The 55,067-nt window shown below is 67.8% G+C and carries 59 protein-coding genes and 2 tRNA genes (1 of these 61 running past the window's edge); 33 read left to right on the top strand and 28 right to left on the bottom strand.

Annotation, left to right across the window (positions count from 1 at the left end; all coding sequences use genetic code 11):
* Nucleotides 1-329, top strand: the 3' portion of a protein-coding gene (locus tag AB0E94_RS40330; protein WP_360337464.1) for an HNH endonuclease. It extends 217 nt beyond the left edge of the window; the window shows 329 of its 546 coding nt (coding positions 218-546); its start codon lies off the left edge, out of view; it ends in the stop codon at nt 327-329.
* A gap of 11 nt (nt 330-340) precedes the next feature.
* Here the strand turns inward: AB0E94_RS40330 and AB0E94_RS40325 are convergent, their stop codons facing one another.
* Both AB0E94_RS40325 and AB0E94_RS40320 read right to left on the bottom strand, forming a co-directional pair.
* A complete protein-coding gene (locus AB0E94_RS40325; RefSeq protein ID WP_360337461.1) occupies nt 341-1,156 on the bottom strand; it encodes a class F sortase in 816 nt (271 codons plus the stop codon).
* A gap of 9 nt (nt 1,157-1,165) precedes the next feature.
* A complete protein-coding gene (locus tag AB0E94_RS40320; RefSeq protein WP_360337458.1) occupies nt 1,166-1,642 on the bottom strand; it encodes a hypothetical protein in 477 nt (158 codons plus the stop codon).
* 201 nt (nt 1,643-1,843) lie between these two features.
* Here AB0E94_RS40320 and AB0E94_RS40315 point away from each other — a divergent pair, with 201 nt between their 5' ends.
* Nucleotides 1,844-2,119: a hypothetical protein gene (locus tag AB0E94_RS40315; RefSeq protein WP_360337455.1), complete on the top strand. Its 276-nt coding sequence runs from the start codon at nt 1,844-1,846 to the stop codon at nt 2,117-2,119.
* Nucleotides 2,106-2,501, top strand: a complete 396-nt coding sequence (locus AB0E94_RS40310) for a DUF5130 family protein (protein WP_360337452.1) — start codon at nt 2,106-2,108, stop codon at nt 2,499-2,501. The genes AB0E94_RS40315 and AB0E94_RS40310 overlap by 14 nt, the downstream gene beginning before the upstream one ends.
* Before the next feature lie 25 nt (nt 2,502-2,526).
* On the opposite strand, the gene AB0E94_RS40305 is transcribed toward AB0E94_RS40310, so the two are convergent.
* Both AB0E94_RS40305 and pepN read right to left on the bottom strand, forming a co-directional pair.
* The gene (locus AB0E94_RS40305; protein WP_360337501.1) at nt 2,527-3,078 is read right to left on the bottom strand and encodes a Uma2 family endonuclease; all 552 of its coding nucleotides are present in this window, start codon (nt 3,076-3,078) and stop codon (nt 2,527-2,529) included.
* 138 nt (nt 3,079-3,216) lie between these two features.
* Nucleotides 3,217-5,775, bottom strand: a complete 2,559-nt coding sequence (pepN, locus tag AB0E94_RS40300) for an aminopeptidase N (protein WP_360337449.1) — start codon at nt 5,773-5,775, stop codon at nt 3,217-3,219.
* A 107-nt stretch (nt 5,776-5,882) separates the two neighbouring features.
* Here pepN and AB0E94_RS40295 point away from each other — a divergent pair, with 107 nt between their 5' ends.
* From AB0E94_RS40295 to AB0E94_RS40280, 4 genes are all read left to right on the top strand, one after another.
* The gene (locus AB0E94_RS40295; protein ID WP_360337446.1) at nt 5,883-6,515 is read left to right on the top strand and encodes a disulfide bond formation protein DsbA; all 633 of its coding nucleotides are present in this window, start codon (nt 5,883-5,885) and stop codon (nt 6,513-6,515) included.
* Nucleotides 6,516-6,835: 320 nt separating this feature from the next.
* The gene (locus AB0E94_RS40290) at nt 6,836-8,032 is read left to right on the top strand and encodes a DUF1015 family protein (RefSeq protein ID WP_360337444.1); all 1,197 of its coding nucleotides are present in this window, start codon (nt 6,836-6,838) and stop codon (nt 8,030-8,032) included.
* Entirely contained in the window at nt 8,032-8,949 is a 918-nt protein-coding gene (locus tag AB0E94_RS40285; RefSeq protein WP_360337441.1) for an alpha/beta hydrolase, read from the top strand. The genes AB0E94_RS40290 and AB0E94_RS40285 overlap by 1 nt, the downstream gene beginning before the upstream one ends.
* Nucleotides 8,950-8,961: 12 nt before the next feature.
* A complete protein-coding gene (locus tag AB0E94_RS40280) occupies nt 8,962-9,447 on the top strand; it encodes a ribose-5-phosphate isomerase (RefSeq protein ID WP_360337438.1) in 486 nt (161 codons plus the stop codon).
* 210 nt (nt 9,448-9,657) lie between these two features.
* Here AB0E94_RS40280 and AB0E94_RS40275 read toward each other — a convergent pair whose 3' ends face one another.
* Together AB0E94_RS40275 and AB0E94_RS40270 are read right to left on the bottom strand one after the other, a co-directional pair.
* Nucleotides 9,658-9,939, bottom strand: coding sequence for a hypothetical protein (locus tag AB0E94_RS40275; protein ID WP_360337436.1), 282 nt, complete (start codon nt 9,937-9,939; stop codon nt 9,658-9,660).
* Nucleotides 9,940-10,365: 426 nt separating this feature from the next.
* Nucleotides 10,366-11,589 (bottom strand): GNAT family N-acetyltransferase, encoded by a 1,224-nt coding sequence (locus tag AB0E94_RS40270; RefSeq protein ID WP_360337434.1) that lies wholly within the window; start codon nt 11,587-11,589, stop codon nt 10,366-10,368.
* A 102-nt stretch (nt 11,590-11,691) separates the two neighbouring features.
* Here AB0E94_RS40270 and AB0E94_RS40265 point away from each other — a divergent pair, with 102 nt between their 5' ends.
* Nucleotides 11,692-12,360, top strand: a complete 669-nt coding sequence (locus tag AB0E94_RS40265) for a DNA-directed RNA polymerase II (protein ID WP_360337432.1) — start codon at nt 11,692-11,694, stop codon at nt 12,358-12,360.
* A gap of 61 nt (nt 12,361-12,421) precedes the next feature.
* Here the strand turns inward: AB0E94_RS40265 and AB0E94_RS40260 are convergent, their stop codons facing one another.
* The 8 genes from AB0E94_RS40260 to AB0E94_RS40225 all read right to left on the bottom strand — a co-directional run bounded on the left by AB0E94_RS40260 (nt 12,422) and on the right by AB0E94_RS40225 (nt 18,613).
* A complete protein-coding gene (locus tag AB0E94_RS40260) occupies nt 12,422-12,790 on the bottom strand; it encodes an AtzH-like domain-containing protein (protein WP_360337430.1) in 369 nt (122 codons plus the stop codon).
* Nucleotide 12,791: 1 nt separating this feature from the next.
* Nucleotides 12,792-14,369, bottom strand: coding sequence for a regulator (locus AB0E94_RS40255; RefSeq protein WP_360337428.1), 1,578 nt, complete (start codon nt 14,367-14,369; stop codon nt 12,792-12,794).
* 4 nt (nt 14,370-14,373) lie between these two features.
* Complete coding sequence (locus AB0E94_RS40250; RefSeq protein WP_360337426.1) at nt 14,374-15,030, bottom strand: cysteine hydrolase; 657 nt, start codon at nt 15,028-15,030, stop codon at nt 14,374-14,376.
* Between the two features lies 1 nt (nt 15,031).
* On the bottom strand, nt 15,032-15,724 hold the full coding sequence (locus AB0E94_RS40245; RefSeq protein WP_360337424.1) for an isochorismatase family cysteine hydrolase: 693 nt from the start codon (nt 15,722-15,724) through the stop codon (nt 15,032-15,034).
* A gap of 13 nt (nt 15,725-15,737) precedes the next feature.
* Nucleotides 15,738-16,982, bottom strand: coding sequence for an allophanate hydrolase (locus AB0E94_RS40240; protein ID WP_360337422.1), 1,245 nt, complete (start codon nt 16,980-16,982; stop codon nt 15,738-15,740).
* Nucleotides 16,983-17,085: 103 nt separating this feature from the next.
* Nucleotides 17,086-17,721 carry a GntR family transcriptional regulator gene (locus AB0E94_RS40235; protein WP_360337420.1) on the bottom strand — a complete coding sequence of 212 codons (636 nt, stop codon included), beginning with the start codon at nt 17,719-17,721 and terminating at the stop codon, nt 17,086-17,088.
* Nucleotides 17,722-17,771: 50 nt separating this feature from the next.
* A complete protein-coding gene (locus tag AB0E94_RS40230) occupies nt 17,772-18,278 on the bottom strand; it encodes an SRPBCC domain-containing protein (RefSeq protein WP_360337418.1) in 507 nt (168 codons plus the stop codon).
* Complete coding sequence (locus AB0E94_RS40225) at nt 18,275-18,613, bottom strand: metalloregulator ArsR/SmtB family transcription factor (protein ID WP_360337416.1); 339 nt, start codon at nt 18,611-18,613, stop codon at nt 18,275-18,277. The genes AB0E94_RS40230 and AB0E94_RS40225 overlap by 4 nt, the downstream gene beginning before the upstream one ends.
* Before the next feature lie 78 nt (nt 18,614-18,691).
* Between AB0E94_RS40225 and AB0E94_RS40220 the strand changes: the two genes are divergently transcribed.
* Nucleotides 18,692-19,672 (top strand): hypothetical protein, encoded by a 981-nt coding sequence (locus tag AB0E94_RS40220; RefSeq protein WP_360337414.1) that lies wholly within the window; start codon nt 18,692-18,694, stop codon nt 19,670-19,672.
* A 1-nt stretch (nt 19,673) separates the two neighbouring features.
* Here AB0E94_RS40220 and AB0E94_RS40215 read toward each other — a convergent pair whose 3' ends face one another.
* Together AB0E94_RS40215 and AB0E94_RS40210 are read right to left on the bottom strand one after the other, a co-directional pair.
* On the bottom strand, nt 19,674-20,756 hold the full coding sequence (locus AB0E94_RS40215; RefSeq protein ID WP_360337412.1) for a tartrate dehydrogenase: 1,083 nt from the start codon (nt 20,754-20,756) through the stop codon (nt 19,674-19,676).
* A complete protein-coding gene (locus tag AB0E94_RS40210; RefSeq protein ID WP_360337410.1) occupies nt 20,753-21,478 on the bottom strand; it encodes a GntR family transcriptional regulator in 726 nt (241 codons plus the stop codon). Before AB0E94_RS40210 ends, AB0E94_RS40215 begins: the two co-directional genes overlap by 4 nt.
* Nucleotides 21,479-21,574: 96 nt before the next feature.
* On the opposite strand from AB0E94_RS40210, the gene AB0E94_RS40205 reads away from it, so the two are divergent.
* From AB0E94_RS40205 to AB0E94_RS40185, 5 genes are read left to right on the top strand one after another with little or no spacing between them, the layout of a single operon-like run.
* Nucleotides 21,575-22,795 (top strand): MFS transporter, encoded by a 1,221-nt coding sequence (locus AB0E94_RS40205; RefSeq protein ID WP_360337408.1) that lies wholly within the window; start codon nt 21,575-21,577, stop codon nt 22,793-22,795.
* Nucleotides 22,792-23,724, top strand: coding sequence for a phosphoglycerate dehydrogenase (locus AB0E94_RS40200; RefSeq protein ID WP_360337406.1), 933 nt, complete (start codon nt 22,792-22,794; stop codon nt 23,722-23,724). Before AB0E94_RS40205 ends, AB0E94_RS40200 begins: the two co-directional genes overlap by 4 nt.
* The gene (locus AB0E94_RS40195; protein WP_360337404.1) at nt 23,721-25,331 is read left to right on the top strand and encodes an FAD-binding dehydrogenase; all 1,611 of its coding nucleotides are present in this window, start codon (nt 23,721-23,723) and stop codon (nt 25,329-25,331) included. Before AB0E94_RS40200 ends, AB0E94_RS40195 begins: the two co-directional genes overlap by 4 nt.
* 9 nt (nt 25,332-25,340) lie before the next feature.
* Nucleotides 25,341-26,705 (top strand): acyclic terpene utilization AtuA family protein, encoded by a 1,365-nt coding sequence (locus AB0E94_RS40190; protein ID WP_360337402.1) that lies wholly within the window; start codon nt 25,341-25,343, stop codon nt 26,703-26,705.
* Nucleotides 26,702-27,037: a DUF4387 domain-containing protein gene (locus AB0E94_RS40185; protein WP_360337400.1), complete on the top strand. Its 336-nt coding sequence runs from the start codon at nt 26,702-26,704 to the stop codon at nt 27,035-27,037. Before AB0E94_RS40190 ends, AB0E94_RS40185 begins: the two co-directional genes overlap by 4 nt.
* Here the strand turns inward: AB0E94_RS40185 and AB0E94_RS40180 are convergent.
* The 4 genes from AB0E94_RS40180 to AB0E94_RS40165 form a co-directional block, all read right to left on the bottom strand.
* Nucleotides 27,012-28,508, bottom strand: coding sequence for a carboxylesterase family protein (locus tag AB0E94_RS40180; RefSeq protein WP_360337398.1), 1,497 nt, complete (start codon nt 28,506-28,508; stop codon nt 27,012-27,014). The two genes, AB0E94_RS40185 and AB0E94_RS40180, sit on opposite strands and share 26 nt — an antisense overlap.
* Nucleotides 28,509-28,551: 43 nt before the next feature.
* A complete protein-coding gene (locus AB0E94_RS40175; RefSeq protein WP_360337396.1) occupies nt 28,552-28,980 on the bottom strand; it encodes a hypothetical protein in 429 nt (142 codons plus the stop codon).
* A gap of 152 nt (nt 28,981-29,132) precedes the next feature.
* A complete protein-coding gene (locus AB0E94_RS40170; protein WP_360337394.1) occupies nt 29,133-29,795 on the bottom strand; it encodes a hypothetical protein in 663 nt (220 codons plus the stop codon).
* A gap of 704 nt (nt 29,796-30,499) precedes the next feature.
* Nucleotides 30,500-31,006: a DUF2199 domain-containing protein gene (locus AB0E94_RS40165; RefSeq protein ID WP_360337498.1), complete on the bottom strand. Its 507-nt coding sequence runs from the start codon at nt 31,004-31,006 to the stop codon at nt 30,500-30,502.
* 415 nt (nt 31,007-31,421) lie between these two features.
* Here AB0E94_RS40165 and AB0E94_RS40160 point away from each other — a divergent pair, with 415 nt between their 5' ends.
* Entirely contained in the window at nt 31,422-33,131 is a 1,710-nt protein-coding gene (locus AB0E94_RS40160; RefSeq protein WP_360337392.1) for a tetratricopeptide repeat protein, read from the top strand.
* A 17-nt stretch (nt 33,132-33,148) separates the two neighbouring features.
* On the opposite strand, the gene AB0E94_RS40155 is transcribed toward AB0E94_RS40160, so the two are convergent.
* The 5 genes from AB0E94_RS40155 to AB0E94_RS40135 form a co-directional block, all read right to left on the bottom strand.
* Nucleotides 33,149-33,760, bottom strand: a complete 612-nt coding sequence (locus AB0E94_RS40155) for a metallophosphoesterase (protein ID WP_360337390.1) — start codon at nt 33,758-33,760, stop codon at nt 33,149-33,151.
* On the bottom strand, nt 33,757-34,560 hold the full coding sequence (locus AB0E94_RS40150) for a nucleotidyltransferase domain-containing protein (RefSeq protein WP_360337388.1): 804 nt from the start codon (nt 34,558-34,560) through the stop codon (nt 33,757-33,759). The genes AB0E94_RS40155 and AB0E94_RS40150 overlap by 4 nt, the downstream gene beginning before the upstream one ends.
* Before the next feature lie 36 nt (nt 34,561-34,596).
* Nucleotides 34,597-35,574 carry a hypothetical protein gene (locus AB0E94_RS40145; protein ID WP_360337386.1) on the bottom strand — a complete coding sequence of 326 codons (978 nt, stop codon included), beginning with the start codon at nt 35,572-35,574 and terminating at the stop codon, nt 34,597-34,599.
* A gap of 129 nt (nt 35,575-35,703) precedes the next feature.
* The gene (locus AB0E94_RS40140; RefSeq protein WP_360337384.1) at nt 35,704-36,174 is read right to left on the bottom strand and encodes an NUDIX hydrolase; all 471 of its coding nucleotides are present in this window, start codon (nt 36,172-36,174) and stop codon (nt 35,704-35,706) included.
* Between the two features lie 24 nt (nt 36,175-36,198).
* Entirely contained in the window at nt 36,199-37,425 is a 1,227-nt protein-coding gene (locus tag AB0E94_RS40135; RefSeq protein WP_360337382.1) for a helix-turn-helix transcriptional regulator, read from the bottom strand.
* 350 nt (nt 37,426-37,775) lie between these two features.
* Between AB0E94_RS40135 and AB0E94_RS40130 the strand changes: the two genes are divergently transcribed.
* The 3 genes from AB0E94_RS40130 to AB0E94_RS40120 all read left to right on the top strand — a co-directional run bounded on the left by AB0E94_RS40130 (nt 37,776) and on the right by AB0E94_RS40120 (nt 39,105).
* On the top strand, nt 37,776-38,024 hold the full coding sequence (locus tag AB0E94_RS40130) for a hypothetical protein (RefSeq protein ID WP_360337380.1): 249 nt from the start codon (nt 37,776-37,778) through the stop codon (nt 38,022-38,024).
* Nucleotides 38,021-38,296 carry a hypothetical protein gene (locus AB0E94_RS40125; RefSeq protein ID WP_360337378.1) on the top strand — a complete coding sequence of 92 codons (276 nt, stop codon included), beginning with the start codon at nt 38,021-38,023 and terminating at the stop codon, nt 38,294-38,296. The genes AB0E94_RS40130 and AB0E94_RS40125 overlap by 4 nt, the downstream gene beginning before the upstream one ends.
* A gap of 83 nt (nt 38,297-38,379) precedes the next feature.
* The gene (locus AB0E94_RS40120; protein ID WP_360337376.1) at nt 38,380-39,105 is read left to right on the top strand and encodes a GntR family transcriptional regulator; all 726 of its coding nucleotides are present in this window, start codon (nt 38,380-38,382) and stop codon (nt 39,103-39,105) included.
* Nucleotides 39,106-39,169: 64 nt separating this feature from the next.
* Here AB0E94_RS40120 and AB0E94_RS40115 read toward each other — a convergent pair whose 3' ends face one another.
* A complete protein-coding gene (locus AB0E94_RS40115; protein WP_360337374.1) occupies nt 39,170-40,270 on the bottom strand; it encodes a hypothetical protein in 1,101 nt (366 codons plus the stop codon).
* A gap of 285 nt (nt 40,271-40,555) precedes the next feature.
* Here AB0E94_RS40115 and AB0E94_RS40110 point away from each other — a divergent pair, with 285 nt between their 5' ends.
* The 9 genes from AB0E94_RS40110 to AB0E94_RS40070 all read left to right on the top strand — a co-directional run bounded on the left by AB0E94_RS40110 (nt 40,556) and on the right by AB0E94_RS40070 (nt 48,242).
* Nucleotides 40,556-41,548 (top strand): YaaC family protein, encoded by a 993-nt coding sequence (locus AB0E94_RS40110; protein WP_360337372.1) that lies wholly within the window; start codon nt 40,556-40,558, stop codon nt 41,546-41,548.
* Between the two features lie 411 nt (nt 41,549-41,959).
* Nucleotides 41,960-42,358 carry a hypothetical protein gene (locus AB0E94_RS40105; RefSeq protein ID WP_360337370.1) on the top strand — a complete coding sequence of 133 codons (399 nt, stop codon included), beginning with the start codon at nt 41,960-41,962 and terminating at the stop codon, nt 42,356-42,358.
* A 138-nt stretch (nt 42,359-42,496) separates the two neighbouring features.
* Nucleotides 42,497-42,706 carry a hypothetical protein gene (locus tag AB0E94_RS40100; protein ID WP_360337368.1) on the top strand — a complete coding sequence of 70 codons (210 nt, stop codon included), beginning with the start codon at nt 42,497-42,499 and terminating at the stop codon, nt 42,704-42,706.
* A 223-nt stretch (nt 42,707-42,929) separates the two neighbouring features.
* On the top strand, nt 42,930-44,336 hold the full coding sequence (locus AB0E94_RS40095; RefSeq protein ID WP_360337366.1) for an FtsK/SpoIIIE domain-containing protein: 1,407 nt from the start codon (nt 42,930-42,932) through the stop codon (nt 44,334-44,336).
* Nucleotides 44,333-45,046, top strand: coding sequence for a DUF2637 domain-containing protein (locus AB0E94_RS40090; RefSeq protein WP_360337364.1), 714 nt, complete (start codon nt 44,333-44,335; stop codon nt 45,044-45,046). Before AB0E94_RS40095 ends, AB0E94_RS40090 begins: the two co-directional genes overlap by 4 nt.
* Before the next feature lie 65 nt (nt 45,047-45,111).
* Entirely contained in the window at nt 45,112-46,776 is a 1,665-nt protein-coding gene (locus tag AB0E94_RS40085) for a replication initiator (RefSeq protein WP_360337362.1), read from the top strand.
* Between the two features lie 22 nt (nt 46,777-46,798).
* On the top strand, nt 46,799-47,017 hold the full coding sequence (locus AB0E94_RS40080) for a helix-turn-helix domain-containing protein (protein WP_092547429.1): 219 nt from the start codon (nt 46,799-46,801) through the stop codon (nt 47,015-47,017).
* On the top strand, nt 47,017-47,715 hold the full coding sequence (locus tag AB0E94_RS40075; RefSeq protein WP_360337359.1) for an N-terminal phage integrase SAM-like domain-containing protein: 699 nt from the start codon (nt 47,017-47,019) through the stop codon (nt 47,713-47,715). The genes AB0E94_RS40080 and AB0E94_RS40075 overlap by 1 nt, the downstream gene beginning before the upstream one ends.
* Entirely contained in the window at nt 47,640-48,242 is a 603-nt protein-coding gene (locus AB0E94_RS40070) for a tyrosine-type recombinase/integrase (protein ID WP_360337357.1), read from the top strand. The genes AB0E94_RS40075 and AB0E94_RS40070 overlap by 76 nt, the downstream gene beginning before the upstream one ends.
* A gap of 89 nt (nt 48,243-48,331) precedes the next feature.
* Here AB0E94_RS40070 and AB0E94_RS40065 read toward each other — a convergent pair.
* Nucleotides 48,332-48,405: transfer RNA gene (locus AB0E94_RS40065), tRNA-Gly, on the bottom strand.
* A 130-nt stretch (nt 48,406-48,535) separates the two neighbouring features.
* Here AB0E94_RS40065 and AB0E94_RS40060 point away from each other — a divergent pair.
* The 6 genes from AB0E94_RS40060 to AB0E94_RS40035 all read left to right on the top strand — a co-directional run bounded on the left by AB0E94_RS40060 (nt 48,536) and on the right by AB0E94_RS40035 (nt 54,090).
* Nucleotides 48,536-48,609, top strand: a tRNA-Pro gene (locus AB0E94_RS40060).
* Nucleotides 48,610-48,645: 36 nt separating this feature from the next.
* A complete protein-coding gene (gene tig, locus AB0E94_RS40055; protein WP_360337355.1) occupies nt 48,646-49,989 on the top strand; it encodes a trigger factor in 1,344 nt (447 codons plus the stop codon).
* A 207-nt stretch (nt 49,990-50,196) separates the two neighbouring features.
* A complete protein-coding gene (locus AB0E94_RS40050) occupies nt 50,197-50,835 on the top strand; it encodes an ATP-dependent Clp protease proteolytic subunit (protein ID WP_360337353.1) in 639 nt (212 codons plus the stop codon).
* Between the two features lie 11 nt (nt 50,836-50,846).
* Nucleotides 50,847-51,503: an ATP-dependent Clp protease proteolytic subunit gene (locus AB0E94_RS40045; protein WP_360337351.1), complete on the top strand. Its 657-nt coding sequence runs from the start codon at nt 50,847-50,849 to the stop codon at nt 51,501-51,503.
* Between the two features lie 216 nt (nt 51,504-51,719).
* Complete coding sequence (gene clpX / locus AB0E94_RS40040; protein ID WP_109595800.1) at nt 51,720-53,012, top strand: ATP-dependent Clp protease ATP-binding subunit ClpX; 1,293 nt, start codon at nt 51,720-51,722, stop codon at nt 53,010-53,012.
* 277 nt (nt 53,013-53,289) lie between these two features.
* Complete coding sequence (locus AB0E94_RS40035) at nt 53,290-54,090, top strand: carbon-nitrogen hydrolase family protein (protein ID WP_360337349.1); 801 nt, start codon at nt 53,290-53,292, stop codon at nt 54,088-54,090.
* Between the two features lie 215 nt (nt 54,091-54,305).
* Here AB0E94_RS40035 and AB0E94_RS40030 read toward each other — a convergent pair whose 3' ends face one another.
* On the bottom strand, nt 54,306-54,521 hold the full coding sequence (locus AB0E94_RS40030; protein ID WP_317788126.1) for a hypothetical protein: 216 nt from the start codon (nt 54,519-54,521) through the stop codon (nt 54,306-54,308).
* Between the last annotated feature and the right edge of the window lie 546 nt (nt 54,522-55,067).

Below are 55,067 nucleotides of genomic sequence, written 5' to 3'. Positions count from 1 at the left end.
GGACGCACGTCGGTCTCTCCCGCCGGGCCATCTTCGCCCGTGACGGCGGCCGCTGCGCCTACTGCCGCGGCTCGGCCGAGACCATCGATCACGTCTTCCCGCGCAGCCGCGGCGGGCTGCACGCCTGGGACAACGTGGTCGCCGCCTGTGCCAAGTGCAATCACTCCAAGGGTGACAAGACCCCGGCTGAGCTGGGCTGGCGCCTGCACGCCGCCCCGGCCGCCCCGCGCGGCGTTGCGTGGCGGGTCCTCGGTCACCGCACCCCCGACCCCCGCTGGATGGACTGGCTCGACCTGCCCACCGCCCACCTCGAGGCCGAGGCGGCCTGACCTCCGGCGCCTCAGACGTCGCGTGAGTCGACCAGAGAGGCGAAGACGACGATGTTGTCCTCGTAGCCCTCCTCGCCGCCCAGCCACTTGCCACCACAGGTCATCAGGCGCAGCGACGGCCGGGTGTAGTCACCGTAGACACGGTCGGCCGGCAGTTCGCCCTTGTCGAAGGTCTCCACTGAGTTGACCTTGAAGATGGCGACCGTGCCGTCCTGACGGGTCACCCGGATCTCCTGCCCCGCCCGCATCTGATCAAGGCGATGAAAGACCGACGGCCCGGTACGGGTGTCCGCGTGCCCCACGATCAGCGCCGGCCCGAACTGGCCCGGTGTCGGCCCGCCCTCGAACCAGCCGGCCTCGTTGTGCCGTCGCAGCGGTGGCACGTCCACCGAACCGTCACCGGCCAGCCCCACCTCCAGGATCGGCGCGGACACCCCGATCGACGGGATCTCCAGGCGCTGCGGCCGGCTCGGCTCCAGCACCGGGAAGGCCCGGGGTGGCGGCTGATCCGCCCCACGGAACAGGCCGCCGAGGTCGAACCCGGTGGCGAAGCCCAGCCCCAGGCCGACCACGAACAGGCCGAGGAAGAGCAGCACCAGCGCGACGATCCCGATCATCCCGCCCTTGCGGCCCCGGACCGGCTGCGGTTTCGGGATCCGGCCCGGGAGCGCCAGCCGGAACGGCGACCGGCCCTTGATCTCCGGGGTCGGCGGCAGCGGCCCGGTGACGACCCCGGGCGGCGGCGCCGTGATGATCTGGGCCGGGCGCTTGTGCGCGACTGCGTCCGGCACGCGTGCGCCGGCCGGCCGGTTGTCCCCGCTCGCCACGGCGGGCCCTCAGCCGACCCGCCGGCGGCGCAACGACACCGCGCCGAGGACCAGCCCGGCCAGTGTCAGAGCGAGCCCGCCGCCGATCAGAAGCGGACCCGTGGGGCCGGGGGCGGTGCCGCCGCCACCCGTCGCCGGGCCACGGGACGGCTCCACCTTCGCCACCACGTGCAGGACGGCGGTGGCTCCGCCGCCCTCGGGACAGGTGAGGGTGACCGGATAGTCGCCCGGCTCGGTGTCGGCGGGCACCCGTACCGTCGCGGTCAGGAACCCGAACTCCGGCTCGACGGTGACCGAGCCGACCGGCCCGCCCCGCACCGTCGCCGATTTGAGGTTGTCGTCACACGACGCGCGTAGCGCGAACTCGTCGCCGGCCCGCACCGTGCTGGGGTTGAGCTCGACGAACACGGCCGCGGCAGCGGCCGGGGAGGCGCCCATCAGGGCACAGGCGAGGCCCGCGAGGACGGCGGGGACGAACAGGCGCATGGGATCCCCCTCCTGCCGTTCGCTCCGGAAAGCACGCGGACGGCGCGTGAGGGTGATTTTCGCACCTCCTTGCACATTCCGCGTAGATCCCGACGGCGTGAGACCCCGGTTCGAGACCCGACGGTCCGGGACGACATGCGCTCCGCTACGGTGATTGATGTTCGGAATCAATAGGGAATGTTGACGCCTGGGGGCGTTGAGTTGTCAGTTATCAGCACCGTTCTGGTCTTCGTGATCATTCCGGCCGCCGTCATCGGGACGATCGCGACTCTTGTGCTCGCCGGTTCCGACCGGTCGAAGCCGGATCGCCGTTACCGCCCGGGCCGTCCCTACGACTTCCCGGCCATGTGGTTCACCGCCACTCCGCAGCAGGTCGTGCCGGCCGGCGACGGCCACTCCTCCGGGCTGATCATCGAGGACAGCTCCGGCGCACCCGTCCGGCCCGGTCCAACAGGAGGCGCAAGTGACAGTTGGTGATGTCACCCCGCTCGAGCAGCCGGTCGACGGCCCGTTCTCGACCCGGCAACTGCTCCGCCTCGACGAGGCTCTCCGTGTCGCCGATCAGGTGACCGGCCTCAACTTCAGCATCTACCTCGGCCCGCTCGAGGACCCGTCACGCGAGTCGGCGGGGAAACTGCACGCCCAGACCCGCAACCCGAAGTCTGCGGTTCTGATCGCGGTGTCGCCCAACCAGCGCAAGCTGGAGATCATCACCGGCACCGACGCGCGCAAGCGCATCTCCGACCGTGACGCGAAACTGGCCGGCCTGTCGATGGCCGCGTCGTTCGGCGGCGGAGACCTGGCCGGCGGCCTGATGATCGGCATCGACCAGCTGGCGTCGCACGCGGGCCGGGGCTGAGCCCAGCCCGGCCGCGGCCCCGGTCTCAGCGCCAGGCGGCCGGGTTCACCCGGACCGGGTAGGGGGCGTCGAGTTTGGCCTGCTCGTCGGAGGCCACGTCCTGAGCGGGCCGATAGCCCGTCCCGTCCAGGGCGAACGCTCGCAGGACCGGTCCCTCCTCCACCCGCCAGTAGGCCGGGATGCCGGCCGCGGCGTAGACGTCCGGCTTGAGCAGCCGGTCGTAACGCCTGGTCTCACCCGCTTCGACCTCCACCACGAGCGCGACGTCGGCCGGGTCCACCCAGATGGCGCCGGACGAGTGCGGCCGCAGCACGGTGACGTCCGGCACCAGGTTGCTGGTCTCCATCGCGATGCCGAGGCGGGCGCAGACCCACCAGCCGGGCGGCGCGGCGGACCGCAGTGTTGTGACGATCGACTCGACGATCGAGCCGTGGCGGGCGTCCGCCGGCGGGGTGACATGCAGGCTGCCGTCGAGGATCTCGTACCGATGGCCGTCCTGCGGGAACAGCTGGAGGTCGGGTTGGGTCCACCGGCCCCCGGGCGCGCTCCACCGCACCGGAGCACCATGGCTCAGCATCGTCACAGGCCACCTCCATCACCGCGGAGTGCCAGCCTACTCACACAGAGTTGTTTCCGGCGGGTTATCTGCTGGTAAGTATTGGCATGTGAAAGGCCCGCCCCCGGGATCCGGAGACGGGCCGATAATCACAATCGGTCAGGAAGCGGCCCTGTCCTTGGCTCGCGCCTTCAGCGCGCGGAGCACACCGTCCCGGCCCTCGGCCACCAGCCGCCGCAGCGACGCCGGATGCCCGTCCTGCGCCAGCCAGGCGTCGGTGAGCGCCACCGTCTCCTCGCTGATCTGGAACACCGGGTACGCCATGGTCGCGAACTCCTGAGCCGGCTCACTGTCCGACCGCGCCCACACACCGGCCACCGCGGCGAAGAACTTCTCCGCGTACGGCGCCGTCAGCGCCACCTGCCGGGTGCTCTGGAAGCCCTGGAGCAGCGACCGGTTCAGCCAGTTCGGCGGCGCCTGCGGCCCGGTCAGCTCGGCCCAGACCCGCGCCTTGTTCTCCGGCGTCGGCAGCAGCGCACGGGCGATCGCCGCCTCCCGCTCGCCACTGGCCGTCTTGTCCCCGGCCAGCTCGTCGTCGATCTCCGACTCGGCGGCGGCGCCCAGCGCGGCCAGAGCCTGGAGCAGCGACCAGCGCAACTCGGTGTCGACGACCAGGCCGGCCGGTTTCGCCTCGCCGGACAGCCAGCCCCGCAGCACGGCCGCCTGCTCCGGCGTGCGGGCCGCGGTGATGAAGGCCCGCGCCCAGGTCAGCTGCCAGCCACTGCCCGGCTCGGCCGCGGCCAGCTGACGCTGCGCCAGCCCGGCCACCAGCGCCCAGCCCTCCGGCGCCCACTCCGGGTCGGCGAAGCTGGTCAGCGCCATCCCGGCCTGCCGCAGGGTGGCGGTGGTCAGGTTGATGTCGCTCTCGGCGGGCAGGCCGGCCACCACCAGGGCGACGTAGTCACGGGCGGCCAGTTCGGCGTCGCGCAGCATGTCCCACGCGGCGGCCCAGGACAGGGCCCGCGGCAGCGCCGAGTCGAAGCCCGCGATGTGCCGGACCAGGGTGGCCATCGAGCGCTCGTCCAGGCGCAGCTTCGCGTAGGTCAGGTCCTCGTCGTTGACCAGCAGCAGATCCGGCGCCTTGACCCCGGTCAGCGCCTCGATCGGGGTCCGCTCGCCGGCCACGTCCGCCTCGATCAGCTCACGCCGGACCAGGCGGTCGCCGTCCAGGTCGTACAGGCCGATGCCGACCCGGTGGGTACGCAGCGTCGGGTAGTCGACCGGCGCTTCCTGCTGCACCACGACCCTGGTGTAGTGGCCGTCGGCGTCCAGCTCGACGATCGGGCGCAGGGTGTTGACCTGAGCCGTCTCCAGCCACTGCGCGGCGAACTTGCGCAGTTCCCGGCCGGACGCCGTCTCCAGCTCGGTGAGCAGGTCGTCGAAGGTGGCGTTGCCCCACGCGTACTTGCCGAAGTAGGCCCGCAGACCGGTCAGGAACGGGTCCAGCCCGACGTACGCGACCAGCTGCTTGATCACGCTGGCGCCCTTGGCGTACGTGATGCCGTCGAAGTTGACCTCGACCGCCTCCAGGTCCGGCATCTCGCAGTACACCGGGTGGGTGGAGGAGAGCTGGTCCTGCCGGTAGCCCCAGGACTTCCGGATGGACAGGAACGTCGACCAGGCGTCGGCGAAGCGGGTGGCCTCGGTGTTGCACCAGTGGCTGGCCCACTCGGCGAACGACTCGTTCAGCCACAGGTCGTTCCACCAGCGCATGGTGACCAGGTCGCCGAACCACATGTGGGCCAGCTCGTGCAGGATCGTGTTGGCGCGCTGCTCGTACTCGTAGTCGGTGACCTGCGAGCGGAAGATGTAGTGCGACTCGGCGTGGGTGACGCAGCCGAAGTTCTCCATCGCGCCGGCGTTGAAGTCGGGCACCCACAGCTGGTCGTACTTGGGCAGCGGGTACCGCACGCCGAACTTCTCGTGGAAGAAGTCGAAGCCCTGCTTGGTGATCAGGAACAGGTCGTCGGCGTCCAGGTAGCGGGCCATCGAGGCGCGGCAGAAGACGCCCAGCTCGATGCCGTCGTGCGAGTCGCGGACCTCGTGGTACGGCCCGGCGCAGATCGCCGTGATGTAGGTGCTCATCCGGGGCGAGGTGGTGAAGTGCACCGACTTGGCGCCGAACGCGGCCGCCTCCTCGGACTCCACGGGCATGTTCGAGACGACCTTCCAGTGCCCCGGCGCCGTCACGTGCCACGTGTAGACGCTCTTGAGGTCGGGCTGGTCGAAGCAGGCGTACGCCCGCTGCGCGTCCGCCGTCTCGAACTGGCTGTAGAGGTAGACCTCCTTGTCGACCGGGTCGAGGCTGCGCTGGAGCCCCTGCCCGCTCGCCGAGTATCCGAAGTCCCCGTCGACGACGAGGGTGTTCTCGGCGGCGAGACCGGGCAGCGCCAGGCCCTTCTCCGCGGTCCAGGCGCTGAGGTCCAGGTCCGTCCCGTTCAGCGTGGCGGAGTTGATCCGCACCGCGGCCGCCTCGATGAACGTGGCTGCGCCCGGCTCGGCACACCTGAAGTTGATCACTGTGGTGGACCGGAACGTGTCGGAGCCGGGGTTGCCGTGCCCGTCGGTCAGGTCAAGGGTGATGTCGTACCCCGTCACCTCGAGCAATCGACCACGCTCCGCAGCCTCGACCTGGGTCAGGTTGTGAACACCGGCCACGTGCACTCTCCTTCGAGCTGACAGCTGATTGCTTTACCCGCAGCCTATGCGGACACGGCGACGTAACTCACCCCGACCGTGCCCCGATGAGGGTGGAAGATCGAGCCATGACTGAACGTGCCACCGTCGACATGTGGTTCGACCCGCTCTGCCCGTGGGCCTGGATCACCTCCCGCTGGCTGCTGGAGGTGGAGAAGGTCCGTCCACTCGACGTCCGGTTCAACGTGATGAGCCTGTCCGTGCTCAACGAGGGCCGTGACGAGCTCCCGGAGAATTACAAGCAGCTACTGGCCAAGGGCTGGGGCCCGGTCCGGGTCTGCATCGCCGCCGCCGAGGCCGCCGGCCCGGCTGTGCTGCGTGACCTCTACACCGCCCTCGGCACCCGCATCCACCTGCAGAAGTACGACACGCAGGACCCGAAGCTGTTCGAAGAGGCGCTGGCCGAGGTCGGCCTCGACCCGAGCCTGGCCGGCGCCGCGCTCACCGACGCCCGCGACGAGGCGCTGCGGGCCAGCCACAACGCCGGCATGAAGCCGGTCGGCACCGACGTGGGCACCCCGGTGATCCACGCGCCCGGGCCCAACCCGGGTGAGACGGTCGCCTTCTTCGGCCCGGTCATCACCCCGGCGCCGAAGGGCGAGGCGGCCGGCAAGCTGTGGGACGGTGTGGTCCTGGTGGCCGGCACGCCCGGCTTCTACGAGCTGAAGCGCAGCCGCGACCTGGGGCCGATCTTCGACTGACAGTTGCTGTTCGGTGGTAGTCGCACGGAAAAGCGACGCTTCGCCCATGATCCGTCGTTGGATGAGGTGACCTACACCTCACCCAACGCGGAGGCGGCTAATGCCGGAAAACGACTCGGTCGGATCGAGCATCAGTGTCCAGCGTGGCGTCTGGGCCGATTTACCCCCTGAAGTGGCGATTATGCTCGCTCCGCCGGTGACCGTGACGGCACGGCCCGCCGAACGGCCGGTGAATCTGCACCGCACATCACAGTTGAGCAGGTCACGAGGGACTATGCCGGTGGTTAGGTACCCAAGCTTCGCCGGGTAAGTTGCCAGCCATGACGGTCGTGCACCCGATCAAACTGGCCTGGATCACCAACGGAGGTACCGGGGCCCAGAATTACGACGAGTTCGCCGACGACGCCGAAATCACCGACATCATCAAGGGCAACCCGCACAGCGCGCTTGCCGTGGAGATGCCGCACCTCGCGCCCGAGTCCCTCGGGAAGTCCTTCCTCGAGTCCCTGCCGGACGCCGTCGTCCGCCTGCAGCGTGATCAGGCCGAGGAGAAGTACCGGCAGGCGGAGCACGTCGTGGTGCTCTACCGCATATCCGCGCCGGGCGAGGCGCCCGCGTACGGCCTGTGGAGCATGGTCGAGACCGGCCAGATCTCCACCAGCGCCGACGAGCCCGGCCTGGTCATCCGCAACGAGGACGTCTTCATCAGCAAGGTCCGCGAGCGCGTCGCCCTCGCCGAGTCGGTGGGCGCCCTGCTCTCCCCGGTGCTGCTGCTCCAGACCGGCCGCGGCGAGGAGCTGCACGCCGCGCTCGCCGAGGCCACCGACGCCGCGGGCGAGCCGGCCGCGACCGACGTGGACGGCTCCGGGCGTACCCATGCGATCTGGCCGGTCAGCCCCGGTGAGCTCCAGGATCGCCTGCTCGCCCTGGCCGGCGGCGGCGAGCTGGTGGTCGCCGACGGCAACCACCGCAGCCTCGCCGCGCAGACCGGCGGCCTGGAGCGCTTCCTGGCCGTCGTCACCACCCCCGCGTCGGTCTTCATCCAGCCATACAACCGCCTGGTCAGCGAGCTGCCGGCCTCGCTCGGCGAGCTTCTCGAGCGGTTGCGCGCGGCCGGCGCGACGGTCACCGAGCTGCCGCGCGTCGCGCAGCTTCCGATCAAGGGCACCATCGAGCTGTACGGCGGAGGCCGCACGTTCGCAGTCGGGCTACCGGCCGACCCGGCCGGCACCTCGGTGGAGAACCTGGATCACGCCCTCGTCGAGCGCATCCTGCTGCGGGACGCGCTCGGGCTGGACGCCGGCGACAAGCGGATCGCCTACATCGGCGGGGACTACCCGGTCGAGTGGCTGCGCGGCGAGGTCGAGTCCGGCCGGGCCGAGCTGGCGATCCTGATCGCCCCGGTGACCGTCGACGACTTCGTCGAGGTCAACCTGGAACGGCTCAAGCTGCCCCGCAAGAGCACCTGGTTCACCCCGAAGGCTCGGGGCGGCCTGGTCGTGGCCGACATCCGCTGATGCTGCACCCGCAGGTCGAGGCCGCCGCCCAGCTCCGGCGGCGGCCCAGCCCGGAGGAGCTCGCGGCCGACCCGTACCAGCGTCTGCTCGGTGTCCGGGCCGCGATGGAGGAGTCGAACGAGGCCGAGACCGGCCCGGCGCTGCCGCTGCCGGTGGTCGCCGACTTCGACGCCGACGGCGTGCCCTGCCGCCTCTACGCCACCAGGATCGGCGCCCCGGTGCTGGTCTACCTGCACGGCGGCGGCTGGTGTTACGGCAGCATCGAGACCGTCGACAGGTTCTGCCGACGGGTCGCCGACCGGTCCGGCTGCGCCGTGGTGTCAGTCGGCTACCGGCTGGCGCCCGAACACGTGTATCCGGCCGCGCTCGACGACGCCGAGACGGTGTTGCGCTACCTGCGCAAGTCCGGCGACGACCTGGGGCTGGACGTGTCCCGGCTCGCGATCGGCGGCGACAGCGCGGGCGGCCAGCTCGCCACGGTCACCGCCCGCCGCCAGCGGGACGCGGCCACCCCGCTCGACTTCCAGGCGCTCATCTACCCGGCCCTCGACCCGCTCACCTCCGCCGAGTCGTACGACGAGGTGGGGGAGTACGGTCTGGACCGCGCCTCGATGAAACTGGCCTGGGAGACGTTCGTCCCCGACCCGGTGCTCCGGCTCACCCCGGACGTGTCGCCGCTCGCGGTGGCCGACCTGTCCGGCATGCCGCCCACCCTGGTGATCACCGCCGAGTACGACGCGCTGCGCGACGAGGGCGCCGACTACGCCGACGCGCTGATCACCGCGGGCGTCCCGGTGGTGCACACCCGCTACATGGGTGTGAACCACGGCTTCGCCCGCAAGCTGGCCACGATCGACGCCGCGCGGGCCGCGGCTGATCAGGTGGCGTCCGCCCTGCGTTCGTCCCTCACCTTCTGAAAGACTTCCGATATGCGTCTTTACCTGGGTTCCGACCACGCCGGCTTCGAGCTGAAGAACCACCTCGTGAACCACCTGGCCAAGCAGGGGCACGATGTGGTGGACGTCGGACCGCACGTCTACGACGCCGAGGACGACTACCCGGCGTTCTGCTTCCACACCGGTGTCAAGGTGGTCGCCGACCCGGGCTCGCTCGGCATCGTGATCGGCGGCTCCGGCAACGGCGAGCAGATCGCGGCCAACAAGGTCCCCGGCGTCCGCTCGGCCCTCGTCTGGAAGACCGAGATCGCCGAGCTGGCCCGCCAGCACAACGACAGCAACGTGATCGCCATCGGCGCCCGCCAGCACACCCTGGACGAGGCGGCCGCCTTCGTCGAGGCGTTCATCGCGACGCCGTTCTCCGGCGACGCCCGGCACGCCCGGCGGATCGCCCAGCTCGCCGACTACGAGGTGGCTCGCGAACTGCCCGAGCTCCCGTCCCCGGCCACCAGCGCCTGACCCGGCCCCATCCGGCCGGCTACCCGCCGGGTGGCCGGCCGTTCCCCTCGCCGCACCCGATCTTGCACGATCCCTCCACGCCCTGACGCCTGACGGGGAAACACGTGCAAGGTCCACGCCAAGATGTGGATCTTGCACGATGACGCACCCCAGGACGTGAAAAATCGTGCAAGATTGCCGCAGGCCGGCCATCGGACAGCGGCGCGGGCCTCAGCGGCGGGGGAGTTCCTCGCGGGGCAGCCAGTTGCGCCTGATGATCGGCAGGTCCCGATCGGCGTCGGCCAGGTCGTCGTCGCTGGGCCGGGACGCGTCCCGGGCACGCAGCGCCGCGCCGACGCTGACCTGCGACGAACCCGAGCCGACCAGGCCGCGCAGCCCACGCTCGGATTCCCGTTCGTCACCAGCCGCCGCACCGGGCCGCTTCGGCATGCCGCCGCGCGTGGGCCGCCCGGTCGACCTGTCCCCCGGCGGCGGCCCGTCCGTGCTCACCACAGCCGGCGGCGGCGCATGCGGAGGAGCCGGAACCGGCGGGGATCCGGGGCCGCCCGACGGCGGTGCGGGAACCGGTGGGTTCGCAGGCGGGGTGGGCACCGGAGGCGGGGCCGGAACCGGGGGATGGGGAGGCGGCGTGGGAACGGCTGCAGGAACCCCACCAGGCGGCGGAGGGGCCGCTGGAACCCCAGCGGCCGGCGGAGGGGCCGCCGGAACCCCAGCGGGCGGCGGAGCGGCCGCCGGAAGCCCGCCGGGCGCGGGGGCCGGTGCAGCGCCGGGCGCGGGACCAGGCGCGGCCGGGGCGGCGGATGCGTCGGTGGTCGTCTCGTCGGTGGTCGTCTCGGTCGACGCCGAGGAGGGACGCACGCGGCGGCGTCGGCGTTCGGGCTGGCCCATGAACCCGACGGTACCGCCGTGCCGATCAACTCAGAACACCTCGGTCGCACTGGGCAGCCGGCTCCAGCCGAACGCGATGGCCGGATCGTTGCCGGTCAGCTGACGGACCCGGCCGGCCGCGGCGAGCGTGCCGAACGAGGTGCCACCGAGGTAGACCGCCCCCAGATCGGTCACCGACAGGGCGACGTCAGCCGGATCCGTGGTGGCGGCGCAGGTGGCCCCGCCGGGTCCGCCGGTGAGCCGCCAGCGGCCGGTGTTCGAGGTCAGGATCGGGTCGGTGACCTCGAGGACCACGTCGACGTCGGTGGCGTACCGGCGGGCGGCCAGCGCCTTCGGCACGTCGATGACCCGTAGCCACAGGGCGTCGGAGAAGCCGGGGGCGAGCCGCCGGGGCTCGTCGACCAGGTAGAGCAGCGGCTCGTCGACGGCGGCCAGCCGCCAGTTGACGCTGCGGGTGAGGTCCACTTCGAGCAGGAAGCGCCAGAGCGCCCGGTACGTCTCCGTGTCGGCCGCGGCCACCTCACGGATCTGCACCTCGGCGGCCGAGCCGTGGGCGTTCCAGTCGTTCTTGACCCGCCACAGCGCATATCCGGTGGGTCCGCCGGAACCCTCGTACACCACGGCGTAGCGCTTGGTGGCGCCGTCGCGATGGTCCTTCGGGTCGCTGAGGACCCACTTCCACCAGTTGTCGTCCCGGCTGGACCACCCGACCCGCCCCGGACGCAGTTGCTCGTAGACCTTGCCGATCTCGGGGAGCAGCTCCTGCGGGTCGCCCATCCGCAGCCGGCCGGACGGCTCCGGCGGCGGGGCGGGGAGACGTACCTCACGATTTGTGATGTTGAAGACCAGCCGGGAGGCGGCCGGGCCGTAACCGAATCGGGGGTAGATTGCGGCCTCGCTGGCCCACAGGACCGCCACCGGCTCCCGGCCGGCGTCGGCGATCTCGTGCAGCTGCCGGTTCATCATCCGGGTGAGCAGACCGCGCCGCCGGTGGGTCGGCAGCACCCCGACACCGGAGACGTGGGCGGCCGGGATCACCGCTCCCGGCACGGTCAGATCGCGTGTGAAGGCCTGGACATGGCCCGCCACCAGCCCGGCGTCGTCGGCGACGAGCGACCGGTCCAGCTCGTAGACGACCCCCTCGAGATCTCTGAGCTCCCCGTCGATCTCCTCGTGGAAGACCGTGCTGAGAAGGCGGAAGATCGGCGCGAAGTCGTCGGGGGTGCTGGGGCGGAGTTCTATCTCATCCTTCATAAGCTGTGTGTAACGGACTGCTGTGTGCTGCGGCGACCGATTTGTTGGCTCGCTACGCTCGAAGTTGTCGCCGGCCTGGCGACCGCAGCCGGAGGGGGAATGATGCCGGAGCAACCGCAGTGGTCCGAGCGGACGCTCGACATGCCACCGCAGGACCCGTGGGCCGATCAGCCGACCAGGCAGACGACCCCGGAGGGCGCCGCCACCTCGCCGGTGCCGCCGAACCGGGTGCCGCCGAGCCAGGTGCCACCGACCCAGGCGCCCACGTCGCCGGGCCCCGCGCCCGAGCCGGAGCCGTCGCCGTTCAGTCAGGGCCGGGCGCGGGTCGGTCAGCCGACCCAGCGCACCGAGCAGTTCCGGGCCGGGCACGAGCCGACCGGCACCGGCTGGCCTGAGGAGCACTACCGGGAGCGGCCGCAGCGCAGCCTGAGCTGGCACATGCGGCAGTGGCGCCGGGGCGGCGAGTGGAGCAGCGCGGCGGTGCTGTTCGCGTTCGTCGGCTGGGGCATCTGGGCGATCTCCGAGGGCGGCGACCTCGGCGGGCCGCTGATCATCTTCCTGGTGTCGCTGGTCGTCGCGGCTGGTGTGTTCGCCCTGGCCCGGCTGGTCGGCCGGCTGGTGCTGGAGCAGCGGATGGGCCGTCAGCGGCACACCGCCCGCGGCGCGCACATGGTCACCGGCCTCTTCCTGGCGGTCGTCGGCATCGCGTTCCTGCGTCAGACCGGCTGGGTGGTCGACTCGTTCAACTGGGTGGCGGATCTGTTCCGCTAGGCCGCCGTGGACGCGGAGGCCCGGCCGACCCACGGTGGGGTGGCCGGGCGACCGGATCGGATCAGGCGGGTTCGGAGACGTGGGCGTGGACTATCCGCCAGCCCTGGGGCAGGCGGGCCCACGTCTGGGACTGGCGGCCCAGCACGTCACTGCCGGGGTAACCGAACAACGTCGTCACCACGGCGGTGCTCTGGCCGTACCCCCGGATGGTCGTGTCCTTGAGGCGGCGACCCGGCGGCAGGCCGCCCTGCGTCGCCCGCCACCTGCGTTGCTCCTCGACGCCGTCCTGCTGGTCGGCGATGCCGAACCGGATCGCCTCGGCTGCGAAGAAGCCGATGATCGTGTCGACGTCGTCGGCGACGAGGGCGCGTTCGTAGGCCTCGAACGCCTCGGTGACCTCGGCGATCACCTCGGGAAGGTCGCGTTCCATGTCAGGCCACCGGGGCCGGCTCGTCGAAGGCCGCCTCCTCGGGTTCGGGCACCCGCGGCAGCGGCTTGGTCAGCGCGAACAGCACGCACACGGCGGTGAGGAAGAGGTAGCCGAGCGAGACCGGCCCGTCGGCGTTGAACTGCACCTTCTCGGCGTGGATCAGGCCGATGAAGGTGAGCACGGCGCCCGCGCCGGAGAAGATCGCGGCGTGCCAGAAGCGCTTGTCGATGATGAACGCGACGATCGCGCCGAGCACCAGGCCGGCCAGGATCGCGCCCTCGCCGAGCGTCTTCAGGCCGTCGTAGACCACCCCCGCCCCGGCCAGCGCCTCGGTCCCGACCTGGGCCGCGGTCGTCCCGGCCGCGGCCAGCGCGTTGTCCATCTGGCCGGTCGCCCATGACGCGATGTTCGGGATCAGCGCCGCCACCACCGCGGCGGCGTGTGCCCGCGGCGTCGCCTGGAACGCCTGCGCGCCGATCAGCAGGCCGATGTAGAGCAGGATCGGGACGATCGCGGCGGTCGGGAAGATCGCGCCGAGCAGCCCGAACAGACCGAAGAAACAGAGCAGCGCGATCACCACGCCGGTGGCCATCGAATATCCGGTACGGCCACCCGCCGCCTTCCAGCCCGGGTGCCCGACGTAGACCGCCGGCGGGAACGGCGACCCGAGACACGAGCCGATCACCGCGCCCGCGCCGTCGGCCAGCAGCACGCTGCGCAGGTTGTACCGGTCCCCGGCGGTGGCGGCGCTCTCCACGTTGGTCATCGCCTCGGTGAAGTTGTAGACACCCAGCGGGATCGCGGTGGCCAGCAGCGGCGCCATGTCCTTCAGGCCGTCGATCAGCAGGTCGAACTTGAGGTGCGGGAAGGCGAACGCGATGTCCTTCGCGGCGCTCTGCACGTCGGGCACCGACATGGCTCCGCCGATCCACCCGATCGCGGTGCCGACCAGCAGCGCGGCCAGCCCGATCGGGAAGTTGAACGGCAGCTTCACGTCGGTGAGCAGGCCGATCAGCAGCAGGCCGAAGACCGGCAGGGCGATCCACGCGTAGTTCCACATGTTGCCGGCCGGGTTCATCGAGATGAACGTGATCGAGATGCCGGCCAGGGTGCCGAGCAGCGCGGCCCGCGGGGTGTACTTGCGGATGTACGGGCCGACGAACGCGCCGATCAGCACGATCACGCCGATGATGAACGCCCACGCGATACCGGCCGTCCACGCCGCGATCGGGTTCTTGGTGGTGAGGTAGATCGGCAGCATGATCACGAAGATCACGATGAACATGTGCGGGACGCTCGGGCCGTACGGCAGGGCCGTCACGTCGGTCCGGTTCTCCTTCACCGCCAGCCGCCGGGCCAGGAAGGTGTAGTAGACGTTGCCGGCGACCAGGGCGATGCCCAGCGCGGGGAGGATCACGCCGAAGACGTTCCCGGCCGGCAGCTGGATCACGCCGAGGCACAGGCCGGTCAGGGTGAGCACGTTGACCAGGACGTTGACACCGAAGCCGAAGAAGGCGTTGGTGTCACCCCGGACCCAGTAGGGCAGTTTGGCCGCCGGAGCGGCTGTGGTGGCGGTCATCTCTTCACTCCTGAATCGCGGCGATAACTGCGGGGGACTCGGCGACCCAGCCGAAGATGCCGCCCTGGGCGGCGATCATCTTGAGGCCGACCTGCTGGAACTCAGGGAAGTAGGAGCCGACGCAGTCGGCCAGGACCAGGCATTCGTAACCGCGGTCGTTCGCCTCACGGACCGTGGTGTGCACGCACACCTCGGTCGTGACCCCCGTGACGACCAGGGATTTGATGCCGTCGTTGTCGAGTATCTTGTGCAGATCAGTGGCGTAGAACGCGCCTTTGCCGGGTTTGTCCACCACGGGCTCGTCCTCGGCCGGCTTCAGTTCGTCGATGATGTCGTGGCCGTATTCGCCGCGGATGAGAATGCGGCCGAAGGTGCCCTCCTGGCCGATCATCGGCCCTCGCTTGAGCTTCGCCGGCGGACAGTCCGACAAATCCGGCAAATGCCCTTCGCGGGTGTGGATGATCGGCAGGCCGGCGGCCCGCCAGGCGCTGATCAGGGCGGTCAGCGGCTCGATGGTTCGCCGGAGTTCGGCGACGTCGTTGCCCAGCGACTCACCGAAGCCGCCAGGCAGAAGGAAGTCCCGCTGCATGTCGATGACGACCAGCGCAGTGGTGTCGAGATCGAATTCGAAAGGGGATGGTTGGGCGCCGACAACAGGCATCTCAAGCCTCCGTAGCCGCTATCACGTCGTCCGAGGTGGCGACGCAGCCGAAGACGCCGCCCTGCATGGTGACCATGTGCAGCGCGGCGGTGTGGTTGGACGGATCGGTGGCCCCCGTGCAGTCGCTGAGGATCAGGCACTCGTAACCGCGGTCGTTGGCCTCCCGCATGGTCGTGTGCACGCAGACATCGGTGGTGATGCCGGTCAGGATCAAGTGCGTGATGCCATGGGTACGCAGCACGAGATCCAGATTCGTCGCGTAGAAGGCGCCCTTCCCGGGTTTGTCCACGATGACCTCACCGGGCGCCGGCGCGACCTCGGGCACGATCTCCCAGCCCGGCTCGCCCTTGATCAGGATCCGCCCGCACGGCCCCTGCCCGCCGATCTCGGCCCCGATCTGCGCCGACCGCCACCGCTTGTTGGCCGGCAGGTCGGACAGGTCCGGGTCGTGTCCCTCCCGGGTGTGGATGACGAGCATGCCCAGCTCACGGACGTGTGACAGCAGTTTCGCGGTGGCCGGCAGCCCGGCCCGGGTGAGCCCGATGTCGTACCCCATCGAGTCGACGTAGCCGCCGGGCCCGCAGAAGTCGGTCTGCCAGTCGATGCAGAGGAGCGCGGTCCGGTCCACCGGAACCGAGCCGTCGTAGGGCCAGGGATAAGGGTTCGCCGGTACCGGGCCGATGCGTGCGGTCATGAGTCAGATCCCTTCAGACGGTGATTCCGCCAGCCGCCGCTGACGGTGAGGTGGCCAGGGCTAGCAGCAGGTCGTCGCTGAAGGCCGGCCCGAACAACGTCAGGGACGCCGGCCGGCCGTCCTCGGTGAACCCGTTCGGCACCGTCACCGCGGCCATGTCCAGCAGGTTCGCGAACTGGGTGTACCGCCCGAGGATCAGATTCCGGCCGATCGGGTCGTCGGCGATCTCCGCGTGCGTGAACGTGGTGCCGATCGTCGGCAGCACCAGCACGTCGATCCGCTCCCACATCCGGCCGGCGGCGGCCCGCAGCTCCTGCATCCGGTGCTGGGCCCGGAACGCGTCGGCCGCGGTGAACCCGAGCCCGGTCTCCAGCACCCGGCGGGTCACCGGCAGCACGGATTCCGGGCGCGTGGCCAGGAAGTCACCGAGATCGGCCAGGCGCTCGGCCACCCATGGGCCGCGATACAGCAGGTCACCGGCCTCCAGCAGCGGCCCGACGTCCACAGTGGTGTCGGCTGCGACTCGGGCGTACGCCTTCTCCTGCCCGTTGTCGGCGAAGAAATCGAGACCTTCCGCGACACCCACCCGGGGTCGCGCGATCGGCCGCGCCTCCGGCGGCGCTTTCCGGGACCAGGGATCCTGCGGTACGAAGCCACGCGCGACCCGGATGACCCGGCCGGCGAGGGACGGTTCCCGGGTGAAGACCGAGACGCAGTCCAGGGACCGGCAGGCCGGCACCACGCCGAGGGTGCTGAGCAGCCCACGGGTCGGCTTGATCCCGATGATCCCGTTGAGCGCCGCCGGCACCCGGCCGGACCCGGCGGTGTCGGTGCCGAGCGAGAAGTGCACCGATCCGTTGGCGACCGCGACCGCCGACCCGGAGCTGGACCCGCCGGAGATCAGCCCGCCGCCGAAGACGCTCTCCGGCGCTCCGTAGGGCGACCGCGCCCCGGTCAGCCCGGTCGCGAACTGGTCCAGATTGGTCTTGCCGACCACGATCGCCCCGGCGTCGACGAGCCGCTGCACCACAGGCGCGTTCCGCTCGGGCCGGTAGGCGAAGTCCGGGCACGCCGCGGTGGTGGGCAGCCCGGCCACGTCGATGTTGTCCTTGACCGCGAACGTGAGCCCGGCCAGCGGGGCCCCAGGATCCACCGCACGCGCGCGTTCGTGCAGCTCAGCCGCGCTGAACCGGCTGATCCAGACTCCGTCCGGGGCCGGCGCGGCGAGCACTTCGTCGACGTTCGCGTGCGCATCCACATCGTCGATTGTCGACAATTCTGTTTCGCCGAGAACCGCGTTGTGTAACGGCCCGATTTCCCGCTGCTATCCGTCCCGTCCGGCGCGGTGAGAGCCCACGGGTTCAGTGCAGATAGGTGCGAGCCCCGTGCCCGCTCAGCGCCTCCAGCAGCGCGGCCGCGTCACCCCGCTCGGCCGCGAGGAACAGCCGCTCGTGCCGCAGCACCCCGTCGAGCGCCTGGGCGGTCTCCGCCTCCCGGCGCATGTTGACCGCCATGTAGAGCTGGATGCGCACCAGGATCGACTCATACAGCCCGGTGAGCTGCCGGTTTCCGCTCAGCGCCACCACCTCGACGTGGAACCGCCGGTGCGCGTTGGCCAGCTCGAGCCGGTCGTCGGTCTCGGTGGCCCTGCGGATCGACTCCAGAGCGGACCGCAGCCGGGTCAGATCGGCGCCGGGGGGAGTGGTCGTCACCGCGTGCCGTTCCAGGACGTCGCGAACCTCATACAGCTCGCGCACGTCGTCGTCGGAGAGGGTCGCGACCCGGGCCCCGCGCCGCGGGATGTGCTCGACCAGGCCCTGCTCGGCGAGCAGCCGCATGGCCTCGCGCAGGGGCGCCCGGCTGATCCCGAGCCGCCTGGTCAGTTGCTCCTCGACCAGCCGCTCACCCGGATCGGTCCGGCCGCTCAGGATGTCCCGCCGCAGTCGATCGACGGCGAGCTCGACGAGACTGTACGTCTCCAACTCACCGTCGCTCACCCGGCAAGTCTGCCAGCCCGTGCCGGTGTGGCACGGGCTGGCCCCGGCGCTCAGGCGTCGGTCATGATCTTGCCGGTCTCCAGCAGCGACTTGAGGTCGCTGAGGACCCAGGCCCATCCGCCGCCACCCTCGGCCGCGGCCTCCGGGTTGCCCTTGATCATCGCCGCGGTGGCGGGCGCGCCGGGCGTGTCGTGGGTGATGGTGACCCGCTGGACGCCGGCGCCGGCCTCCTCGATCTCGTAGGTGAGCGTGGTGAACGGCTCGGCCCCGGTGGTCGGGTCCATCAGCATCCGCCACGTCTGCACCAGGCGCCGCGGCGGCTCGGCCTCCAGCACCTCGCCGTCGATGATGATCTCGGGCAGCTCGAACCCGCCGGCCGTGGCGTAGGCCTTCATCTCCTCGGTGGCGGTCGAGTAGAACCGGCCGCCCTTCTTGAGCTCGTAGAACTGGGGCGCGGCGTACGCATACTTCGCGGTCCACTCGGGGTCGGTGATCGCCTGCCAGATCTTTTCGGCCGGCGCCTTGATCCAGATGCGGAAGACCTGGGTGTCGCTCATGACTCTTCCTCCAGCGTTCGCTTGAGATCGATCAGTGCGGTGACGTGCTGCTCGGTGAACTTGTCGATCCACCGGTCGTGGATCTGCCGGATCGGCACCGGGTTGAGGTAGTGCAACTTCTCCCGGCCGGAACGGCGCACGACGACGAGACCCGCCTCCTCCAGCACCCGCAGATGCTTGGCGACGCCGAACCGGGTCATCTCCAGCTCGCCCTCCAGCTCCGACTGCGTGCGGCCGTCACGAACGAAGAGCAGGTCGAGCAGGAACCGGCGGCTCGGGTCGGCCAGCGCTCTGAACACCAGAGCATCGTCGAAAACCCGATCGTCGTCCGTCATGACGCTAAGTTAGGTGACCATTTGGTCACCTGTCAAGCTGAGGCCGATTGTGATCATCCGCCGGGTTACGCTCCGCCCGTGTGGCCTTTCGGTAAGACGCGGTCCGCCGCCGACGAGGAAGTTCCGGAGTTCTGCCACTTCCTGGGCGACCCGGATGCCGAACGCCTGCGGTTCGTGCTGCGCAAACGTGACTGGGACACGGCCCGGGAGATCCTCTCGGCAGCCGATCCGGAGCATCGTTCCTATTTCGTACGGGTCGCGGCCGGCACCGTCGGCATCGAGAAATGGATCAGCGGCCCGATCCGCGAGGAACCCGGTTCGGTCCTCCCGTTGCTGGTCAAGGCCGTACACATGGTGAGCTGGTCGTGGGAGCTACCGGGAGCGGCCACCGACGGCACCGCGACCGACGAGGACCGCGCGATCCTGGCCCGGCACCTGGAGAAGGCCGAGGAGCTGCTGGACGAGGTGCTGGACCGCAACCCGCGTGACGCCGACGCCTGGGTGTACAAGCTGGAGGCGAGCCGGGCCCGGCACCTGCCGCTGGTGGAGCGGTGGCGTCGGTTCGAGCGGCTGATCGAGATCGACCCGGCCCACTGGTTCGGTCACGAGGAGATGCTCTGGTGCCTGCGCCCGGACTGGGGCGGCAACACCCCGGCGATGTTCGACTTCGCCCGGGCCAGGGCGCTCGCCTGCCCCGGCACCCACGTGCCGGCCCTGGTGGTGCTGGCGCACCGGGCACACACCTGGCATGTGGCGAAGGCGAAGAAGCCCGTCGACCGGGACCGCACCCTCGACCTGACGTACTACGAGTCGGTGAAGGTGATGGACGAGATCTGGGAGGCGTCGCAGCTGTCGGTCTGGCACGACGACTACCGGGAGACCCTGCTGACCCCGATCGCCTGGAACAACTTCGCCTTCGCCTTCACCTACGGCGACTTCCACAAACCGGCGTGGAGTCTCTACGAGGCGATCGGGGAGGACTGGATCACCGAGCATCCCTGGGACGACATCGAGTTCTTCCAGAAGTCCCGGGCCTACACCGAGGACAACCTCGACTGATCTACCGCTCGCGGACCCGTTCGGCGACCGCCCGGCCGAGCTCCACGGTGGTGCCCGTGCCGTGCAGGTCGGGGGTGAGCGGCGCCCCGCCCGGCCCGTACGCGAGCACGTCCTCGATCGCGCCGAGCAGGTGCGCGGCCGCCTCCGGGTGACCCAGGTGGTCGAGCATCATCGAGCCGCACCAGATCTGTCCGACCGGGTTGGCGATGCCCTGACCGGCGATGTCCGGCGCCGAGCCGTGCACCGGCTCGAACAGGCTGGGGTGCAAGCGGTCCGGGTTGATGTTGGCGCTCGGGGCGATGCCGAGCGTGCCGGTGCAGGCCGGGCCGAGGTCGGACAGGATGTCGCCGAACAGGTTGCTGGCCACCACCACGTCGAACCAGTCCGGGTGCAGGACGAACTGCGCGGCCAGCGCGTCGATGTGGAACTTGTCGACCCGCACCTCGGGGAACCGCCCGGCCATCGCGGCGACCCGCTCGTCCCAGTACGGCATCGAGATGGAGATCCCGTTGCTCTTGGTGGCCGACGTCAGGTGCCGCTTGGGACGGCGTCCGGCCTGCTCGAAGGCGTATTTCAGGACCCGGTCGACACCGATCCGGGTCATCACCGTCTCCTGTAGCACGGTCTCCCGCTCGGTCCCCTCGAAGATCCGCCCGCCGACGCTCGAGTACTCACCCTCGGTGTTCTCCCGTACCACCAGGAAGTCGATGTCGCCCGGCTCGCGGCCGGCCAGCGGACCGCGGACGCCCGGCATCAGCCGGCAGGGGCGCAGGTTGACGTACTGGTCGAAGGTGCGCCGGAACTGGAGGAGGCTGCCCCAGAGCGAGATGTGGTCGGGCACCACCTCGGGCCAGCCGACCGCGCCGAAGTAGATCGCGTCGAACCCGCGCAGCGTCGCCTCCCAGTCGGCCGGCAGCATCGTGCCGTGCCGCTGCCAGTAGCCGGCGCTGGCGAACCCGAAGTCGGTGAACTCCAGGCGCAGCCCGAACCGTGCGGCGGTCGCTTCGAGGGCCTCGATCCCGGCCGGCACGACCTCCTGGCCGATGCCGTCGCCGGGAATGACCGCGATCCGGTACGCAGTCATCGGCCCTCCTCCGCGAGCCTGCCCTCTCCCACGAGCCGGCCCTCCCGTAGCGCTTCGAGCCCGCCCTGCGAGTCGGCCAGGGCGATCCGCTCGGCCTCGGCCGAGTCGCCCGCGCGCAGCGCCCGGACCAGGGCCCGGTGGCTGGTGTAGCGCTCCAGGCCGAACGTCTCGTCCTCGTGCACCCGCTGGAGCAGCAGCTCCCGCCGGTGGGGCCGGGAGAACACCCGGCTCTGCTCGAGCATCCGGGTCAGCACCGGATTGTGGGCGCAGGCGTCGACCGTGTCGTTGAACTCCTGCATGGTGTCGAACAGGGCGGTGAGATGACGATCGATCGGCCGGTCGTGGCGGCGATGCTCCTTGAGCAGGATCAGCAGGTCGTCGGCCCGGTCCAGGATCTCGTCGAGCGCGTCCAGCTGGGCCGGGGCGGCGTGCCGGGCGGCGAACCGGGCGACCAGGCCGCGCAGGCCGACCTCGACCTCGGCCAGGTCGTCGATGGCGGCGTCACGGATGGTGGCGACCAGCACGGTGCGCGGGCCGATCCGCTCGATGAGCCCGTCCAGTTCGAGCCGGCGCAGCGCCTCGCGGACCGGGGTGGGGCTGATCGCCAGGCGCTCGGCGACGCCGCGCTCGGTCACCTTCTCCCCGGGGGCCAGCTCGCCCGTGGCGATGGCCGTGCGGACGTGTCGATAGGCCTGGTCAGCGAGCGTCTCGGCGACTGTCATGACGGCACTCTAGCGCATGCCATGGCGAACTTGCTTTGAAACAGTTGACGGTTTTGCTGTAGCAAATTAGCGTGACGCCGGACACACGGAGGCGACATGGCCGAAACTCGACGGATCACTTTCTTCATCGCCCTGACCCTGTTCGCCCAGGAGGCGACCTGGAACTTCTACGACAATCAGGTGCCCGCCCTGCTGCGTGACCACGTCGCCAGCGCGGCGCTCGTCGGCGTCCTGATGGGCATGGACAACCTGCTGGGCATCTTCGTCCAGCCGTGGATCGGCAACCGGTCCGACAACACCCGCACCCGGTGGGGGCGCCGCATCCCGTACCTCGCGGTGGGCATGCCGGTCGCCGCGCTGCTCTTCCTGCTGCTGCCCTGGACCACGTCACTGGTCACGCTGATCGTGGTGATGGTCGGCTACGCACTGGTGATGAACACCATGCGGCCGCTCGCCGAGGCGCTCACCCCCGACTTCATCGCGCCCGACCGGCGCGGCCGGACCAACGCCATCGTCAAGATCGCCACCTCGCTGACCATCATCGTCGCGTCGCTGATCAGCCTGTTCGTGGTCGACGACCATCCACGGGCGGCGTTCGCGATCCCGGCCGCGATCCTGCTCACGGTCACCCTGGTGCTGATCGCCCGGGTCCGCGACAACGAGTCGCCGGCCTATCGGGCGGCGGTCGCCGAGGACACCCCCGGCGAGGCCCGCTCACCGGTCCGGCGGGTGGTCGTCGAACTGCTCACCAGCCGGGACCGGCGCCGCGTGCTCCTGCTGCTCACCGTCTTCCTCTTCGGCGGGGCCTGGTTCGCGTCGAGGTCACTGATGACCCCGTACGGCATGGAAGCCCTTGATCTGACCCGCGGCGAAGCCGGCGGCCTGACGCTGCCCAGCGGCGTCGCCTTCCTGCTCGCGGCCTATCCGGCCGCCCTCGCGGCGGAACGTTTCGGGCGGTTCCGGGTGATCGCCGCCGGGATGGCGGTCTTCGCCGCCGCCCTCGTCGCCGGAGCCGTCGCGCAGTCCGCGACCGGCACCATCGTGGCGCTCTGCATCGGCGCCGCGGGCGCCTCCTGCTTCTCGATCAACGCGGCCGTCGCGCTCTGGAACCTGGCCCCGTCCAGCCGGATGCTCGGCGCCTACACCGGCCTCTACGCGGTCACCTGGTACCTCGGCGGGTTCACCGGGCCGGCGCTGATCGGCGGCGCGGTCGACCTGTTCGGCTGGCGCTGGATGCTGCTCGACACCGCCGTCCTGGCCACCCTCGCCGTGCTGGTCGTGCTCCGCCTGTCCCGCCTGCAGAAAGCACACGCATGAAGATCCTCATCACCACCGACTACCTGGCCCCGGGCGACGAGGTGGACACCTACCTCACCGGCCAGGGCTTCACCACCAGGCACGATCCGATGCGCGGCGCACGCCGGCCGGACGACCTGATCGAAGCTCTGACCGGCGTCGCCGGCGCGCTGATCGCCAACGAGCCGATGACCGAGCAGGTGCTGGCCGCGTCACCCGGGCTGCGGGCCGTCGTGCGCACCGGCGTCGGCTACGACTCGGTCGACGTGCCGGCCGCGACCCGGCTCGGCATCAGCGTCAGCAACCTGCCCGGCATCAACGCCAACGCCGTCGCCGAATACACCATCGGATTACTGCTGGCCCAGGCCAGGCGTCTGGTCCAGGTGGCAGCCGGCGTCCAGGCCGGCTCATGGCCGAGACAGCAGGGGTACGAGCTGAGCGGACGAACCGTGGGCCTGATCGGCCGGGGCCCGGTGGCACGCCGGGTCGCACCGCTCGCCGCCGCGTTCGGGATGACCGTGCTCTGCACCGGCGACATCCCCGGAGCGGTCCACGCCGGACTCGACGAGCTGCTGGAACGCTCCGACTTCGTGTCGGTCCACACCGCGCTCACCGGCCGCACCCGGCACCTGATCGACGCCGCCGCCCTGGCCCGGATGAAACCGTCGGCCCACCTGATCAACACCGCGCGCGGCGGAATCGTCGACGAGCCGGCCCTGGCCGAGGCGGTCCGCACCGGCCGGATCGCCGGCGCCGCCCTGGACGTGGCAGACGTCGAGCCGCTGCCCGCCGACAGCGTGCTGCGCGGCGTCGACGGGATCACCGTCTACTCGCACATGGGCGGCCACACCGCCGAGGCCCGCCGCAACTCGGGCATCGACGGCGCCCGCGAACTCGTCGCGGCGCTCGCCGGAAAGCCCGCCTTCGCGGTCAACGGGGTGGTCGCGTGACCTCCGCGGACGTCATAGTCGTCGGCGCCGGGCTGGCCGGGCTCGTCACCACCGCCGAGCTGGTCGCCGCCGGCCGCCGGGTGATCCTGGTCGACCAGGAGCCCGAACAGAGCCTCGGCGGGCAGGCGTTCTGGTCGTTCGGCGGGCTGTTCCTGGTCGACTCGCCGGAACAGCGCCGGATGGGCATCCGCGACTCCCGCGAGCTGGCCTGGCAGGACTGGCTGGACGCGGCCGGGTTCGACCGGCCCGAGGACGCGTGGCCCCGGCGCTGGGCCGCCGCCTATGTGGACTTCGCCGCCGGTGAGAAACGGGCCTGGCTGAAACAGCTGGGTGTGAAACTGTTCCCGATCGTCGGCTGGGCCGAACGCGGATTCAACTCGGTGCCGCGTTTCCACATCACCTGGGGGACCGGGCCGGGCATTCTCGAACCCTTCGTCAACCGGGTGCGCGACGGCGCCGTCCTCGCGTTCCGGCACCGGGTGGACGAGATCGTTCGCAGCGGCGGGACGGTCACCGGCGTACGCGGAAAGATCCTCGAGCCCAGCGACGCGATCCGCGGCGCCGCCTCCAGCCGTACCGCTGTGGCCGATTTCGAACTGACCGCGCCGGTCGTGGTGGTGACCTCCGGCGGGATCGGCGGCGACCACGACCTGGTCCGGCAGAGCTGGCCGGAACGCCTCGGGCCGCCACCCGCCGAGATGATCGCCGGAGTGCCCGCACACGTCGACGGCCGGATGATCGGGATCACCCGGAACGCCGGTGGAACCGTGATCAACCCGGACCGGATGTGGCACTACGTCGAGGGCCTCCAGAACTGGGACCCGATCTGGGACCACCACGGCATCCGCATCCTGCCCGGCCCGTCGTCGATCTGGCTGGACGCCCGGGGCCGCCGGCTGCCGGTGCCGCTCTACCCCGGATTCGACACCCTGGGAACGCTGGCCCACCTGCGCACGACCGGTTTCGATCACAGCTGGTTCGTGCTCACCCAGAAGATCATCGAGAAGGAGTTCGCCCTCTCCGGCTCCGAACAGAACCCGGACCTGACCGGCCGCGACCTCCGCAAGGTGCTGGGCCGGATCCGTGGCGGAGCGCCCGCGCCGGTCGAGGCGTTCAAACGCAACGGCGCCGATTTCGTGGTCGCGTCCACACTCGACGAACTCGTCGAAGGCATGAACGCCCGCACCGGAAAGCCACTTCTCGACGTCGCCGGAATCCGGGACACGCTGGTGGACCGGGACCGGGAACTGGACAACCCGTTCACCAAGGACATGCAGCTCGCCGCGATCCGGAACTTCCGGCAGTACCGCGGCGACCGGCTGATGCGCACCGCGGCGCCGCACCGTCTCCTCGACCCGTCGAACGGGCCGCTGATCGCGGTGAAACTGCACATCCTCACCCGCAAGACCCTCGGTGGCCTGCACACCGACCTGGGCGGACGCGTGCTCGACGCCATCGGCGAACCGATTCCCGGCCTCTTCGCAGCCGGCGAGGCCAGCGGATTCGGCGGCGGTGGAGTGCACGGCTACCGCGCTCTCGAGGGCACCTTCCTCGGCGGCTGTCTGTTCTCCGGCCGGCAGGCCGCCCGTACCATCGCCTCCAGTTAGGAAAAGACAATGACCGCAACCGATGCCGTACGCGTCCTGGTGCCGACCGGAATGCTCGGTGGGGGATTCCCGCCGGAAACCGTCACCCGCGGCCTGGAACTCGGCGCCGACGTGATCGCCGTCGACGGCGGCTCCACCGATTCCGGCCCGTATTACCTCGGCGCGGGAATCGCCAAGACCGCCCGCGCCGCCGTCGCCCGCGACATGCGGCTGCTGCTGAAGGCGTCCGCCTCGGCCGGCATCCCGCTGATCATCGGATCCTGCGGGACCAGCGGCACCGACTCCGGGGTCGACTGGGTCGCCGGGATCACCCGGGAGATCCTCGCCGAGGAGGGCCTGTCGCTGCGGGTGGCGACCATCTACAGCTCGCAGAAGGCCGCCGACCTGGCCGGCCTGCCGATCCGCCCGCTGCCCCCGGCCGGCCCACTCGACGCGGCCACCCTGGAGAGCTGCGAGAACATCGTCGGCATGATGGGCCACGAGCCGATCGTCGCCGCCCTGGAGTCGGGCGCCGACGTGGTGCTCGCCGGCCGGGCCACCGACACCGCCGTCGCCGCCGCGTACCCGCTGATGAAGGGCATGCCGGCCGGGCCGGTGTGGCACGCCGCGAAGATCGTCGAGTGCGGTGGCCAGTGCACGACCAATCCGCGTGCCGGGGGAGTGCTGGCCACCATCGACGCCGGCGGCTTCACCATCGAGCCGCTCGACCCGGCCGCCGCCTGCACGCCGACCTCGGTCGCGGCCCACATGCTGTACGAGACGGTCAACCCGTTCACCATGCGCGAACCAGCCGGGACCATCGAGGTGGCCGACGCCGTCTACACGGCCCTCGACGCCCGCCGGGTCCGGGTCACCGGCTCCCGTTTCGAACTCGCCGACCAGCACACCATCAAGCTGGAGGGCGCCCGGATCACCGGCTACCAGACCATGTCGTTCACGGCCATCCGCGACCCGCACATCCTCGGCCAGATCGACACCTGGGCCGCGCTGCTCCGCAAGATGATCACCGAGTGGGTGTCGAACACGCTGGCCCTCGGCCCGGACGACTACGCCTTCGACATCCGCCTCTACGGCTACGACGCGATCCTGGAGAGACTCGACCCGTCACCCGTACCGCCCCGCGAGGTGGGCGTGATGCTGCTGGTCCAGGCGCCCACCCAGGAGACCGCCACGGCCGTCGCCAAGGTCGCCAACCCGCTGATGCTGCACCTGCCCACCCCCGACATGGACTACCTGCCGAGCCTGGCGTTCGCCACGTCACCGGCCGAGACCGAACGCGGGGCCGCCTACGAGTTCGTCCTGAACCACGTGGTCGAGGTCGACACCCCGGCCAGCCTGTTCCGTATCCACCTTCCGTCGGAGGAGGCCCGATGATCCCGATCGCCGCACGAGTGGTCGCCGACCTGGCACACGAGGTCCGCTCCAAGAACGCCGGCCCGTTCTGGGTGACCCTGGAGATCTTCGCCCGCGACGCCTCCGGCTACGCCGTCGTGGCCGACCCGGACTTCCTGAACGAGTCGGTGGTCGCCACCCTCTACGCGATCCCCGATCCGCGGACGATCCAGTTGTTCCGCATCCCGGAGCTCAACGTCGTCAAGATTTCGTTCCCGCGCCCGGTCGTGCAGGGCAGCCTGCTCGACCGGGATGTCCACGCCGGCCAGCACCACGTACCGCTGGCTCTCATGCCGTTGCCTCATCCCCGCTGATCAGGGGCAGCGGATCGAAGGAGTGCTCCCGCCACAGCTCGCGGGAGCGCTCCTCGGGGTACCGGACGACAGCTGACGGGTCGTCGAAGACCTGCGTCAGACGTCGCGCCACGTCATAGGCCGGCCAACCCGGATCCCCCTCGGCCGCGAATCGTGTCCAGGCATCCCGCATCTCCGCCGACAGGGCAACGGCGGCGGCCGGCGGCGGGTCACCGAGCAGCATCGCCGTCTGACCGAGAGTCAGATTCCCGAAAACGAGGGGTACGTCCAAGCCGTGACACGCGCCGAGGACGCCACCCAACCCCGGGGCGGGCCACGCGAGCTCATAGAGGAACGCGCGCCCACCACCCGCGACCTGGGCCTCGGCCAGATGAAGTGACGGCATCCGGAACAGCCAGTCCGAGCGGACCAGCTCGTACAACTGATCCGGTCCCACATCCGGGTCTTCGTTCCCTTTCGGGGCGAAGATCTTCCGGGTCTCCTCAGCCTGGGCGGCCGTCACCTGACCGAGCATCCCGGTCATGAACGTGAACAGGCGCTGCTCGTCACGGGTGTGCCCGGCCAGCAGCTCGACACCGGCCCCGGCACCCTCGCACAGGGCCCGCCATGGCGTGACCGGCAGCACGTCACCGTCGACCACCGGCGCGAACAGGATCGAGCCGTGCGCGGCCCGTCCCCACCGAGCACCACGGGCGGCGATCCCCTCGGACACCGCGTCACCGGCCGCCGTCAGCAGCGCTGGGTCCACCTCGCCGAGATCCGCCACGGTGGCCCGCAGCCCCAGCTCGCCGGCGATCGTGGCGCCGATGTCCCCGGCCAGTTCAGCGGAGAGGAACGGACCCGGCACACTCTGCGCGACCGCCCGCCGGAACAGCCCTTTCGCCCGCGGCATGGCCAGCAGGGCGGCCACCGAGCCACCACCTGCCGACTCGCCGAAGACGGTGACCCGCCCCGGATCACCACCGAACGCGGCGATGTTGTCCCGAACCCATTCCAGCGCCGCGACCTGGTCGAGAAGGCCCCGGTTGGCCGGTGCGCCCCCGATCGCGGCGAACCCCTCCACCCCGAGCCGGAAGTCGAAGGTGACGAGAACGACCCGGCCGTCCCGGGCGAGCCGCCCACCGTCGTACTCCGGCCGGTCAGCCGACCCGAACACGTATCCGCCGCCGTAGATCCACACCATCACCGGCAGCCCCGCGCCGAGCTCGGGCGACCAGACGTTGATCGTCAGCCAGTCCTCTCCGGCGCTGCCTGGCCGGCCGGACAACCCGCCCTGCGGCGCGGCCGGCCCGAAGGTCAGGGCGTCATGGACACCCGTCCACCCCGGGGCCGGCCGCGGCGCCGCGAACCGCAGAGCCCCCACCGGCGGCTCGGCGTAGGGGATCCCGCGGAACACCGCGAGACCGTCCTCCCAGCCACCTCGAAGGCGCCCACCGGCGATCCGGACCTCAGGAGCGGCAATCCCCGTCATGACCCGGCATCATCTGGCCCGCCGGCGCTCCCGCGCCAACGGTCTACTTCGCGGCGCTGGGTGCCGGGCTGACCTGCACGGCGTCGTCCGGGCCGACACATTCCTCGTACGCCTCCTTGTAGCCCTTGTCCGCGGCGACCTCGCCGGTGACCACCTTGAAGTTGGTGTCCTCCCGCGCGAACCCGGCCGGCGCACCGGTGGCCGCGTCGACCGGCCAGAGTTTCGTGCCGTCGGCGCAGTCGATCACCCCGATGAACTGAACCGCACCGTCCTTGTTGGTGCACCCGGTCTCCGCGTTGAACCCGACCACCGGCTTGTCCGGAACGAACACGTCGCTACAGGCGCGCGGGGCCCCCGGCGACACGGTGATCGCCTCCGGAGCCGCGGGCGCGGCGGTCTCGGCCGGCGCCGGGCTGGAGCACCCGGCAAGCGAGGCCAGAGCGACAGCACCCAAGACGTGACGAACCCTCATCCATCCACTCCCTCTACACGTGGGGCAAATGGGGCGAACGCTATTGCTCGTCAATCCGGGCGCGTCGGACATTCAGTCCGCAGCCGGTCCTTCCGGGTTAAACCGTTCCCCGGCGGGCCACCAGCCATCCGTCCACAGGGTCCACCCGAACGTCAGCCCTCGTCGGCGATGCCCCGCCCGACAGTCGGCCGGCCACCCTCGGGAAGCGCGACGACGAACTCCCAGAGGTCGTGCCGGACCAGCGCCACGCCCGCCCGCGCACCGCCGTCCAGCGCCGCGGCGACCGTGTCACGCCCGTCGACGAGCCGATCGAGCCCGGCATACGATTTCGCCAGGTCAGCGCCCGGCCTGTTGATCCAGAGCCGGACATCGGCCCCGAGCCGCAGCGCTTCGAGCAACTCGTCCCGCAGATATCCACGCGCCGCACCCGACACCAGCTCATGGAGCCGCTCCTGAGCGGACGGGATGGTGGGCGCCTCCGCGGCGAGCCGCCGACAGGCCGAACAGACCTGCTCCGCGCCGGCCTGCTCCGCGCCGGCCTGCTCCGCGCCGGCCTGCTCCGCGCCGGCCTGCTCCGCGCCGGGCGAGAAGAGCGTCCGAAAGATGTCGACCCGCCGCTCATCGATGCCACAGAGCGTCCCGGCATCATCAAACGCATGCTCGACGGCGGGCCCCCGGATCTCCATCGCAAGCGCAAACCGGGCAGCCTGCCGGGCCGCCGCGAACGACCAGCCCCGCCCGTCCTCGCCCATCACACCGAGAGCGTAGGCCCGCCCCGCACATCCACCACCGCCCGCGCTCACCGTCATCCGCATCGGCCCACGTGGTGTTGGTCACGGAAGGTGCGTTTTCGGCCTCCGGCGTGACTGGCCTCCGGCGCGACATCGATTGAAAGGCCGGGACCCGTGCGCGTATCCGGGAAGTCGGCACTTTGAGAGAGAGTGTGGGGCTCGGCCCGCCGGAACCCGGGCCGTCGATCTTCCGGCGGCGGCCCGAGGCGCTGGCCTCAACCGGTGACAAGGACATGGCCTCACGAACCGGCTGGGACCCGAGGCCCGACAGGCAAGGCACGCAAGATCATCCGGGCGGGTGAATGACGAAGGCCCAGACCAGCGAAACCACCGCTGACCTGGGCCTTCATGTCGGAGCGGGCGACGAGAATCGAACTCGCGTAATCAGTTTGGAAGATCGCCACCGGCTGTCATGATCCGCCCGGATTGCCTGCTCAGGGGCCCCGTCCGACTACCCGATCATGACCGCTGGAGACCGTCAATGGCACGGTGAGATGGCACGCTGCTGGCACGGCCCATGGTCCCGGACCACTGCCCCTCGCCCCGCCTAGGGTGGCCACGCGAGCCAGTGGCAAGCCGCGAAGCGGCGCGGCAGCAACTTCACCGCGCCCCGTCACGGACCTTTGCCGCGGGGCAGCCTGGTGTACGTCCGGACATCGCGGTGCCTGGATACCCGTTGCCGGCCTGCCCGGAAGTAGATGTGGACTACGCTTCGGCCGGTGTGGGACTCATGGCACCGCGGGTAGCACATCCTCATGTGGCCAGACCTCCGCAAGGACCTTGGCCAGACCCGGATCAGAACTGGATGCGCAATATGGCGTCTGCTCGGGGTCGCGTACCTCCAGTTCGACCGGAGCAGACAGCAACCCCCAGAGCGGAAGTGCGTTCGCGAGCCAGCCTCGAAGCCGTAGGTCCTGGTACTCCGGTTCCGACCACACCGCGGAAGCACGCTTGAGGTCAGCCGGATCGACAGCGACCCAGACTCCGAACGTGGCGCTGAAGTCACCAGTCAGCTTCACCGGGAGAAGTGCCCGCACGAAGGCGCCAACCTCGGGGATCTGCATCATCACCGAGACATCCGGGTCTGCATGACTCAGCCAGGCACCTCGTGCCCGGTGCTGTCGGCGGGAATCGAGCACTGGGTCAGGCAGACGGAACCGGGCGTGCCGATCATGAGTGTCTCTCGGCTGCCCACAGCAATGACAAAGGTCAGTGGACTGTTGCGTCCGCTCCACGGGTTCGCCGTCAACGTGGTTATGGCGGCCACGGAACCGGTCAAGGAATTTGCCCACGACGCCTCTTCCACCTCGTGCGGGAGCACAAGGTATCAGCCGACGCGTTCCGGCGGCCCCGACCGCTGTCAAGGATTGGCCGGCGTGCCGGCCGATGCCGGCCGGAGGCCGCCAGCAGGCCGAGTGCGCCGGCCGCGCCGCGCTTGCGCGGCGCCTTGATCCAGAAGAGATCAATTCGGCAGTACTTGTGCACCAACCTGTGATTCCCGGCGAATCCACGCCATGAATCAGGGACAAATCATCGAGGACCGACGTCGCAGGTAACTATGAGCGGTCAGGATGGTGCGCACCCAAGCCCTGTGCTGAATTTGCCCTACACTGCTGGCCTTAGGAGTCACGGAGGCTTAGCCTGTACTTCGTGGTCAAATCGGTATCAATGTATGAGGTGTTTATCGCCTCCCCTGGAGGACTCGCCGACGAACGGGCTGCCGTTCGGGACGAGGTGGAGAACTTCAATCGCCACTTTATGAACGAAATCGAGGCGGCCTTTTCTGCACGCGGATGGGAGGATGTTCCAGGTGGTGTAGGTAGGCCTCAAGAGATCATTAATGATCTTGTAAGAAGGTCTGATTATATGATTCTGATCCTTGGAAGCCGGTGGGGTACTGAGCCCGCTTCTGACGGTCGATTTTCATCGGGGACCGAGGAAGAATTTAACCTAGCGAAGTCGTTGATTCCCGACCAAGATCAGCCGATGCAGGACATCCTGGTTTTGTTCAAGGGGGTTCCTGAGGCGCAATTAAGAGATCCGGGAGAACAGTTAAGCAAGGTTCTTAGCTTCAAGAAGGAACTTGAGGACTCTAGATTCCTTATGTATAAGACCTTCGACGACATTGAAGCCCTGAAAAACGAAGTGCGTTCCAAAATGCATGGGTGGGCGAGGGAGCGACGGAGCGGGGTGCAGGCATCTCGCCGTAGTTTAGCGAGTAGGCAGGTTCGGGATACGAGCGATGTGATCGAGAGTAATCCGCAGACTGCCTCATTTCTTGCTAATGCTGAGTCCTATGAAGCTAAAGGGCTAATGACTCAGGCTGAGGCAGCCTACGCAAAGGCTATCGCAGATGATGACGTAGCTAGCCTGGAGAAGTATGCGAGGTTCCTGCGACGAACAGGGCGCCTAGCCAGGTCGCTAGAGATAAATCGACGTATTCTTGACCAACTGGCTAGCGCTGATGATACGGACGCAACCATTGATAAGCGGGTTCGGATTTTGGTCGGCATTGGCATTACCCAGCGGAAGATGGGCGATCTCCGAGGATCAAAGGCGACTCTTCACGAAGCAATTCAGACGGCGGATACAGGTGGCGTCGATGCGCAAGATGTTCTTGGATATGCGCTGGACAATCTAGGTATTACGGCGGACCGGTCTGGCGATCCTGTTGTGGCGGTGAACTCTTTTCGCCGCGCCTTCTCGATTCGACAGGGCTCCGGAGACGGAGCTGGCCAGGCTCGTTCCTTGACAAACTTGGCAAGAATTCATAAGAAGTCAGGGAATTTGGATTCCGCGCTCGAAGAGTGCAATGAGGCCATTGTGATCCTTGAGTCGCTGCAGGATAAACCTGCGCTTGCTGCGGCCTACGCCGCAAAAGGGGAGATCCTTGAAGCAAATGAGGAGTACTCGGGCGCAGAGAAGTTTTACAGCAAGGCGCTTCGCCTTAACGAGCAGCTCGGTGTACCTGACAATATTGCAATGAGTCAAACTCAAGTCGCCCGCATGATGATTGAACATGGCCAGCTAGATCAAGCGCAGATGTACGCCGAGAGTTCCCTGGAGGAGAATGAGCGGAACTCGAACAGGGAGGGGATTGCCTCTTCCAAGCACCTACTTGGTCGTGTCATGGGAGCGATCGGCAACGATAGGGAAGCTTTCGCACTTTTGGAGGAGTCTGCAGACCTATTCGCTTCAATGAAGAATCCAAATGGCGAGGCCTGGGCTCGATATCACTTGGCAGTCGTGCAGCGCAAGATGGGACTAAACACTGAGTCGGACATCTCTATCGCCCGAGCGCGAGCTCTTTCTCAGGTGGTCGGTAACGCCCAGCTGAAAGCGCAGACCTCCGAATTCTGAATTGGGTTCCAAGAGTGTTACAGCAAGGCTCCAGAGGAGTTGACCTGCATCACTCGCAAGCTAGGCCACAGGAGGCAGGTCAGCCTGCCCCCTGTGAGGGTGCCGCATCCGGTATCAATCGCGGCTGAGTATTTTCCAAATTCTGGATAAAGGCTTGCCTGTGGAACATGGCCATGGACGTAGTAGGTGTTCGGCTCCAAGATGTGTCGAGGGGGCTTATGGGTGACAATCAGACCTTTCGAAACGTAGAATTTCGGGAGATTCCTTAAAAATTCAAGGTGGGTGCCAGGGACGGCTCGTCGTAGTCGTTCGATTAGGTCGCCCTCCGGTGTCTCTAGATAAGAATTGATGGTTCCGGCCCCACCGATTCGTAGGAACCGCATTATGTTCCCGGTTTCTAAGAGGTTGAGGAACTCTTCTTCATGGTTCCCTGCTAGGCAGTGGACCGATTTGCTGTTGGCGGATAATTCGATTAGCCGCTGTAGAACTTGGGCGCTTTTTCTGCCTCTATTTATATAGTCGCCCAGAAAGACCAAATCTGTCCATTGGCCTTCGATCGCGGCGAGAATCCCGTCCAGCGCCTCGATGTTGCCATGTATGTCGCCGATGACGGCGATCTCCCTATTCAAAGTAGGACCTTCGGGAGATCTGAGTAGTCCAGACTTTCGCCATCCTCGGAGGCCGCACGGATCGCGAGGGCGGCCATGCTGCGGTCAGTGTCCCATTTATGAGTTGCAAGCGCTGCAAGTGTCTGGAACGGGATCGGAGGGGGTTCTCCCACGGTTTCCTTCAGCCGATCTCTGAGCTCGGCCATAAGGGCGAGCGATGGGGGACCTGTAACATCCGGATCAGACGCAAGTAAGGTCTCCAACTCCGGCTTTTCGAATCTTTTCGCGAGTTCCCTGACCGAGAAGCACGGGCGGCCTAGCTCGAGAGCCTGAGCGTAAATGGCCGTTCTGAGTAAGTAACGCCCGAGCCGGACTAGTCCGGGATAGTACTCGTGTGCCTCGGCCTCTGAGACGCCAAGGATTTGACTGTATCGGCGAACCCGCCGAAGAAGGTCGGCCGGAATAGCCGGCTGAAGGTTAGAAACAATATTCGAGAGTTGGCTGCTCGGGTCGAATATGGCTCGGCCGTCGCGTTTCAAATGCGTGCCAAATAAGGTTCCAGTTGCACTTTCTAGCTGCTGATGCGTGTAGGAGCTTATCGAAACGCGCCCGAATTTCTTGGTGGGGAAGTCTCGCTGGCATAGCCGAAGTATGTCGAAGTCGGAGCTGTCGACGAAATCGCCGCGGGCGCGACTTCCGTAGAGCATCAATGCTAGGGTGTCCTCTGGGAGAGACTGTATGATGCTCGTGATTTCCTCCCTGTGAAGCCCTATCTGCTCAAGTGATTCGTTGATGGTGGTCGCGGTGCTGTAATCACTCACGAATTCTGTCCTTTAAAGGTATGGTCGGATAGAGTCTCACATTACGTGGATGCCCTTCTGTGCTGCTGGCGCGGCGTCGATGCGCGTAAGCCTCACTGGTGACTCAGGAGTAAGTAGTAGTACCAGAGTCTTCGGGTAGTCAACGATTCTGGCTGCTTCCTCCGCCGCGATATGGCGAAGCTGTTGCGTGGTCTCTTCATCGCCATCGACGCCGATTATGATCACAGGTAGGAAGTCAGTGCCAAATAGCTGTGTAGCCTTTCCTGTGGCGGCAAGCGACCACCCCACCATGTCCTGCACCAAGGCTCGGATTTTGGCGGGATTGGGCGAGGTTACTAGGCGTGCTTCGAGCAGGATATTGGGAAGATCATCCACCTTTGAAACGAGCACAGCATCCGCAATGGTTCCTGGCCCCAGCTTTACGTCTCCCACCGACTGCATTGTCGAGCCAAAGTGTTTGGAGACGCGTTCGACAACGCTATTTTCGAACGAAATCATGCGCTCTCTGCGGTCCGGCACATGATCGCGGCCCTCTTCCTCCGCGACGCTGTTTTTGTCAGCCTGCTTCTCCTCTGCTATTTCTTCTTGCTCGGCTTTGTGTTCGGCGACATCTTCCTCGGTGGCAACTTGGGCTTGCACTAGCGCAAGTGTTTCTTGTTGTGCCTTGGCGCCCTCAGCCTTGATTTTCTCGATTTCTGCTTCTTCGCGCGTTTCTATCCGGCGCTGCTGCTTTCGCCAGGCACGACCACCTACGATTACTAGGATTGCGCCGACAGACAAGAGAGATAAGCTAACCCATGGCCATGCTGAGATTAGGAATGCGAGCTGCCCTTGTTGCGACCGAACAGCTGCCGCAGCCTCTGGGGTTGCTTTTTTTAGCTGTTCATCCGTGAGTAGGAGTGAGGACTGGCTCCGGAGGAGAAAAATCGGCAGCGCGAGTCCGGCAGCCGACACCAGGCCACCGATGCTGACAAGAAACTTATGAAAGTCCGTGTACTGCAGGCCAGGAAGCACAGTCGGACATCGTACTCGAACGTATCCATGCAAGCGGATCTTGGTGACGGCACAGGCTGATGGCGGTTCGAGCACTCGGTCGCTGAGAGCTGCACTATACGCTCTGTGCCTCGTGTGGTATTGGTAAGGTCACGCCGGTTCGATGCCGTGCTCGGCATAAGAGGCTTCGTTGCGAGATCTTGCTCTAACTGCCGTTTGAATTCGGCGCGAGAGCCGAGCAGGAAGATGCTGGCCCAGGTCGCTGATGGTCACAAAGCGCCACTGATCTAGTTCATCGGAATCAAGAGTGATTTCACGCTGGACCTCTTCTAACATGATCCCTCCGTCAAAGACGAATAGGATCTTGTCTCCCTCGGCCTCGGCGGGTGCCCAGTCAACAACTAGATGGCGTCTGATTTCGGTTGTGATTCCTAGTTCCTCCCGGACTTCTCTTATGCAGGCAGCTCTTGGAGATTCGCCCGGCTCGACGTAACCACCGGGAATATCCCATCCGTCCTTATACGACGGTTTGACCAGTAGGACGCGTCCGTCATCGTCGAAAAAGAGAGCGCCAGCGGCGACGCGGGGAGTGGCCATAGGGGGAATCTCGGATGCGTTCACATCGAGCAGCGTAGGGCCAGTGGATCAGTCGAGCACGTGGAGACGGCGTGCCAGGCCGACGAGCTCGGCTGACGGCTTGCCGCGCTGCTGCCTGATCCAGGTGAGTACGAGCTGGCGGCCGAGGTAGTGATGACGCACTTGTTCGGGTGCCATCTGTTCGGCGTCGAGTAGAACGGACAGCGCTTCGTCCTGGCGGTTCCATGCTCCGTATGCCCGCGACACCTCCAGGGCGTGACGGACACGGCGCTCCATCGGCAAGCCGGCGGTGTCGAGGCTCGGCCCGAGGTCGATCGCGACCTGGACGTTTCCGAGTTCGCCGGCGGTGGCGACTCGGTGGATGGCGACATTGGTCGGCCCGAAGGCCGTCCACAGGTAGTTGGCGTCCTTGCCGAGTCGTACCGAGGCCTCGTCGGCGGCCGTGAGGAAGGTTCGAGCCGTACCGGCGTCGTTTGCCCTGGCGGCGGCTACCGATCCGCCGAGCAGCAGCGTCCCGTAGACGGACAGCAGCTCCGGCCCGGCGTCAGTGAGGTGCTGGTCCATGTAGTCAGCGGCGTCGGTGGTCAGTCGGACGGCGTCCTGGTATCGCCCGGTCGACAGGAGAGCATGGCTGACAGACCGGAACAGCGACCCGGTGATGGCCGGGTCGCCGACGGGCCGCACGACGGACAGCCCGCGGTCGGCCGCGATCCAGGCGAGATCGGTCTCGCCGAGCTTCGTGAGCTGGGTGGCTGCCAGTTGGTAGGTCAGGCCCAGAAGTCCACGGGCTTCCTCCTGGGCGCGGCCGTTGAGTGAATCGGCGGCGGCCTGTGCCCGACCGAGGAGTCCAGGCAGCTGCCCCGTGACGTACCCGAATCGGGATGCCTGGTAAGCGGTCCACAACCTGGCCGTCTCCTGCCGGAGTTCGTCCAGGTCCGGCGCCGTCGAATCGGCGCCGGGAATGCCGAGCGAGGTGATGGCTCGGTACTCCATGAGCGCCGCCCGTAGAGTCGGCACAGTCTCCATGCCGCTCTCGGTGCTCCACTCGACGAGCGACGGCTCCGCGAGCAGGTCGCCGAGTGAGACGTCCAGGACATCGGCGAGGGACTTGATGACCGACAGCCGGTCCAGCTCGATCCGGTTGTTCTCGATCTTGCCGAGCCAGTCCGCGGTCCGGCCGATGAGTCCGGCGAGGACTTCCTGCGACAGGCCGCGACGGCGGCGGTACCAGGCGACTCGCTCGCCGATCGTCAGATTCATGTTCATGCCACGCATGCGTTGACCTTCCCCGATGCGAGATCGGCGACCCCGGAATGATTTTCCGGGTTCTCGGGAGGTTTTGGCCACAGCCTGTCTCCATGACCGTTTCCGACACTTCCGTCTCGACCTCCGCCTGCCGTTCGTGCGCCGGCGTGGGCTGGAAGTACACGACCCACCGGACCGCTCTGCGGGTTGTGGCGCAGTCGTGTCAGGAGGCGCGTGTTCCTGCTCGCCGGTCCTGCATGGACTGCGGTGGGCGTGGCACGTCGGTGGCGACGGCCTCGTAAGCCGGCACCGGGGCGGGTGCCGGCGACCACGCATGCCCGCCCGCCTCGGTGCCCTTCCAACCCCTGCTGGGAGGACCTGTGACTCCGCGCCCGGGTGACGTCCTGATCGTCGACAAGTACGCCTCGGTGCAGTTCGCCGACGGGCGCGGCCTGGTCTTCCGGGTGATTTCAGTAAGCCGACAACCGACCTACGTCGGGTGGACGTGGCTGACCGGCTACGTCCTGGACGAAGCCGGAAACGCCATAGAGCGCCGGGAGATCTTCGTACGCGCGGACGGTCTTCGCTGCGTCCGGCCCGGCGGCCCGAGAACGGGGAACAGCCGATGACCGTCTTTCTGACCGCTGCCATCCAGGAGCAACTCGACTACGCCCAGGAGCAGCTCGACCGGCACACCGCGCCGAGCGCTGACAACCAGTGCGCCGTCTGCGGTGAGGAGGACCCGTGCAGCCTTCGCCGGGTTGCGTTGCGGGTGTTCGGCCGCTACGGCTGCCTGCCTCGCCGCTGGCCTGGCGCCTCGCGTCCGGAACGGGTCGGCACCCCGAAGGTCTGGTCCGGCTGGTTGAAGAGCGCGACGAGTGTCGCGAGCCCGACCGACTGAGCCGTCTTGTTCAGTCGTCCTTACAGGGCTTATGGTCCTGTCAAAACATGTTGTGACCTATTGAGCCTGGTGGGTGGATCCCAATGGCGTACGAGATTCCGACGCCGAAGTACCTGCGTGTGCTGAACACGCTGCGCGGCCGCATTGAGGACGGGACCTATGCTCCCGGCGCCGGCTTGCCGTCCGAGAGCCAACTGTGCTCCGAGTTCGACGTGTCCCGCCCGACGGTGCTGAAGGCGCTGGGCATCCTCAAGCAGGACGGCTGGATCGAATCCCAGCAGGGCAAGGGGAGCTTCGTACGTGGGCGCCCGCCATCCGAGCGCAGCTCACCGCAGTACGCGCGCGACGCGATCGACCTGGACGAGTCAGCCGAGACGGAGATCCTGCACGTCGGCCCGGTCCTAGCGGCACCCTGGGTCTCGGCTGCGCTCGGCATTCCGGAAGGAACGCCGGTCTACGAGCGGCGCCGGCGGACGGTCTCACCGTCAGGCCCGATTGACCTGATCTCGACGTTCGTTCCGGTAGACATCGCGGTCGGCACTGACGTGATCCGCCCCGAGCCGATTACCGGCAGCATCCTGGCGCACATCCGGGCGAAGAAGAGCCTGCGGGCCGACTACGCGACGGAGCGCTTGACCGCGCGCTTGACGGACGATGCAGAGGCGGCAGCTTTGGACGTGCCAGCCGGTGAAGCAGTGATCAGCGTGGTCATCACTGCCCATCAATCCTCGGGTGCGCCGATTCTGACCTCACGGATCGTGATGCCCGGCAGTCGCCACGAGATTGAGGATTCATACCCTCTGCCTTGACCGGGCATGACCTCCAATATGCCCGAAATAAAGTTTTCTTTCTTGGGAGATCGTTGGCGCACGACTATACGACTTTCCAGTCCCTCCATTCGGAGGCGGTCAGTAGTGCCGAGAAGCCACCCCGGTATGCAGAGACGTGTATTCCTTGAAGTGTCTCGTCAATTACTTCTTGAGTTGGATGGTCTCCGTAAGTAACCACCAAACAGTTTATGGCGTGAGTCGCCGACTCGGATGCATGACGGAGAACTTGATTCACGCATTGGTCGCCAAATCCATATCCGCCGATCAGCCATCGAGAAGACCGCTTCAGCCGCTCTGTGAACATCTGGTAAGCCATACTGAATGGGTACTCCAGTACTCGCATTGACTTTTGGCTTTGATTCGTTAATACAACAACAGGCCGCCAGTCTGTTTTTTGCTCGATGCAGTCAGCCCAAAATCCCGGGTCATACCTTAGGGAAGGCATTCCAAATTTGACGTACTCGGTGCCTCGGCGTAGCCAGCTAAGAGAGCCATGAAGGGCGAGCACTGCGCATGCCTGCGAGTCGATGAATGGCGAGGTGCGTAAACGGAAGCCTTTAGCAGTGTGGCCAGCGGTTAGCTCAAACTCAACGGGCTCCAATCCGTCTGCTAGGTCCTTCTTTAGGCTGAAGTGACTTAATGCGCCGGATATAAGTAGGTTGTCGTAATTTAGTGTAGCGAGGCAGCAGCCATCTCCAGCGGCTTCCGCAAGCGCCCTAAAAAATTTATCCGCGACATCGTTCCCCTTGCCGTGGGAGCGCTCGTCCACGAGTTTCAGGACGTGAGAAACGCCGACTTGATAAAATTTGTCCGCGAATTCCGTTGACATCCTTAAAGCTTGAACAAGTGGATCGCCGGAGGCGGCGCCTGTGCCGTTGTAGGCGGCGGCAAGCGACTCCAGTGCCGAGACGGCCCCGGCCGCAACGTCGACCGGCCCTAGCAGTTGTTCGAAATCGTCGCCATCCGCAGTTCCTGCAGTTATCTTGTCGGCAAGGTTATGCAATGCCCTTCTGACGTCATCGCCACCCGGCGAGTTCTCCAGAAGCGGCAACAGAGATTTAGTCAACTCCGGGCATGACATGCCTGGGTTGTATGCAATTGAAAGCCCATTGCCGATTAATGCAGTGACTGGACCGTCGATCATTGCGATACTTCCCTTCGCCTGTGATGTTGAGTCATCCAATCTTATAGGTGATGGCCCTTTCTTGATGAGCTTTCGCTCGAACCGCTTTCCTTTAGTCGCACCGAGGTGAGGTCGGCCCTCGCTGGTAGGGAAGTGGGCGCGTTGGCATGGCAAGATCTGGCCTATCCGGGGGCTCGGTGGGTCCCCTGGCAGTAGGTGCGGGTGGCCATGCTTGCTATTGCGGTGGACCGCGGAGGCCGGATTGTCCTAAGGTTCGCCGATGAAGAATGGCACCAGGAGCCTTCCATGAGCGACTCGACATGGCGGGACCTTCGTTCCCTCCGTCATGATCCGCCGGGGTTCGCCAACAGCCGGGGTTCGCGACGTGCCACGTTCCAGGCTGCTCTCGAACAGTGCGAGCAGTTCATCAAGGCTGGCGCCAGCGCCGACTACGCCACCCGGCCGCTGCAATTGTTCTACGCGATGTCACAGGGAACCCGCGCAGTTGTAGCGGCATCGCCCCGAATCGGTCAAAACTGGCGAGTTCAGGGGCATGGACTCAGTGCGGTGACCGATAAGTCGACATTGCCTGAGGTGGCGTTGTTCGCCAACGGCGACGGGCTCTTCCAAGCGCTGGCTACGGTGCTCGATTTCCCACCGCTGGTTGACAAGGAGCAGGTTCAGCTCGGAGCCCTATGGCCGCTGATCCCGGAGTCGATCGAGGCTCCGCTCAATGCGGACGAAACACTTTCCGCGATCATGTTATGGCCGGGCGAGTGGCCCCAGCACCACGCTCTTTACACAGCCGAATTGGGCTGGATCCGCAACGCGGTCCCGAGACTGTACGGCCAGGACAAGCAGGCGGTGGCAAAGCACTTCGCGCAGTATCCGGCCCTGCGCGGTTTGTCCTGGACGGTCGGCCAGAAGGTGGCCTGGAACATCAACGGCTTCGCCACCAGCCTCGATGTCCAGTTCGAGCTGGTCGACGGCGAACGCCCGTCGGTGATCAAGCCTGGCTCCCGGCTTGGCGCCCGTTACTGCGGCCAGGTTTCCGCGGAGGTATTCATCACCCCCGCCGTCGGAACCATGCCAGGACCGCTGCATCCGATTTTGGCGTGGTGGTCGACCCTGCTGGCTTTATCGTCGCTGGCTCGCTACGAACCTGCGAACTGGGCCAAGATGATTGACGTCAACTCTTCGCCTTACGCGACAGCGGTAGAACACTTGCTCGACGACGCCATTGTGCGGATCCCCAGGATGCTGCTAAGCATGCTCACTCACATCGAGGACCCCGGTTAGCTTGGAGATCCGCTTCGCCTTCTGAACATGACGTCGGCGGCTGATCGACGTACCAGAACACGATGGTCGGGTTGCCGCTCTGGGTTACTGATTGATCTTGTAGACGCCGCGGTGCGCGAGCAAGCCTTCCGGCGGCCTTCGTCCGGCCAGTGTCTAGTGACTCCTAGTAGTGCCCAGCGGTGGGGTGGGTGCCGTGAGCGGAGGGATGGCCGGCGTCGGCGGGAGGCTGTCGAAAAGCGAACTCGTCTCCGAGGCCTGTGCTGCCGCAATTGATCGTAGCGCTATCTGAAGATCGGACATGCGCGCTTGCTCATGCTTACATGCTGGCCTAGCTTGTAAGCATAAGCGGATGTCAGGATGACGTCCGTGCGATCAGGAGGTCAGGTTCGGATGGTTCCGCTGACGTTGAAAGTGCCTGTGCCGTTTGACTACGTCTTTCCGGCGGGTGTGCTCTGCCTCGGGGTAGAGGCCGCGGTCGACTTCGAGCGCCGTAGCGATCCCGACAACCAGGTCCGCGACAAGGAGACCAGCGAACGCGTCTGGGTGGTCCGAGTCCTTGACCTCGACCCGGCCGCGGGCAAGTTCGGGCGTACCACCGAGGTCAAGGTCAAGATCTGCGCGCCGCATCAGCCGGTCCCGCCAGCCTCGGCCGTGCCTGGCTACCCGCCGGCCATCGAGTTCGACGGGCTCACGCTCACGCCGTACGTCGACTCCCAGCGCTGCAAGGGCGCCGGCACCTGCAAGTCCCGGATGGCGTACTCGCTGCGCGCGACCGCCATCCGTCCCGTCGTCGTCGGCGCTGCCGCTTGACGGCTTCTCGCTGGATGCGCGGGCGGGCCGTTTCCCCGCCAAGAGTCCCGGCCCGTCCCGCGCGGCGACCCCTCAACCCTTCACTGCGAAGGAGGGCCTGGTGCCCACCGTAGTTCAGGCTGCCCGGCGGCGGCCGTCATGACCGACCTGACCACCGTCTCCACCGAGCTTTCCGCCCTGCTGGGCAGCATGCCGAACCTGTCGACCCCGGCTGTTGAGCGGGCCGACTGGTTCGACCGCAAGGCCGACCTGTTGGACCGGGTCGCCGTCACCGTGCCGGAAGCGGCCGAGCTGGCGACCCTGGCCCGGGACCGGGCTGCGCGCATCCGTGGCGGAGGTGCGGCATGAACGCCCGTCGCTCCGAGGACCGTCGTGGCCGGGTTCAGGTCCAGGTCACTCTGCTGCTTAACCAAGTCACGGGACGTCCCGGGTTGGGCGTCGTCGAGGCGTACCTCTGCCCCTGGTGTGTCTCCTGGGTCGCCCCTCGCAGTTTCGACCGGCGGCACATGGCGTGCCGGTCGTGCGTGCGGTCGCTGGGCCGTCCGACCCGGATCGGTCGGGGGTGGCGCGGATGCCGCTGATCAACGTGATCCCGGGGGAGAAGATCCCCACCGCTCCGCTGAACACCCGCCTGCCGGTGTGGCGGATCCCGGGCTGGCTGCTCCTCTTCGTGTGGTTGGCCCGGGGCGCGTTCCGCACGGTCGTCCTGGCGGCCCGCTACTGGTGGATCACCGGCCCGGTCGTTGCGTCCTGGTGGCTCGCCGAGACGTACGGCTGGCCGGTGCTCCTGGGCGTCGTCCTCGGCCTCGTCGCCGTCGGCATCACCTGGTGGCGCCTGCACCCGGCGTCCTGGCTGCGATTCGGCTGGTACCCGGCGGTCGCCCAGGTCCGACGCCTGTGGATCTACCGCCGTGGCTGGACTCCGGCCATGACCGCGTGCGGCCTGGTCGGAGTCCATGGCGGCGACCGCTGGGTGCCTCGCCTGCTCGGCGTCCGCTCGAACCGCTGGGGCGACCGGGTGACGGTTCGCCTGCTGCCCGGCCAGCACCCCGACGACTGGGCGAAGGCCGCGCCGCGTCTTGCGTACACCTTCCAGCTTCGGGAGGCCCGCGCCTTCACCACCAACCGCCCGGACCGCGTGGTCCTGCACTTCGCCCGCCGCGATCCGCTGACCAGCACGGTGCGGCCCTTCCCGGTCCCGGCTTCGCCGGACCTTTCCAACCTCAACCTGGGCGTACGCGAAGACGGCACCGCCTACCACCTGAGGCTGACCGGCTCGCACGTGCTGATCGCCGGTGCCACGAACTCCGGCAAGGGTTCGGTGATCTGGTCGGTGCTGCGCTCGCTGGCCGGTGGCATCGCCTCGGGCCTGGTCGAGGTGTGGGCGTTCGACCCGAAGGGCGGCATGGAGCTGGCGGCGGGCGTCCCGCTGTTCACCCGCTTCGCCTACGAGGACCCGGACAGCATGGCCGGCGTCCTGGAGGAGGCCGTCAAGCGGATGCGCCAGCGGGCGAACCGCCTCCGCGGCGTCACTCGCCAGCACACCCCGACGGTCGACGAGCCGCTGATCGTGGTGGTCGTCGACGAGCTGGCGGCGCTGACCGCATACCTGACCGACCGGAAGGTCCGCGACCGCATCCGCGAGTCCCTGGGCCTGCTGCTGTCCCAGGGCCGCGCGGTCGGCGTCCACGTGATCGCCGCATTGCAGGACCCGCGCAAGGATGTCCTGCCGTTCCGCGACCTCTTCCCGACCCGGATCGCGCTGCGGATGACCGAACCGGAGCAGGCCGACATGGTCCTCGGCGATGGCGCGCGGGACAGGGGAGCGGTGTGCGACCTGATCCCGGAGACGTCACCCGGCGTTGGTTACGTCGTCCTCGACGGCGTCCGCGAACCGGTCCGGGTCCGCTTCTCCTACCTCGATGACAACGACGTCACCGAGCTGGCCACCACCTACGCCCGCGGCGGTGACCGATGAAGCGCATCGAGGGCGCGCTCCTCGTCGCCATCCTGCTCACGGTCGGCGGCTTCGCCGGCGCCGCGTCGTTCACCCACGTCAAGGACTGGACGATGGCCAACTCCCCGGCGGGTACGGGGGAGTGGTTCGGCTGGGCGAACGCGGTGATCTCCGAGCTGATCCCGATGGCGGCGCTGCTGGTGATCCGGCAGCGCCGCCGGACCGGCGGCTCGGTGGGCTACCCGATGTTCCTGCTCGTCTGCGCCGCGGGCCTGTCCCTCTCCGCACAACTCGCCGTCGCCAAGCCCGGCCCGTCGGGCTGGCTGCTCTCCGCCGTCCCGGCCCTGGCCTTCCTCGGCCTGTCCAAGCTCGTCCTGGCCGGCGCGCCGACCACCGCGGCGGCACCATCAGCTCCGGCCGTCCCGGCGACATCGATCACCCCGGCCACGCCGTCCACGCTGGCGGCCCCGGCCGCATCGGCTACGTCGGCCGTGTCAGCGAGCCCAGCGACGCCGACCGCTCCGGCGGTGCCGACCAGCCCAGCGATGCCGATCGCCCCGGCTCCGCTGGCCGAGCAATCCGCGCTGGCCAGGGAGACGCCGCTCCAAGAGACACCGGTCCTGGGACCGCCCGACCAGAAAGCCAGCGAGGTGCCGACTCGGCCTCGCCCGGTCCTGGTGCCCGTTCCGGCGACCGCGTTCCCGACTCGACCCCGTGAGGCCGCACTGTGACCGACCCAGCTCCAAAGCCCACGCTGACCCTCGTCGAGCCCCGTCCCGGTTCTCGGGCGGCCCGGATGCGCCAGCCTCTCGCCCGTGAGGCCCTGACCCTGCTCGCCGAGCGGAACGGCGTCTGCGTACGCCCGCTCCCGCTCCGCCGCACCGACACCGTGACCGGCCTGACCGAGGTCGTCGAGATCCCGTGCGGCGCCCGGCTGGCCGCCAAGTGCAAGCCCTGCGCCGAACGCAACCGCCGTCTCCGCATCCAGCAGATCCGCGAGGGCTGGCACCTCGAAGACGAGCCAGCAATCCGCCCCGACCGTCCGGGAGAGGACGCCCTCGACCTGGTGAAGACCCGTGCTCACCTGGAGTTCGACCGGGCCGCGGTGCACTACCAGCCGATGACCCCGGACGAGCGCGTCGAGCAACTGGCCGAACTGGACGCCCGCATCGCTGGGGTCGATGAGGTCCTGGCCGAGACAGACCTACGTGGTCACCTGACTCCGAAGGAACGCGACGACCGCCCGCGCCGCGCCCGCTCGACCAAGCGCCGACACGACTCCCCGGACCTGCCGCGACTGCCCGTCGACCCGCGTACGGTCGGCCGCTCCTTCCAGGGCAAGGCGGGCCAGACCTACCGCCCGTCGATGCTGGTCACGCTGACCCTCGACTCGCACGGACAGGTCCACTCCCACATGCGGCGCGGCGCCTACGTGGTGCCGTGCGCCTGCGGGGAGCGCCACCACCCGCACGACCCGAAGCTCGGCACGCCCGTCGACCCGGCCGCCTACGACTACCGGCGGGCGGCCCTCGACGCGATCCACTTCGCTCGGGTGCTCGACCGCTGGTGGCAGAACCTGCGCCGGGCCGCGGGCTGGAACGTCCAGTACGCCGGGGCCATTGAGCTCCAGCGCCGCCTCGCCCCGCACGCGCACTTCGCCGTGCGGGGCACCCTGCCCCGACGCCTGGTCAACCAGGTGGCGGCGGCGACGTACCACCAGGTGTGGTGGCCCCCGTTCGATGAGTTCGTCTACACCGTTGATCGCCCGCCGATCTGGAGTGCCGACCTGGGCGGCTACGTCGACCCGTCGACCGGCGAGACCCTGCCGACGTGGGGCGAAGCGCTGGACGCCTTGGAGGACCCGGACGCGCGCCCCGCGTACGTCGCAAGGTTGGGCCGTGTCGACGCCCGCGGCATCGCCCAAGGCTCGAAGGACGCCGAGCGCTCAATCCGCTACGTCACGAAGTACGTCACCAAGGACCTGACCGAGCACGCGCCGGCGAACTCGGCCACCCAGAAGGCGCACGCCGACCGCCTGCACGCCGAGCTGGCCGTCCTGCCCTGCTCGCCCACATGCGCGAACTGGCTGCTCTACGGCGTCCAGCCGGACCGTGCCAAGGCGGGCCTTGTCCCCGGCCGCTGCACCGGCAAGGTCCACCAGCGGGCCACCCTCGGCTTCACCGGTCGCCGCGTCCTGGTCTCTCGGCAGTGGTCCGGCAAGACGCTGGCCGACCACCGCGCCGACAACCGGGCGTGGATCCGCGCGGCCCTGGGCGGCGACACCGAGCAGGAGACGAGCCCGGACGAGAAAGACCGGTACCGCTTCGAGCTGGCCCGCCCGGAAGACCCGGACGTCCTCCCGCTGGAACACCGGATCTTGCGGGCCGTCTCCGAGCGAATCCGCTGGCGAGCCCAGATCAGAACTCTTTCGGCAACTGTCCCAACCCAGCAAGCCGCCTGATCCCGAAATGAGGAGGACCCGAATGGATGACGAGCTGTTGACCGCTGATGAGGTCGCCGCTCGCCTTCGTGCCACACCGAGATTCGTGCGCCGTCTCGTCTCCGAGCGTCGTATCGAGTTCGTGAAGATCGGCCGCCTGGTCCGTTTCGACCCGGCCGCGGTCGTCCACTACATCGACTCCCACCGCGTCGCCCCGACCGATCGGGCGGCCATCCGCGCCTACGTACGGGGAGCCCACTGATGGCCAACCAGAAGCGCCACCGCCGTTTCGGCAACATCCGCAAGCTGCCCTCGGGCCGCTACCAGGCGCGCTACCTCGGCCCCGACGGGATCACCCGCAACGCCGACCACACTTTCGAGACCGAGAAGCTGGCGGCCCAGTGGCTGACCCTCATCGAGTCGGAGATCATCCGCGGCGAGTGGCAGGCACCGGAAGCCGGCGAGGTGCACCTCTCCGGGTACGGCAAGGAGTGGATCGCCCACCGCAAGCTCCAACCCCGCACCCGCGAGAACTACGAGGACCTGTTCCGCCTGCACATCGAGCCGATCCTCGGCCACCTGTCGCTTGGCGCCATCAAGCCGCAGACGATCCGCTCGTGGCGGGGCAAGCTGCTGGCCAGCGGCACCACCGAACCACAGGCGGTGAAGTCGTATTCGCTGCTCCGGGCGATCCTCAACACCGCGGTCCGTGAAGACGAGATCTTGAAGCAGAACCCGTGTCGGATCCCTGGTTACGACCGGTATCACACCCCTGAGCGGCCGGTCGCCACCGTCGCCCAGGTCCTCGCGCTCGCCGAGCACATGCCGCCCCGATACGTGGCGTTGATCACGGTCGCTGCGTTCTCCGGCTCCGGTGGGGCGAGTTGGCCGCGCTGCGGCGGTGCGACGTCGATGTGGCGGTCGGGACCGTACGCGTACCCAGGAAGTTGGCGGCTTTGAAGTCGGGTCTGGAGTTCGGCCCGCCGAAATCGGCGGCCGGAATCCGGGTCGTCGCTCTTCCGGCAGTTGCCCGCAATGCGCTGATCAGCCACTTGGGGAAGTTCACCGGCGCGTACCCGGACGCGCTGGTCTTCACCGGCGACAAGGACATGCCCTTGCGAACCGGCAACTTCCGGCGGGCGGTGAGGTGGGCGAAGTCGCTGGCGGACGCGGGGATGCCAGCGGGATTCCACTTCCATGACCTCCGGCACACCGGCAACAACATCGCGGCGGCGAGCGGCGCCAGCACGCGGGAGCTGATGCACCGAATGGGTCACGCGAGCATGAGGGCGGCTTTGATCTACCAGCACGCGACCAGCGAGCGGGACCGCGAGATCGCCGACACGATGGACAAGCGGATCACCAAGGGCCGGAAGGCCGACAAGCCGGCGAAGGAAGCCGGCGGCAAGCGCGCGAAGCGCAGCAAGCCGACAGAAGGCGGCACCAAGTCCGGCAAGCGCAGGCGGGACGCGAGCCCGGACGCCTAATGGCACGCTAATGGCACGCAAGATCATCCGGGCGGGTGAATGACGAAGGCCCAGACCAGCGAAACCGCCGCTGACCTGGGCCTTCATGTTGGAGCGGGCGACGAGAATCGAACTCGCGTAATCAGTTTGGAAGACTGAGGCTCTACCATTGAGCTACGCCCGCGTGACCCCCGAAAACCTCGGGGCTCCTGCACAGCTTACTGAATCATCTACCGTCCGCGCGAACCGGATTCCCCAGCAGGTGACTCCAGCGCACACGCAGGCGAGCGGACCGCATACACTGGCCGACGCCACGGGGTGTGGCGCAGCTTGGTAGCGCACTCGCTTTGGGAGCGAGGGGCCGTGGGTTCAAATCCCGCCACCCCGACTGACACCAACATCCGCAGCAACAAGGAGTACGCCTGTGAAGAGCACCGTCGAGACTCTGAGCCCGACTCGGGTGAAGCTCGCCATCGAGGTGCCGTTCGAGGAGCTCAAGCCGAGCCTGCAGAAGGCGTACCGGGAGATCGGCGCGCAGGTCCAGGTGCCGGGCTTCCGCAAGGGCAAGGTTCCGGCGGCGGTGATCGACCAGCGCGTCGGCCGTGGCGCCGTTCTGAACGAGGCTGTTCAGGAGGCGATCCCGCAGCAGATCCTCGCCGCGGTCCAGGAGCACGACGTGAAGACCCTCGGCCGTCCCGAGGTCGAGATCACCGAGTTCGCCGACAACGCGCCGCTGAAGTTCACGGCCGAGGTCGACGTCCGCCCGGAGATCGTCGTTCCGGACCTCGCCGGGATCAGCGTCGAGGTTCCGGCTGTCGAGATCGGCGACAGCGAGATCGACGAGCAGATCAACGGCCTGCGTGAGCGCTTCGCGACGCTGAAGACCGTCGAGCGTGCCGCCGCGGAGGGTGACTACGTTCAGCTCGACCTGAACGCCACCGTCGACGGTGAGGACGTTCCGGGCGGCTCGGCCACCAACATCTCCCACGAGGTCGGCAGCAAGCAGCTGCTCCCGGGCCTCGACGAGGTGCTCGTCGGCCTGTCCGCCGACGAGGAGGCCACCTTCACCACCCAGCTCGTGGGCGGCGACTTCGCCGGCCGGGACGCCGAGGTGAAGGTCGTGGTGAAGAGCGTCAAGGACAAGCAGCTCCCCGAGATCGACGACGACTTCGCCCAGCTGGCGAGCGAGTTCGACACCCTCGCCGAGCTCCGCGAGGACCTGCAGACCCGGATCACCAAGGTGAAGAAGGTCGAGCAGATCTACGCGGCCCGTGACGAGGCTCTCAAGCAGCTCGTCGAGGCGGCTCAGATCCCCGCCCCGGAGGGTGTCGTCAAGGACGAGGTCGAGGGCCGCAAGCAGGCCATGACCGACCAGCTGGAGCGGATCGGCGCGACCCTGGCCGACTACCTCGCCTCCGAGGAGAAGACCGAGGAGCAGATCGACCAGGAGCTGACCGAGGCCGCCGAGGAGGGCGTCCGGATCCAGCTGCTGCTCGACACCATCGCCGACGCCGAGGACGTTCAGGTCACCGACGACGAGTTCGGCCACGAGATCGTGCACCGGGCGCAGCGCGCCCAGATGCAGCCTCAGCAGTACTACGACCAGCTGGTGCGCTCGGGCGCCGCGGCCGCCGTCTTCGGCGACGTGCGCCGGGGCAAGGCGCTGGCCTCGGTCATGGAGCAGGTCACGATGAAGGACTCCGAGGGCAACACGCTGTCGCTGGACGACCTGCGCGACGGCGACGACCACGCGGGTCACAACCACTGATCTGAGTCGCTTCAACCCGGCCACCGCGCACCGGTCACGGTGCGCGGTGGCCGGTGTCTTTTCCGGGGGTACGGCCACCCGATGCGCTGTCAGCGAACACCTGCCCGAGCGGGAAGCTGATGCGCATCCGACCAGTTAGGTTGGTCGTACGACGGACAACCTGCCGGCCGGACCCTCGGCCGACACAGCAAGCTGTGAAGGGCTGCCATGACCGATCTCCACATCCCCACCGGGCCCGTGTCGCGGCGCGGCGGCGGTGACACCCTGAGTGGCAACCTCGACGACTCGGTCTTCAACCGTCTGCTGCGGGAGCGAATCATCTTCCTCGGCAGCGAGGTGACCGACGCGAGCGCCAACCGCATCTGCGCGCAGCTGCTGCTGCTCTCCGCCGAGGATCCGGAGGCCGACATCCACCTCTGGATCAACTCGCCGGGCGGCTCTGTCTACTCGGGTATGGCCATCTACGACACGATGCAGTTCATCGACAACGACGTGCAGACCGTCGCGATGGGAATGGCTGCCTCGATGGGGCAGTTCCTGCTCTGCGCCGGGACCGCGGGTAAGCGTTTCGCCCTGCCGCACGCGCGCATCATGATGCACCAGCCGTCCGGCGGCATGGGTGGCACCGCCGCCGACATCGCCATCCAGGCGGAGCAGATGCTCTACACCAAGCGGATGTTCCAGGAGCGGATCGCGTTTCACACGGGTCAGACTCAGGAGCAGATCGCGGCCGACTTCGACCGGGACCGCTGGTTCACGGCCGACGAGGCGAAGGACTATGGCTTCATCGACAAGGTGATCACCGGGGCCACGCAGGTCCCGGACGGTGCCGGAACGCTGAACTGAGGAGCTGAACCATGACCGACCTTTCCATGCCTCCCGGGTTCGCTCCGGTGCACAACCGCTACGTGCTGCCCTCGTTCTCCGAGCGCACCTCGTGGGGCATCAAGGAGTCCAACCCGTACAACAAGATGTTCGAGGACCGGATCATCTTCCTCGGCGTGCAGGTGGACGACGCGTCGGCCAACGACGTGATGGCCCAGCTGCTGACGCTGGAGAGCACCGACCCGGACCGCGACATCCTGATGTACATCAACTCGCCCGGTGGCTCGTTCACCGCGATGACCGCGATCTACGACACCATGCAGTATGTGCGGCCCGACATCAGCACGGTCTGCCTCGGCCAGGCGGCCAGCGCGGCCGCGGTGCTGCTCGCCGGCGGCACCCCGGGCAAGCGGATGGCGCTGCCGCACTCGCGGATCATCATCCACCAGCCGGCCACCGAGGGTGGGTATGGCCAGGGGTCGGACATCGAGATCCAGGCGCGCGAGATCATGCGGATGCGGACCCAGCTCGAGGAGCTGATTTCGCACCACTCTTCGAAGCCTGTCGAGCAGGTCCGCAAGGACATCGACCGCGACAAGATCATGACGGCCGACGAGGCCAAGGAGTACGGGCTGGTCGACGTCGTTCTGGCGACTCGTAAGAAGAGCCTCCAGACCGCAAGCGTCTGACCCTGGGTGTGCGGTGTCAGGGGCCGGCCGGCTGGCGCTAGACTGGCCGACCCCTGACACGCCCGTTTTGGGGGGTCGGAGAACAGCCCCTTTGCGGGTAACGTCGAGACTGCAGCCTCAGGTAGGCGGGTCGGCGGACGATAGATGGCAACGAGGCAATCAGTCCTCGTAGAAGGTCCGGTCGACGGCCGGCCAATGAACGCAGGGAGAACGTAGGTGGCACGGATCGGCGACGGTGGCGACCTACTCAAGTGCTCCTTCTGTGGGAAGTCGCAGAAGCAGGTCAAGAAACTCATCGCGGGCCCCGGGGTCTACATCTGCGACGAGTGCATCGACCTCTGCAACGAGATCATCGAAGAGGAGCTGGCTGAGACCGGCGAGGTGAAGTGGGAAGAGCTTCCCAAGCCGATGGAGATCTGCCAGTTCCTGGACAACTACGTCGTTGGCCAGGAACAGGCGAAGAGAGCACTCTCCGTCGCGGTCTACAACCACTACAAGCGGATCCAGGCCGAGTCGAACGGCGCTCCCGGCGGGGGCAGCGATGTCGAGGTGGCCAAGTCCAACATCATGCTGATCGGCCCGACCGGCTGCGGTAAGACGCACCTGGCGCAGACGCTGGCCCGCATGCTCAACGTTCCGTTCGCCATCGCGGACGCGACCGCGCTCACCGAGGCCGGCTACGTCGGCGAGGACGTCGAGAACATCCTGCTCAAGCTCATCCAGGCCGCCGACTACGACGTCAAGCGGGCCGAGCAGGGCATCATCTACATCGACGAGGTCGACAAGATCGCCCGCAAGAGCGAAAACCCGTCGATCACCCGGGACGTCTCCGGCGAGGGCGTCCAACAGGCCCTTCTCAAGATCCTTGAGGGTACGGTCGCGAACGTCCCGCCGCAGGGCGGACGCAAGCACCCGCACCAGGAGTTCATCCAGATCGACACGACGAACGTGCTGTTCATCGTGGGCGGCGCATTCGCCGGACTGGACCGGATCATCGAGCAGCGGGTCGGGCAGAGCGGGGTGGGCTTCGGCGCGCGCCTCCGGTCGATCTCCGAGCGGAACACCGACGACATCTTCGGCAAGGTCATGCCGGAGGACATGCTCAAGTTCGGTCTGATCCCCGAGTTCATCGGCCGCCTCCCGGTGATCACCACGGTCCGTAACCTCGACCGTGACGCGCTCATCAAGATCCTGACCGAGCCGCGGAACGCCTACGTGAAGCAGTACCAGCGTCTCTTCGAGCTCGACGGCGTGGAGCTGGAGTTCGACGAGGGCGCGCTGGAGGCCATCGCCGACCAGGCCATGCTCCGGGGCACCGGCGCCCGTGGCCTCCGGGCGATCATGGAGGAGGTGCTTCAGAACGTGATGTTCGAGGTGCCCAGCAACCCTGATGCCGCCCGTGTCGTGATCACCCGCGAGGTCGTCGTGGAAAACGTGATCCCGACGATCGTCCCGCGCGAGTTCGTCGGCCGCCGTCGCCGTCCGGACCGCGAGGAGAAGTCGGCCTGACCGGCTCCCTGGTTCGTCACGCTGCCGTCGCCCTCACCGGGCGACGGCAGCGTCGTTTCCAGCGCAGGCACGACAGGCGGGGCCCGCCCGGCGCTCGGCCGCGGCTCGCATCGCGTGGGCCGGCCGGCTGCCGGGATCCCGCCTCCGGCTGTGCGGTCACCGGATCGGACCAGCTGGCTCTCGCCGCTGTCCTCGGCACGCCTTTGACAGCGGTCAGAGCCAGCCGGAGGTCGTGCGCGTCGTCACGGATGGGGACTTGTGGCCGTACGCTCGATCCATGCGTGTCGCCGTCTGCCAGCTGAACTCACGGGAAGACCGTGCCCACAACCTCACCGTTGCTCGTGCGTTGCTCGAACGCGCCGCCGCCGGCGGCGCGGAGTTCGCGGTCCTGCCGGAGTACGTCGACTTTCTCGGCCGCTCCGCCGACGCCCCGAAACCGGAGCCGATCGACGGCGAGTTCGCCGGCTTCTTCGCGACTGCGGCCCGCGAACTCGGTCTCTGGGTGCACGCCGGTTCCTTCCACGAGACCGGTCCGGACGCCGACCGCACCTACAACACCACCCTGGTCTTCTCGCCCGAGGGCGAAAGAGCGGCGATCTACCGCAAGATCCATCTGTACGACGTGGAGATCGCGGGCCGGGTCTCCTACCAGGAGTCGCGAACCGTGGCACCCGGTGAGAGCACAGTCGTCGCCGAGATCGGTGGCGTGCCCACCGGCCTGAGCATCTGCTACGACCTGCGGTTCCCCGAGCTGTACCGGCGGCTCGCGATCGCCGGCGCCCGGATCCTCGTGGTGCCTGCGGCGTTCATGCTGCACACCGGTCGCGACCACTGGGAGGTGCTGCTGCGGGCGCGGGCGATCGAGAACCAGTGCTACGTCCTCGCAGCCGGGCAGATCGGGGATCACGAGCCGGGCCGCACCTGCTTCGGCCGCAGCATGATCGTCGACCCGTGGGGAACAGTGATCGCCCAGGCACCCGACACCGCCGGGGTCACCTTCGCCGACCTGGATCTGGATCGCCTGGAGACGATCCGCACCGAGGTCCCGAGCCTCGCCAACCGCAGGCTCGGCGCCTAACTTCCTCCCGGTCAGGGCCGCTTCGCGCAACGGAGCGACAGTGACTAACCCAGCACGTCCATGTCGCGGATCTTGTGGAGTTCCGCCCAGGTGAGCCCGATCTTGTGGAGTTCCGCGAGACAGGTGGGCCCGAACTCCACAAGATCGCCGAGTAGGGGGCGGGTGGAGGTGGGGGTGAGCGCTGGAAGACGTCTGGATCTCAGGTGTATCCGGCGTCACAAACTGCCGACGAGATAGCTGATCGCTGTCAGGGCGACCACCGCCACGCCCGCCAGAAGCAGGGCGCCGCCCATCCGAGTGGGGCCGCGCATCAGCAGTCTCCGGGCCGACACCACGACCGTGACCAGCACAAGTAGCCCGATCGCCCACTGCCAGAGCGGGACGAGCAGGCCCAGGACCGCATCGGCCGCCAGAGTGGGAGAAGTGGCCATACCACCACTCTGTCATGGGTTGCCGTCGTCGTGGGTGGCGTCGGCGTGCTCCACAAGCACGATCGTCGATTTGCAGTAGGCGGCATGGGTGTCGTAACTTTCTCTCTGCCCGCGGGAAACCGGCACGGAGCGCCACGAAAGTGACAATCCGGAAGGTGCCACGGGGGCCGTCGAGTGCGAGTTATGCTCAACCTCGACACCGGGTGGTGCGACAAAAAGATCCAAGAAATTGGATTTGCGGTTGCGAAGCCGGCCGGGTAGAGTGGCTAAGCCAGCAGGGAGCCGGGCGGTTAGATCGCGAAGCGATCGTAGGCCGGTCTGCCAGGCCACTTCCCGCATCGCGGGGAAACACTTGGGCGTTGCCAGCGGGGTAATCTCCGTGCGGCGAAAACGGCCGGGTACATTTGAGCGGTTGCCTCAAGAGCGGGTCCGGATAGGGCTCGGATCTTGATGTGCGGTTGTTCTTTGAGAACTCAACAGGGTGCTTGATAAGCCAGTGCCAATTATGGCAATACCCCGGCCTATCTCTTTCAGGGATGGGTGGGA

The sequence above is a fragment of the Actinoplanes sp. NPDC026670 genome (genome assembly GCF_040638175.1).
Taxonomy (GTDB): domain Bacteria; phylum Actinomycetota; class Actinomycetes; order Mycobacteriales; family Micromonosporaceae; genus Actinoplanes.
The sequence above is the reverse complement of the archived record's forward strand: the minus strand, read 5'-3'. Positions and strand labels throughout refer to the sequence as shown.

Excerpts from the sequence above, each read along its gene's own strand:
- AB0E94_RS40320 (WP_360337458.1), bottom strand. The coding sequence starts at position 1,642 with ATGCGCCTGTTCGTCCCCGCCGTCCTCGCGGGCCTCGCCTGTGCCCTG.
- AB0E94_RS40305 (WP_360337501.1), bottom strand. The coding sequence starts at position 3,078 with ATGCTGAGCCATGGTGCTCCGGTGCGGTGGAGCGCGCCCGGGGGCCGG.
- AB0E94_RS40295 (WP_360337446.1), top strand. The coding sequence starts at position 5,883 with ATGACTGAACGTGCCACCGTCGACATGTGGTTCGACCCGCTCTGCCCG.
- AB0E94_RS40290 (WP_360337444.1), top strand. The coding sequence starts at position 6,836 with ATGACGGTCGTGCACCCGATCAAACTGGCCTGGATCACCAACGGAGGT.
- AB0E94_RS40285 (WP_360337441.1), top strand. The coding sequence starts at position 8,032 with ATGCTGCACCCGCAGGTCGAGGCCGCCGCCCAGCTCCGGCGGCGGCCC.
- AB0E94_RS40280 (WP_360337438.1), top strand. The coding sequence starts at position 8,962 with ATGCGTCTTTACCTGGGTTCCGACCACGCCGGCTTCGAGCTGAAGAAC.
- AB0E94_RS40270 (WP_360337434.1), bottom strand. The coding sequence starts at position 11,589 with ATGAAGGATGAGATAGAACTCCGCCCCAGCACCCCCGACGACTTCGCG.
- AB0E94_RS40265 (WP_360337432.1), top strand. The coding sequence starts at position 11,692 with ATGCCGGAGCAACCGCAGTGGTCCGAGCGGACGCTCGACATGCCACCG.
- AB0E94_RS40260 (WP_360337430.1), bottom strand. The coding sequence starts at position 12,790 with ATGGAACGCGACCTTCCCGAGGTGATCGCCGAGGTCACCGAGGCGTTC.
- AB0E94_RS40255 (WP_360337428.1), bottom strand. The coding sequence starts at position 14,369 with ATGACCGCCACCACAGCCGCTCCGGCGGCCAAACTGCCCTACTGGGTC.
- AB0E94_RS40250 (WP_360337426.1), bottom strand. The coding sequence starts at position 15,030 with ATGCCTGTTGTCGGCGCCCAACCATCCCCTTTCGAATTCGATCTCGAC.
- AB0E94_RS40245 (WP_360337424.1), bottom strand. The coding sequence starts at position 15,724 with ATGACCGCACGCATCGGCCCGGTACCGGCGAACCCTTATCCCTGGCCC.
- AB0E94_RS40230 (WP_360337418.1), bottom strand. The coding sequence starts at position 18,278 with ATGAGCGACACCCAGGTCTTCCGCATCTGGATCAAGGCGCCGGCCGAA.
- AB0E94_RS40225 (WP_360337416.1), bottom strand. The coding sequence starts at position 18,613 with ATGACGGACGACGATCGGGTTTTCGACGATGCTCTGGTGTTCAGAGCG.
- AB0E94_RS40215 (WP_360337412.1), bottom strand. The coding sequence starts at position 20,756 with ATGACTGCGTACCGGATCGCGGTCATTCCCGGCGACGGCATCGGCCAG.
- AB0E94_RS40210 (WP_360337410.1), bottom strand. The coding sequence starts at position 21,478 with ATGACAGTCGCCGAGACGCTCGCTGACCAGGCCTATCGACACGTCCGC.
- AB0E94_RS40205 (WP_360337408.1), top strand. The coding sequence starts at position 21,575 with ATGGCCGAAACTCGACGGATCACTTTCTTCATCGCCCTGACCCTGTTC.
- AB0E94_RS40200 (WP_360337406.1), top strand. The coding sequence starts at position 22,792 with ATGAAGATCCTCATCACCACCGACTACCTGGCCCCGGGCGACGAGGTG.
- AB0E94_RS40190 (WP_360337402.1), top strand. The coding sequence starts at position 25,341 with ATGACCGCAACCGATGCCGTACGCGTCCTGGTGCCGACCGGAATGCTC.
- AB0E94_RS40185 (WP_360337400.1), top strand. The coding sequence starts at position 26,702 with ATGATCCCGATCGCCGCACGAGTGGTCGCCGACCTGGCACACGAGGTC.
- AB0E94_RS40180 (WP_360337398.1), bottom strand. The coding sequence starts at position 28,508 with ATGACGGGGATTGCCGCTCCTGAGGTCCGGATCGCCGGTGGGCGCCTT.
- AB0E94_RS40175 (WP_360337396.1), bottom strand. The coding sequence starts at position 28,980 with ATGAGGGTTCGTCACGTCTTGGGTGCTGTCGCTCTGGCCTCGCTTGCC.
- AB0E94_RS40170 (WP_360337394.1), bottom strand. The coding sequence starts at position 29,795 with ATGCGGATGACGGTGAGCGCGGGCGGTGGTGGATGTGCGGGGCGGGCC.
- AB0E94_RS40135 (WP_360337382.1), bottom strand. The coding sequence starts at position 37,425 with ATGCGTGGCATGAACATGAATCTGACGATCGGCGAGCGAGTCGCCTGG.
- AB0E94_RS40125 (WP_360337378.1), top strand. The coding sequence starts at position 38,021 with ATGACCGTCTTTCTGACCGCTGCCATCCAGGAGCAACTCGACTACGCC.
- AB0E94_RS40120 (WP_360337376.1), top strand. The coding sequence starts at position 38,380 with ATGGCGTACGAGATTCCGACGCCGAAGTACCTGCGTGTGCTGAACACG.
- AB0E94_RS40115 (WP_360337374.1), bottom strand. The coding sequence starts at position 40,270 with ATGATCGACGGTCCAGTCACTGCATTAATCGGCAATGGGCTTTCAATT.
- AB0E94_RS40110 (WP_360337372.1), top strand. The coding sequence starts at position 40,556 with ATGAGCGACTCGACATGGCGGGACCTTCGTTCCCTCCGTCATGATCCG.
- AB0E94_RS40100 (WP_360337368.1), top strand. The coding sequence starts at position 42,497 with ATGACCGACCTGACCACCGTCTCCACCGAGCTTTCCGCCCTGCTGGGC.
- AB0E94_RS40095 (WP_360337366.1), top strand. The coding sequence starts at position 42,930 with ATGCCGCTGATCAACGTGATCCCGGGGGAGAAGATCCCCACCGCTCCG.
- AB0E94_RS40090 (WP_360337364.1), top strand. The coding sequence starts at position 44,333 with ATGAAGCGCATCGAGGGCGCGCTCCTCGTCGCCATCCTGCTCACGGTC.
- AB0E94_RS40085 (WP_360337362.1), top strand. The coding sequence starts at position 45,112 with ATGCGCCAGCCTCTCGCCCGTGAGGCCCTGACCCTGCTCGCCGAGCGG.
- AB0E94_RS40080 (WP_092547429.1), top strand. The coding sequence starts at position 46,799 with ATGGATGACGAGCTGTTGACCGCTGATGAGGTCGCCGCTCGCCTTCGT.
- AB0E94_RS40075 (WP_360337359.1), top strand. The coding sequence starts at position 47,017 with ATGGCCAACCAGAAGCGCCACCGCCGTTTCGGCAACATCCGCAAGCTG.
- AB0E94_RS40050 (WP_360337353.1), top strand. The coding sequence starts at position 50,197 with ATGACCGATCTCCACATCCCCACCGGGCCCGTGTCGCGGCGCGGCGGC.
- AB0E94_RS40045 (WP_360337351.1), top strand. The coding sequence starts at position 50,847 with ATGACCGACCTTTCCATGCCTCCCGGGTTCGCTCCGGTGCACAACCGC.
- AB0E94_RS40035 (WP_360337349.1), top strand. The coding sequence starts at position 53,290 with ATGCGTGTCGCCGTCTGCCAGCTGAACTCACGGGAAGACCGTGCCCAC.
- AB0E94_RS40030 (WP_317788126.1), bottom strand. The coding sequence starts at position 54,521 with ATGGCCACTTCTCCCACTCTGGCGGCCGATGCGGTCCTGGGCCTGCTC.